This is a genomic window from Falsiroseomonas ponticola, assembly GCF_016805305.1.
In the GTDB taxonomy this organism is placed as follows: domain Bacteria; phylum Pseudomonadota; class Alphaproteobacteria; order Acetobacterales; family Acetobacteraceae; genus Falsiroseomonas; species Falsiroseomonas ponticola.
In genome coordinates this window covers 112065-166435 of the sequence record NZ_JAERQN010000011.1, presented here as the reverse complement: position 1 = coordinate 166435, position 54371 = coordinate 112065, and the positions used below count along the sequence as shown (strand labels likewise).

The following is a 54371-nucleotide window of genomic DNA, read 5'->3' as shown; positions in this document are numbered from 1 at the left end:
GACTGCGGCTGCACGCCGGCCACGCCCTCGATGATGAAGACGGCGCCGTCCAGCACGCGCAGCGACCGGTTGACCTCGATGTTGAAGTCGATGTGGCCGGGCGTGTCGATGACGTTGATCCGGTAGTCCTTCCACACGGCGGTCACGGCGGCGGAGGTGATGGTGATCCCCCGCTCGCGCTCCTGCTCCATGTAGTCGGTCGTGGTGTTGCCGTCGTGGACCTCACCGATCCGGTGGGACTTGCCGGTGTAGTAGAGAATCCGCTCGGTCGTCGTCGTCTTGCCGGCATCGATATGCGCCGTGATGCCGATGTTGCGGATCTTGTCGAGCGGTGTGCGCGCCACGATGGGCCTCCATACGCGAAAGCGGGCCCGACAGCGGGGAAATCCCCGTGCCGCCCGCGCAATGGTTCCGAATCTAGCCTTGTGCGGAGGGGGAGATGCCCTCTCCGGGCCGGTTTTGCAAGCACTCCCGCGTGGCAGGACGCGCAGGGCTGGCCTGTTCCGGCGGGAGATCGGCCGGGAAGGCTGGCCGCCGGGCCGCGTCACGCTCCGTCACGTTATGAAAGCTGACGCTGGCCGGGCGCTCTGGTAGGTGAGCGGTCATGAGCGTCCGAGGACACATCGCCGCCATCCGCTTCGGCTACGGCCTGCGGCTTGGAGAGGCCCCGCCCGAAGACCCGGAGGCCTGGCTCCTCCGGCAGATCGACAACCCCGCGCCGCCGCCGGAGGGCATCGCCACCCCCGATGCGCTGCGCCTGCGGGCGGAGGATGCCGCCGCGCTCAGGGCCGGGCAGGACCGCCCCCGCGCGCCGAATGGCCGCGCGGCGATGGAGGTGCTGATCCGCGACGAGGGCATCGCCTTCGCCGCCCGCCGCATGACGGCGGAGCAGCCCTTCCGGGAACGGCTGGTCGATTTCTGGATGAACCACTTCACGGTGAGCCGCCGGGCCAGCCGCACCGCCTCCATCTCCGGCGCCTTCGAACGCGAAGCGATCCGCCCGCATGTCACGGGCCGCTTCGCCGACATGGTGGTGGCGGTGGCGCGCCACCCGGCCATGCTGCTCTACCTCGACAATGCGGGCTCCGTCGGGCCGCAGAGCCAGGTCGGGCAGCGCGGCCGGCGCGGGCTGAACGAGAATCTGGCGCGGGAGGTGCTGGAGCTGCACACCCTGTCCCCCGCCGGCGGCTACACCCAGGCGGATGTGCAGGAATTCGCCCGCATCCTGACGGGATGGTCGGTCGAGCTGCAGGCGCCGCCGCATGGCTTCGTGTTCCGCGCGGCGGCGCATGAGCCGGGCGAGAAGGTGCTGATGGGCCGCCGCTTCGGGGAAGGCGAGGCGGCGGGCGAATCCGCGCTGCGCTTCCTGGCGGAGCATCCGGCCACCTGGCGCCACCTGGCGGTGAAGCTGGCGCGGCATTTCGTGGCGGATGACCCGCCGCCGGCCGCCGTCTCCGCCATCGCGGCGGAGCTGCGGGACACGCGGGGCAACCTGGCCGCCGTGTCCCGCCTGCTGGTCCGCCTGCCGCAGGCCTGGGAGCCGCTGGTGAAGTTCCGCGCGCCGGCGGACTACGTCATCGCCGCCGTGCGGGCCACCGGGCTCGACGTGGCGCGGGCGGATGTGGTGCTGGCGGGCATGGCCGCTTTGGACCAGACGCTGTGGCGGGCGCCGCAGCCGAATGGCTGGCCGGACACCGCCGCCGGCTGGGCGGGGCCGGAGGCGGTGATGCGGCGCATCGACTGGGCCTATACCCTGGCCGCCCGCGTCTCCCGCATCGATCCCCGGGCCGCGGCGGAGGCGGCGCTCGGCCCGCTCGGCCGGCCGGAGACGGCGACCGCCATGGCCCGCGCGGGCTCCGTGCGGGATGCCATCACGCTGCTGCTCGGCAGCCCGGAGTTCATGCACCGATGACCGAGAGAGAGATCCCGCGCGGCGCGCCGCATGCCTCCTTCCGCCCGGGCCGGCGCGGCGTGCTGCTCGGCCTTGGCGCCACCTTCGTCCTGGGCGGATCGCGCATCGCCTTCGGCCAGGCGCCGGGGGAGCAGCGCTTCATCGTCATCATGCTGCGCGGCGGGCTGGATGGGCTGGCGGCGGTGCAGCCCTATACCGACCCCATGCTGGCGCAGCTGCGCGGGCCGCTGGCGCTGCCGGAGCCGGGGCAGGAGAACGGGCTGCTCGACCTGGGCGGGCGGTTCGGGCTGCATCCGGCGCTGGCCAACATCCACGCGCTGTACCGGGACGGGCAGGCGCTGGTGGCGCATGCGGTGGCCGGGCCCTACCGCAGCCGCAGCCATTTCGAGGCGCAGGACCTGATGGAGATCGGCGCCACTCAGCGGATGAACAGCGGCTGGCTGAACCGGGCGCTGCTGTCCCTGCCCGGCTCCGGCCAGGCGCGGCCGGGGCTGGCGATCGGCACCGGCCTGCCCATGCTGCTGCGCGGCCCCGCCCCCGTCGGCGCCTATGCCCCGCCGGGGCTGGAACTGCCCTCCGAGGACCTCGTCCACCGGCTGGCGGCGCTGCATGCGGCGGATGAACGCATGGCGCCGATCTTCGCCGAGGCGATGCGCAGCCGCGGCTTCGCGGCGCAGACGCTGGGCGGGCCCTCCGCGGAGCCGGACCGCAGCACCTTCCCCCGCCTGGCGGCGGCGGCGGGGCGGCTGCTGGCGGAACGCGCCGGGCCGCGCGTGGCGGTGCTGGAGATCGGCGGCTGGGACACCCATGCCGGGCAGGCCGGGCGGCTGCTGGGGCCGTTGCGGGAGCTGGATGGCGGCATCGGGGTGCTGCGCACGGCGCTGGGCGATGCCTGGGCGCAGACGGCGATCCTGGTGATGACGGAATTCGGCCGAACCGCCCGGGTGAACGGCACCCAGGGCACGGACCATGGCACGGGCGGCGTGGCCTTCCTGGTGGGCGGCGGCGTGGCCGGCGGCAAGGTGCTGGCGGACTGGCCGGGCCTGTCCCAGGACGCGCTGCTGGAGAACCGGGACCTGCGGCCGACGCGCGACCTGCGCAGCATCGCCAAGGGGCTGCTGCGGGACCATCTGCGGCTGCCCGAGGCCGCGGTGGCGCAGGCCTTCCCGGACAGCCGGGACGCGCCCGCCCTGGCCGGCCTGGTCCGCGCCTGACCGGCAACCCCGGCCTGCCGCGCCGCGTTCGTGGCGCCGGCAGGACAAGGGGTCGCACGGTGCCGGAACGCTTCGCCGTCTATCGCTACGAGATCGAGCGGCCCGGGGAGGCCGATGAGCCGCGCTATTCCCTCGCCCCCATGAAGGGCATCGGCTACGCCGGCAATGACGAACCTTCCGACGCCCATCCCCGCGGGAACGAGCCGGCGGAGGCGACGCAATCCCGCCCGGCCGGGCATGTGGAGGCGCCGGACGGCACCACCATCGCGAGCTTCGAGCCGCCGACGCTGGAGATACCGGGCCGCGGCCGCATCGACCTTTCCGCCGTGATCGGCGCGACGGAGGGCGATGCGGCGGAACTCGGCCGCCTGGTGCGCTGGCTGCCGGGCTGATCGCCAGCCCGGCTGTTGCTGTCAGCAGCCCGGGCGGGCCGGGCGGTCCTCCGCCCCGATCAGGCTGAAGCGCCAGGGATCGGCGGCGGCGGGATCGACCTCGATCCGGACGGCGCGGATGTCCTGTTCCCCCGGCACCATGATGCGGGTCAGGTTGGGGGCGCTGGCGATCGGGCGGTCATGCAGCCAGAAATGGCTGTCCCCGTTGATCAGCAGCACGGGCTTGCCGAAGGCGGCGGCTTCGCGGCCGATGGCGTCGCGCGTGTCGCGGTAGCCGCTGTCCCAGCCGCGGCCGCAGCGCTGCGCGTAGAAGAGGTCCGCCTGGATGGCGATGACCACGGCGCTGGAGCCGCGGCGCGCGGCCTCCGCGAAGGCGGCGGAGAGCCAGGCCAGGTTGGCGGCGTTGCGGGCCTGGTATTCCTCCATCGCGCCGGCGGGCGGGACGATGGTGCCGCCCTCCCCGGGCTCCGTCGGGCGGTTGTTGTTGGAACCGGGCACATGCAGCGTCACGAAGGTGACGGCGCCGTGCTGCCACCGAGCATTCTCGACATAGAGGCGATGGGCCGGGTCGGCATCCGCCTGGCGGAGCAGGGGCAGGCGCTGGCGGCCGAGGCTGCGGTCATCCGCGAAGAAGCGCGCGCGCAGCAGGGCCAGGCGCTCCAGCGGGTCGAACCGCCCGGCGCGGTCCTGCCAGCAATCCGTCCATTCATTGTCGCCGGGCGTGTAGATCAGCGGATGGGTGGCCAGGCCGAAGAAGGAGAAGGCGCGCAGCACCGTGTCGTCCGTGCAGACCTCGCTGCCGCCCTTGGTGTCCCCGACATAGAGGGTGAAGGCCGGGCGGGTGGCGTTGATCTGCTGGACCAGGCGGGCGACGCGGCCATGCTCCGCCGGGCAATCCTGCGGCGCGGTGGGCAGGCAATAGGGCATGTCGCCGAAGGCGGCGAAGCTGAAGGGAGCCTCGGCGGGCGTTTGCGCCGGCGCGGGCGGGGCAAGGCCGGCGAGAAGCAGCAGGGACAGGGCAAGGCGACGCATCGGGGACTCCGCGGGAGGAAGCGTTGGGTCCTTCTACCCCAGGGCGGTCCGCCGCGGGATGACGCATCCATGGCGCTGCGTGCTGGACAAGGCGCGGGGGGCGGGCCACATGCCGCGGCCATGCCGGAAGCCCCGCCAACCCCCGAACCCCTGCGCACCGGGGATTTCGACTACGACCTGCCGGAGCGCCTGATCGCCCAGGCGCCCGCCCGGCCGCGCGATGCCGCGCGGCTGCTGGTGGTGGGCGATGGGCGGCTGGAGGATCGGGGCGTGCTGGACCTGCCCGCGCTGCTGGAGCCCGGCGACGTGCTGGTGGTGAACGACACGCGCGTGATCCCGGCCCGGCTGCATGGCCGACGGGGCGAGGCGCGGGTCGAGATCATGCTCAACCGGGCGGAGGGCGGCGGGCTGTGGCACGCGCTGATCCGCAACGCCCGGCGCCTGCGGCCCGGCGATACCGTGACGATCGAGGGCGCGGAGGGCTGCGCGGCCCGCGTGGTGGAGCGCGATGGCGGCTCCGCCATGCTCGATTTCGGGCCGGACCAGGGGGCGCTGGCCGCGGCGCTGGAGAAGGCGGGGGAGGTCCCCCTGCCCCCCTACATCCACCGCGACGGCAAGCCGGGTGCGGAGGATGTGGCGGATTACCAGACCATCTTCGCCGAGCGCCCCGGCGCTGTCGCCGCCCCTACCGCCAGCCTGCACTTCACGCCCCGCCTGCTGGCGGCGCTGGAGGCGCGCGGCATCCGCCGCGCCACCGTGACGCTGCATGTCGGCGCCGGCACCTTCCTGCCGGTGCGGGAGGATGACCCGCGCGCCCACCACATCCACCAGGAATGGTGTGACGTTTCCGCGGAAGCCGCCGCCACCATCAACGCCGCCCGCGCCGAGGGCCGCCGCGTCGTGGCCGTGGGCACCACCGCGCTGCGCACCACGGAAAGCGCGGCGCGGGAGGATGGCACCGTCATGCCCTTCCGGGGGCTGACGGACCTCTACATCCTGCCGGGCTACCGCTTCCGCGCCATCGACGCGCTGCTGACGAATTTCCACCTGCCCAAATCGACGCTGCTGATGCTGGTCTCCGCCTTCGCCGGCACGCGGCGGATGCGGCAGGCCTATCGGCACGCGGTGGCGGGGGAATACCGCTTCTTCTCCTACGGGGACGGCAGCCTGCTGTTCCGCTGCGACCAGGACATGCCCGCGTGACCCTGCATTGGAAGATGGCCGCCCGAGACGGCGCGGCCCGCGCCGGCACGCTGATGACCGCGCATGGGGAGGTGCCGACGCCGGTCTTCATGCCGGTCGGCACCGCCGGCACCGTGAAGGCCATGACGGCGGATGCCGTGCGCAGCACCGGTGCGCGGATGGTGCTGGGCAACACCTACCACCTGATGCTCCGCCCGGGGGCGGAGCGCGTGGCGCGCCTCGGCGGGCTGCACAAGCTGATGGACTGGCACGGGCCGATCCTGACCGATAGCGGCGGCTACCAGGTGATGTCGCTGGCGGGCCTCCGGAAGCTGGATGCCGATGGCGTCACCTTCCAGTCCCACGTCGATGGGTCGAAGCACCGCATCACGCCGGAGCGCAGCGTGGAGATCCAGCATCTGCTGGGCGCCGACGTCACCATGTGCTTCGACGAATGCACCCCCTACCCCGCCACGCATGAGCAGGCGGCGGAGAGCATGCGGCTTTCCATGCGCTGGGCCGCGCGGTCCCGGAGCGCCTTCAAGGCACGGGACGGCCATGGGCTGTTCGGCATCGTGCAGGGCAGCACCTTCGAGGACCTCCGCACCGAGAGCATCGCCGCCCTGACCGCCATCGGCTTCGAGGGCTATGCCATCGGCGGCCTGGCCGTCGGCGAGGGGCAGGCGGAGATGCTGCGCGTGCTGGACTTCACCACGCCGCAACTGCCCGAGGGCGCGCCGCGCTACCTCATGGGCGTCGGCACGCCGTCCGACCTGATCGAATCCATCCGCCGCGGCGTGGACATGTTCGACTGCGTGATCCCGACGCGATCCGGCCGCACCGGCCGCGCCTATACCAGCCGCGGCGTGCTCAACATGCGCAATGCGCGGCATGCGGAAGACACCGGGCCGATCGACCCGGCCTGCGACTGCCCGGCCTGCCGCAACCATTCCCGCGCCTATATCCACCACCTGATCAAGGCGGAGGAGATGCTGGGGCCGATGCTGCTGACCTGGCACAACATCCGCTACTACCAGAGCCTGACGGCGCGGCTGCGGGCGGCGATCCTGGCGGGGCGCTTCGAGGAGGAGGCGCGGGCGATCGAGGCGGGGTGGGGTGGCGCCGGGGAGCCCAGGGAAGAGGCTCCGCCCCTTCCCCGTACCCCAACCCCGCCGAGGGCCAGCGGGCCCTCGGAACCCATGTGACTTGAAAGGTGATGGGAGGGGCACCGAAGGCGCGTCGGACATGAACGCGCTCGATGCCCCTCCCGTCACCTTTCAAAACCTCGCGGTCCAGGGTCCCGCCGGACCCTGGCGGGGTGAGGTCCGGAGAGGGGCAGCGCCCCTCTCCGAGGGCCGCCCGCCCCCACACCGCTCACGGCCTCCATCCCCGCAACTCCCCGAACACCTGCGCCACCGGCGGCGGCAGGTCCGGTGGCGGGGTGGTGCCGGGCCAGCGGATGGTCGTGGTGCCCTGGCTCAGCGAGCAGGTCATGTTGCCCGGCGCGCCCCCGCTCATGCGGATGAAGCCGGCGGCGGCCAGGATGGCGTCCCAGCGGCGGAAGGCGGCTTCATCCTCCCCCAGCGGGGTGGCCACTTCGGGGGCGGCGGCGGTGGTGCGGCTGAGGCGCAGCAGGCGCCCATCCGGCATGATGCGCGTGCCGTTGCCGCCGCCGGTCACGCCGCCGGCGCACCAGGCGGTGATCGGGGTCTGTGCCGCGGCGGGCGTGGCCAGGGCCAGGGCAGCCGCCACCAGGAATACGCGCATCCTCGCCCCATCCTTCCGCCGCTGCTATAGGCGGCGCCGATCAGCGTAGCGGATATCGGGCGGTGGCTGGACCTTCGATTTCGACGGATACGAGCGGGCTCACGATGCTGGGCCAGATGACGGCGCAGCCGGCGACGCCGGAGGCGGCGGTGCTGGAACGCGTGCCCAACCCGCATCCCGGCCAGCGTTACTGCGTGCGCTTCACGGCGCCGGAATTCACCTCGCTCTGCCCGATGACGGGGCAGCCGGATTTCGCGCATCTCGTCATCGACTATGTGCCGCGCGACTGGCTGGTGGAGAGCAAGTCGCTGAAGCTCTATCTGACGGCCTTCCGCAACCACGGGGCGTTCCACGAGGCCTGCACGGTCGGCATCGCGCGACGCCTGGTGGAGGAGCTGGACCCGGAATGGCTGCGGATCGGCGGCTACTGGTATCCGCGGGGCGGCATCCCGATCGACGTGTTCTACGCGACGGGGGAGCCGCCGGCCGGCGTCTGGGTGCCGGCGCAGGACGTGCCGGGATATCGTGGGCGGGGCTGACGCCAGGGCTGCGATACGGGAGCGCGCGCTCGCGCTCGGCTTCGATGCCGTGGGCTTCGCGCGGGCGGCGCTGGCGCCGGCGGTGCGGGAGCGGCTCTCGGCCTTCCTCGCCGCGGGGCATCACGGATCCATGGGCTGGATGGAGGCCCGCGCCGACCAGCGCGCGCATCCGCGGGCGCTGTGGCCGGAGGCGGTGAGCGTGATCTCGCTGGGGCTGAACTACGGGCCGGACCGCGACCCGATGGAAAGCCTGGCCTGGCGGGACCGCGGCACGATCAGCGTCTATGCGCGGAACCGGGACTACCATGACCTGGTGAAGGGGCGGCTGAAGCAACTCGGCGGGTGGATCGCGGGGCGGTTCAAGGGCAGCGCGCTGAAGGTCTTCGTGGACACGGCGCCGGTGATGGAGAAGCCGCTGGCGCAGCAGGCGGGGCTCGGCTGGCAGGGCAAGCACACCAACCTGGTGTCGCGGGATTTCGGGTCCTGGCTGTTCCTGGGCGAGGTCTTCACGACGCTCGACCTGGCGCCGGATGAGCCCGAGCGCGACCATTGCGGCAGCTGCGACGCCTGCCTGCGGGCCTGCCCGACGGCGGCCTTCCCGGCGCCCTATCGGCTGGATGCGCGGCGCTGCATCTCCTACCTGACGATCGAGCATCACGGGCCGATCCCGCATGAATTGCGGGCGCGCATGGGCAACCGCATCTATGGCTGCGACGACTGCCTGGCGGTCTGCCCCTGGAACAAGTTTGCGAAGGCGCATGAGGAGCCGGCGTTTGCGCCGCGCGAGGCGCTGAATGCGCCTGTCCTGGCGGAACTGGCGGCGCTGGATGATGCCGGGTTCCGCGCGCTGTTCAGCGCCAGCCCGATCAAGCGCATCGGGCGCGACCGCTTCGTGCGCAACGTGCTGGTCGCCATCGGCAATAGCGGCGATCCGGCGCTGCGGGACACGGCGCGGGCGCTCTGCGATGATGCGGACGGGACCGTCGCGGAATGCGCGCGATGGGCGGCGGAAAGGTTGGGTTGATGGGTGACGACAAGGCGCTGGTGCTGTTCTCCGGCGGGCAGGACAGCGCGACCTGCCTGGCCTGGGCGCTGGAACGCTTCGGCAGCGTGGAGACGCTGGGCTTCGACTACGGCCAGCGGCATGTCGTGGAACTGGAGACTCGCGCCGCCTTCCGCGCGCATGTCGCGGCGCATCCGGCCTGGGGATCGCGGCTCGGCGCCGACCATGTGCTGACAATCGATGCGCTGGGCGCGATCAGCGAGACGTCGCTGACCCGCGACGTCGCGATCGAGATGGAGACGGGCGGGCTGCCCAACACCTTCGTGCCCGGCCGCAACCTCATCTTCCTGACCTTCGCGGCGGCGTTGGCGTTCCGGCGCGGCGTGAAGCACATCGTCACCGGCGTCTGCGAGACCGACTATTCCGGCTATCCCGATTGCCGGGACGACACGATCAAGGCGCTGCAGGTGGCGCTCAACCTCGGCATGGAGAAGCGCTTCGTGCTGCACACGCCGCTGATGTGGCGGGACAAGGCGGCGACCTGGCAGCTGGCGCAGGAGCTCGGCGGGGATGGGCTGGTGGAGGCGATCCGCAGCATCACCCATTCCTGCTACCTCGGCGACCGCACGCCGCATGAATGGGGCGCGGGCTGCGGCCATTGCCCGGCCTGCGAGTTGCGGGAGAAGGGATGGCGCAAGTGGCGGGCGGCATGACGCCGAGGGCGGAGGGCTTCCTGTTCCTGGCGGGGTTCGGGCTGTGCATCCCCGCGGCGAACTGGCTGATCGGGAACGCGGGCACGGTCTGCGTGCCGAATGGCCCCTGCCTGGTGCCGGTGGCGCCGGGCGTGATGGCGCCGTCGGGCGTGCTGATGATCGGCCTCGCGCTGGTGCTGCGGGACCTGGTGCAGCGCAGGCTCGGGCTGGGCTGGGCCTTCGGGGCGGTGGTGGCGGGGGCGGCGCTGTCGGCCTTCCTGGCGCCACCGGCGCTGGTGGTGGCCTCGGCGCTGGCCTTCCTGCTCTCGGAACTCGCGGACCTCGCGGTCTATACGCCGCTGCAGAAGCGCGGGCTGGTGCTGGCCGTCGCGGCGAGTGGCGCGGTGGGGCTGGTGGTGGACAGCGCGGTGTTCCTCTGGCTGGCCTTCGGGAGCCTCGACTTCATGGCGGGCCAGGTGCTGGGCAAGGCGTGGATGGTGCTGGCGGTGCTGCCGATCCTGCACTGGCTGCGCGGCCGCGATGCGGCGCGGGGGATCGCATGAGGATCCTGGTGATCCGGAACAGCGAGACGGCGCCGGAAGGCGCCTTCGGCGAGTGGCTGCGCGCGCAGGGGCATGCGCTGGAGATCGTCGCGGGCAGCGCGGTGACGGACGCGCAGATGCAGGAAGCGCCGCTGGTGGTGATGCTGGGATCGCCGCGCGGGGTCTATGAGGGCGCGGCCTACCCTTGGATCGACGCGCAGCGCGCCATGGTGGCGAAGCGCCTGGCGGCGAAGCGGCCGACCATCGGCATCTGCTTCGGCGCGCAGATGATGGCGGCGGCGGCGGGCGGCAGCGTGGGGCGCCACCCCGAGGGCGTCTTCCATCGCGGCTGGATCGGGAATGAGGAGGCGGCGGAGCCCCTGCTGGAAGGTCCCTGGCCGCGCTGGCATGGCGACGTCATCACGCCGCCGCCCGAAGCCACGGTGCTGGCGCGGGATGCCGGCACGGTGCAGTGCTTCACCCTGCCCGGCGCCATCGCCGTGCAGTTCCACCCTGAGGCCACGCCCGCCATCATGGACCACTGGGCCAGCCTCTCCGCGCCCGGCGCCGTCGATCGCGCGGCGATGCGGGAACAGGGCGAGCGGTTGTTCGAGGAACGCCGCGCGGCGCGGGAAGCGCTCTATGCGGAATTGCTGCGCCGGGCGCTGGCATGACGCCGGTGCTGGAAACGCCGCGCCTGCGGCTGCGGCCGCATCGCGTGGCGGATTTCGAGGCGCTGGCGAGCCTCTGGGCCGATCCCGCCGTCACGCGCTTCATCGGCAAGCCCGCCACGCGGGAGGAAAGCTGGGCGCGGCTGCTGCGCTATGGCGGGCTCTGGCCGCTGCTCGGCTTCGGCTATTGGGCGGTGGAGGATCGCCAAACCGGCGCCTATCTCGGCGATGTCGGCTTCGCCGATTTCCACCGGGCGCTGGACCCCGCGCCCCCTGCCCTGCCGGAGATCGGCTGGGTGCTGGCGCCCGCCGTGCATGGAAGCGGCCTGGCGACGGAGGCCGCCTCGGCCGCCATCGCCTGGTTGGGCCGCCCCTGCTTCTGCATCATCGACCCCGCGCATCACGGGTCGCTGCGCGTGGCGCGAAAACTCGGCTTCGAAAGCCGCGGCCTGGCGCGCTACCGCGATGGCGTGACGACGGTGCTGGTGCGGGATCAGGCGGCGCCGGGGGTCTGCAGCACGTAGTAGCCGTGGCGGCGACGGGCCTCCGCCAGGTCGATCCCGGCGCGGATATCCTGGAGGATCAGCTCCTCCTTCGCCTCGATCGATTCCGCGACGCCGAGCACATCCAGCGCGCGGATCAGCGGCACGCAGACCACGCAGCTGTCATCCGCGCAGATCACGTCGCCCGGATCGACGCGGACATGGCCGAGCACCACGGGCACGTTGGTGGCATCCAGCGCCACGCGGTCCTTGCCCGTGCGGGAATGGTTGGCGCGGGACCAGATGGGATAGCCGTAGTCGCGGCTTTCCGTGACGTCCCGGTTCACGCCATCGATCACCGTGCCGGCCACGCCGCGGGCCTTGGCGAATTCGGTCAGGATGTTGCCCCAGACCGTGCAGTCCAGCCGCCCGCGATTGTCGATGACGACGACATCGCCCTTCTCGGCGAGATGTAAGAAATCCCCCACCGTGCCGCCCGCGGGGCCCACCGGCAGGTAGCGCAGCGTGACCGCCTGGCCGCAGATGCGGGCGCCCTGCAGCATCGGCTTCAACCCATCCACCTGCCCCGCGATGCCGAGCTTGTCGCAGGCATCGGAGACGGAGGAGGAAGGCAGCTTCGCGAAGCGGGCGAGGACATCGGCAGGCAGGCGGTCGAAGGACATCTGGGTCAATCCGGCTGGATGTTGTTGGCGCGCACGATGGCGCCCCAGGTCTCCACCTGGCGGGCGAAGAAGCTGCGCAGTTCCTCGGGCGAGGAGAGCACCAGGCGGGCCTGCTGCGTCTCCGTCATCACGCGCCGCGCGCGCTCCTCGGTCAGCGCTTCGCGCAGCGCGGCGTTCATGGCGGCGATGGCGGCGGGCGGCGTGCCGCGCGGGCCCCAGACGCCCCACCAGGCCTCGGCCTCCAGCCCCTGGTAGCCAGCTTCCGCGCTGGTCGGCGTATCCGGCAGGCCGGCGAGCCGCGCCGGGCCGAACTGCATCAGCGGGCGCAGCGACCCGCCGGCGATGTGCGGCAGCATGAGGGCGGCGCTGCCGATCATCATGTCCACATGGCCCGCGACGGCATCGTTCACCGCGAGCCCGCCGCTGCGATAGGGCACGTGCTGGAAGCTCGTCCCCTCCCGGTCGCCCAGCTGGATCATCGTGAGGTGGCCGATGGTGCCGTTGCCGGTGGAGCCGTAGGAGACGCTGTCGCGCCGCGCCTTCGCCGCCGCCACCGCATCCGCCATGGTGCGGAAGGGCTTGTCCGGCTTGCAGGCGACGGCATAGGGCGAGCCGCCGATCAGCATGACGGGATCGAGATCCGTCAGCACGTTGAGCGGCGGGTTGCGCAGCAGCGCCGGGATGGTGGCGTGGCTGTCGAAGGTCAGCATCCAGGTCAGGCCATCCGGCCGCGCCTTCGCCACGATATCGGCGCCGATGGAGCCCGCGGCGCCGGAGCGGTTCTCCACCACGACGGTGGCGCCCAGCTTCGCGCCGACGCCGGGCGCCACCAGCCGCGCCACCGCATCGGTCGATCCGCCTGGCCCGAAGGGCACGACGATGCGGATGACATTGGTCTGCGCGGCGGCGAGGCGCGGGGCGGCGAGCAGCGTGGCAGCGCCCAGCAGGGCGCGCCGGTTGATCCGGACCATGGTTATCCTCCCTTGGAACGCCGGCGTTCAGACGCCGTGCGTCGTCTCATGGAACAGTGCCTCCGGCTGCACCGCCTGGGAAGCCAGGCCATCGGCGGCGGAGAAGCCGCACATGGCGGCGACCTCCGCACGGTTGCGCCGGAAGCCATAGGGCCAGGGATCGCCGCCCATGAATTCGGTCTGCTTCGCGACCTCGGAGGCGATCCAGGGGATGGAGACGCGCAGCACGTTCACCATCGCGGCTTCGGCCAGCGCATGCGCCTTGGCGGCGGAGAAGGCGTTGAACAGGGCCATGGGCAGGCCGGGATTGGCTTCCGCGACATCCCGCCGGATGGCGATGCAATGCATGATCGGGAAGAAGCCGGTGGCCTTGAAATAGGCTTCCTCATGGCTGCGGAAATCGGGGAAGAGGCGCGCGACCGGCGCCGTGCCGTTCACGAAGCAGGCGGGCGGGCGCGGCGCGATGACGGCGTCGATCTCGCCAGCGGCGAGCATGGCATCGAGCGTCTGGCCCTCCGCGATGCTCTCTTTCCGGATATGCGGCGGCAGCACGATGGGTGTGCGTTCGCCGGCCACCTTCCAGGTGATGCCGGAGAGGTCGGTGCCGTAGTAGTCGCGCAGCACGCCGCGCACCCAGACCGCCGCGGTCTGCTGGTATTCCGGCAGGCCGATGACGCGCCCGGCCAGGTCCTTCGGCCCCGCGATGCCGCGATCCGTGCGGATGTAGATGGCGGAATGGCGGAAGGCGCGGCTCGGGAAGACGGGCACGCCGATGTAGCGGCTGTCACCGCGCGCGACGGAGAGGATGTGGCTGCCCATCGACATCTCCGTGATGTCGTAGCGGGCTTCCCGCATGGCGATGCGGAACATGTCCTCCGGCTCGCCGGGGGTGAAGGCGATGTCGAAGCCCTCGACCTTGATCCGCCCCTCCACCACGGCGCGGGTGCGGTCGGTGAGGGTGCAGGCAAGCGAGAGCTGGGTCATGCGTCATCCATGGCGCGGGCGATGTTCTCGGGCGTGAAGGGCCAGCGCGTGACGCGCAGGTCCAGCGCATCGGCGATGGCATTGGCGATGGCGGCGATGACGGGGCCGAGGCTGCATTCGCCGGCACCGAGCGGTGGCGCTTCCGGCCGCGCGATGACTTCGGCCTGCACGCGCGGCACGTCACTGAAGCGGAGGATGGGGTAGCTTTCCCAGCTATCCGACGTCACGTTCCGCGCATCGTGGCGCACGGCTTCCAGCAGGCAGAGCGAGGTCGCCTGGATGGCGCCGCCCTCGATCTGGTTCAGCGATCCGTCGGGGTTCACCACCTCCCCCACATCGGCGGCGAGCCAGAGGCGCGTGCAGCGGATGCGCTCGCCGGCCTCGATCTCCGCCACCGCCGCGCACCAGGCGCCGCTGCCCTTGTAGCGGGAGACGGCGAGGCCCATGCCGGTGCCCTCCCGCTTCTGCCGGTTCGGCCAATCGGCCATGGCGGCGGCGCGCGTCAGCACATCGCGGGACCGCGCATCGTCGAGGTGGCGGAGGCGATGCGCGAGCGGGTCCTCGCCGGCCTGTGCGGCGAGTTCGTCCATCACGCTCTCGATCGCCCAGACATTCACCAGCGCGCCAAGGCCGCGCAGCGCGGAGGTGCGGAGCGGCATGGCGGTGATTCGGGCCATGTCCACGCGCAGCGCCGGCACGCGATAGGGCGGCACCGCGTTGCGCTGCGCGCCGCCGCCACCGGCCAAGGGCGGGTTGATGGCGGGGGGGACGGCGAAGCCATCCTCCATCATCGAGGCCGCGAGCAGGGTCGGCAGCGCGCCGCGGCCGGGGCGGCCGGAATGGCCGTTGGACAGCACCTGCTGCGACCAGCGGAGCAGCGTGCCGTCCTCCTCCGCCTCCGCCGCCACATCGACGATCATGGCGGGCGAGGCGGGGCCCCAGGCGAGTTCCTCGGCGCGGGACCACAGCACGCGGATGGGCGTGCCGGGATGGGCGCGGGCGATGAGCGCCGCGTCCAGCGCCACGTCGTCGGCGCCGTTATGGCCGTAGCAGCCCGCACCCTCGGCGTGGTGCAGGATGATGTTGTCGGCGGGGATGCGCAGCGCCTTGGTCAGGTCGGCGCGGAGATTGTAGATGCCCTGGCTGTGGCACCAGATTTCGACCGTGTCGTTGTGCCACTGTGCGATGGCGCAGCAGGTGCCGATGGAGCCGTGGGTGATGAAGGGGCGGAAGAAGCGGCGCTTGATGCTGAGCGCGGGCGGCGCGGTTTCAACAACCCGTTCCAGCACCGTCGAGTCCTCGCGTGGCGCGGCCTCCATCCAGGCTTCCAGCGCGTGTTCCTCCGGCAGCGTGTCCTGCGCGTCCCAGCTGGCGCGGGAAGCGAGGCGCGCGGCGGCGGCCTCCGCATGGTGTTCCTGCGGGGCCAGGGCGGCGAGCACGCTGCCGCTGCGGAAGACGGTCGCGCCGCCGGGCAGCGGGCCGTCCTTCAGCGCGGCCAGCGTCGCGCCGCGCGCGGCGGGGCGCACCATGCGGGCATGCAGCATCCCGGGCAGGCGCATGTCATGCACGAAGCGCGGCTGGCCGAAGATTTTCGCGGGAAGGTCGAGGCGCGGCGCGGAGGTGCCGGCGATGCGGCGCGCGGAAGCGGGCTTGGCGCGGTCGCCCGGCGTCGCCTCCACCGCCAGCAGCGCGGCATCGGCCATGGACCAGTAGGAGCCGAGCACGCTTCCATCGGGGGCGACGAAATCGCCGTCCCGCACGGCGATGTCGTCACGCGAAACGCCGGTCCTCTGCGCCATGACACCGACGAAGATCGCGCGCGCCTCGGCGCAGGCATGACGGATGGCCATGCCGGATTCCTGCACGGAGAGGCTGCCGCTCGTCACCGCCTCATCCGGGCTGGTGGGCGTGGAGGCCGGGCGCATGACGATGCGCGGCAGCGCCACATCCAGCTCCTCCGCCGCGATCTGGGCGAGGGCCGTGACGATCCCCTGCCCCAGCTCCACCTTGCCGGGCGTGATCGTCACCGTGCCTTCGGGCTGGATGGACAGCCACTGGTCCAGCCGCCGGTTCACATGCAGGCTGCCCGGCAGCTTGGGCTTGTCGTCGCCGCCCTGCACGGCGTTGCGGAAGGCGAGGTTCATGCCGGCTGGCCTTGCGCCGCCGCGCGCAGCACGGCGCGGATGATGCGGTTTTGGCTGCCGCAGCGGCAGAGATGCGGATCGAGCGCGGCGCGCACCTCATCCTCGCTGGGATCGGGATTGTCGCGCAGCAGCACCGCGGCGCGCAGCAGGATGCCGGAGAGGCAGAAGCCGCATTGTCCCGCCTGAAACTCGAGAAACGCCGCCTGCAACGCGTGCGGCGCTTCCGGCGTGCCGAGCCCTTCCACCGTCGTCACGCGCTTCCCCGCCACCGCGCCGACATGCAGCGTGCAGCCATAGGCGGGCTGGCCATCGACCAGCACCAGGCAGGCGCCGCATTGCTCCTGCCCGCAGCCGAAGCGCGTGCCGGACAGGCCGAGTGGCCCGCGGAGTGCGGCCAGCAGCGGCGCCTCCTCCTCGATCGGCACGGCCACCGCCGCGCCGTTCAGGGTGAAGGTGATGCTCATCCGACGCTCAAGTGGGCGTCATGCGCGCCATGCGGATGTATTCCGCCTGGCGGGTGATGTCGCGGCGCAGGAAGGCATCGAAATCGGCGATGGACATGGGCAGCGGCGCCGCGCCGGCGCGCGCCTGCGCTTCCTGCGTGGCGGGCAGCGCCAGGATGCGGTTCACCTCCGCGTTCAGGCGTTCCTTGATCGGCTGCGGCAGCGCGGCGGGTGCCATCAGGCCGAGCCAGATGGAGGCCTCGTAGCCCGGCAGCGCTTCCGCCACCGCGGGCACGTCCGGCATCAGCGGGCTGCGCGTCGGGCCGGTGGTGGCGAGGGCGCGGACGCGGCCGCCCGCCACCTGTTCGCGCATGGTCGGGATGGCGTCGAACATGATGGGCACCTGGCCCGCGATCAGCGCCGTCCGCGCCTCGTTCGATCCGCGGAAGGGCACGTGCTGCGCCTGGACGCCGGCCATGGCGAGGAAGACCTCGCCCGCCACGTGATAGGGCGTGCCGGGGCCGGAGGAAGCGTAGTCGTAGCGCCCCGGATTGGCGCGCAGCAGCGCGATCAGCTCCGGCACCGTTGTCGCGGGGATGGAGGGATGCACGGCGAGCACGTGATAGGCGACGTTGATCGCCGCCACCGGCGCCAGGTCGCGCATCAGCTGGTAGGGGCGGTTCGGGATCAGCGTCTCGTTCGCCGTATGCGTGTTCGACATCAGCAGCAGCGTGTAGCCATCCGCCGGCGACTTCACGACCAGGTCGGTGCCGATGACGGCGCCGGCGCCGGGCCGGTTCTCGATCACGAAGGGCTGGCCGAGGGCCTGCTGCAGCTGCTCCCCCAGGAAGCGCGCCGCCACATCGGCCGAGCCGCCGAGCCCGAAGGGCACGACGATCTTCACCGGCCGGTTCGGCCAGGCGCCCTGCGCGGAAGCGATGGACGGCGCCGCGAGAAGCCCCGCCGTGCCCAGTACCAGCCCCCGTCTCTGGATCATGCGTGAGATCATGGTTCCCTCCCGGTGCAACCGTTTGCGGCTACATTGTCCATGCGCGCCGGAAGGGCAAGGGTGTTTCAGAACCCCGCCATCTCCCGCCGCACCTTGGCGAGGAAGGTCGCGCGCTGGTGTTCGGTGGCGCGGTTCATGTCGTAGAGCGCGTGGTACTGCACCGCCGCGCGCCCGCCGCTGACCACCCGGAAGTAGCGCGTCACGATCTTGCGCGGCGGATCGCCCATCACCATCGCCGTCCAGCGCGGGCGGCCATAGGTGCTGATGCCCGCCACCTTGCGGATGTGCAGCAGGTTGGGGGAGGCGACGCCATCCTCCAGCTTGAAGGAGACGCCGGGCAGCATCACGCGGTCCATCCAGCCCTTCAGGATCGCGGGCAGGCCGAAGCACCAGGTGGGGAAGGACAGGACCAGGGCCTCGGCTTCCATCAGCCGGCGGACATAATCGGCGACGGGTTCCTGGTTGGCCGGCACCTCGTGGTAGCCGCGGCGCTCCGCGGCGCTCAGCACAGGGTTGAAGCCCTCGGCATAGAGGTCGCAGAAATCCACCTGGTGGCCGGCATCCCGCAGCCCGTCCCGCGCGGCGCGGCTGATGGCGGCATGGAAGCTGTCTTCCAGCGGATGGGCGTAGAGGTAGTGGATGCGCATCAGCGGCGCCCCGCGATGATGGCGATATCCTCCGGCGCCAGATCCACCGGCGTGCCGTTGCGGATGAGTTCGGCGAAGCCCTCGTTCGGCGTCATCATCGTCAGGCAATAGAGTTTTTCGTTGGTGTCGTTGACGACGACATGCTCCGTCCCCGGGCGCAGCACGAAGCAGTCCCCGGGGCCCACCGGCATCTCCACGCCATCGGCATAGGCCTTGCCGGAGCCGGCCAGGACGAAGAAGCATTCCTCCGCCGCGCTGTGCGTGTTGGGGGGCGTGCGGCCGCCGGGCTCGAAGATCTCCACCACCAGGGTGAAGGTGACGCCATCGGCCACGGGGTCGAAGAGGCAGGCGAAGTAGTTGCTGTCACCGGGCGCGATGCGGAAGCCGCGGAGGTCCGCGGCGCGGCGGGACAGGACGGGGGCGGCCATCATGCGGCGTCGTTCCTTGCAAAGCGGTTGGTGATTGTTGCACATCCCGGCCGAGACGAACCGGGACCCTGACGATGCGCATCCTGCTGGTGCACAGCCACCCACGAACGGACAGCCTGAACGCCGCGCTGCGCGACGCGACGCGGGAAGCGCTGGAGGCCGCGGGCCACAGCGTGGAGGTCCGCGACCTCTACGCCGAGGGCTTCAACCCGGCCCTGAGCGCGGAGGAGCGCGGCGTCTATCACGCCGTGACCGACAACTACGCCGCCGTCGCGGACCATGTGGAGAGCCTGCGCGCGGCGGATGCGCTGGTGCTGGTCTACCCCACCTGGTGGTACGGCATGCCGGCGATGCTGAAGGGCTGGTTCGACCGCGTCTGGGCGCCGGGCGTCGCCTTCAAGCTGGGCGAGGGCGCGATCGAGCCGCTGCTGACCAACATCAAGCGCATCGCCGTGGTCACCACCTACGGGTCGCCCACCTGGCTGCTCTGGTACATCGGCCGCATCGACCGCAAACTGATGGGCCGCGGCATCCGCCGGCTCTGCGCGAAGGACTGCAAGGTGGAATGGGTGACGCTGACGCGGATGGACCACCGGACGCGGGCGGAGTGCGAGGGCTTCGTCGCCCGCGTCCGCGCGCATTTCCGGAAGTGGTGACCTACAAGCCGACGATCGCATCCAGCTCCCGCCAATCCGGCGCCGTCGCTTCCAGCACCTTCCCCGCCCGCAGCACGACACGGTCGGATTGCGGGCGGGAGAGCAGCTCCGTCATGAAGCGGGCGGAGAACAGCACCAGGTCGGCGGTGGCGCCGACGCGGATGCGGCCATGCTGGCGTTCCACCTGCATCGCCTCCGCCGGCGAAGCCGCGGCCGCGCCGTGCCAATCCCCGAAGGGATGGTCCAGGTGGAGGATGCGCGTGGCCTCCCGGAACACCTCCGCCATGTCGAGGTCGCCATAGGCGTAGAACGGGTCGCGCGTGTTGTCAGAGGCGACGGAGACGCGGATGCCGGCGGCGCGCATCTCATGCACCAGGGTCACGCCGCGCCAGCGGGGCGTGCGGTTCGGCACGCGGTCCTGGAGGTACATGTTGCACATGGGCAGCACGACGATGTCGATGCCGGCCTCCGCCACGCGGGCGATGGTCTCCTTCGCGAAATCCTCCGGCTGGATGGACAGCGAGCAGCAATGCCCGGCCTGGATGCGGCCCTTGAAGCCGCGCTTCAGCGCGGTCAGCGCGATCTCCCGCAGCGCGCGGGCGCCGCTCTCCCCGCTTTCGTCCACATGCAGGTCGAGGTCGAGGTTGCGCGCTTCGGCCAGGGAGAAGAAGTGGTCCAGTTCCTCCTGGAAGCCCTCGGGCAGGTCGTCATGGATGCCGCCGGAATGGCGGGTGACCATGCCGAGCACGCCGCCCGATTCCGCCACCATGTCGGCCAGCGCGGCGCCGTCATCGCCCTTGAAGCGGTCGAGCGGGCAGATCGAGGACATCTGCAGGTTGATGCGCCCGGCCCAATCCTCCCGCAGCTTGCGGAAGACGCGCCAGGTGCCGGCACCATGCGGCATGTAGGTGTCGAGGTGCGTGCGGATGGCGACGGTGCCATGGGCATAGGCGCAGCGGAGCGAGAAGTCGGCGCGGGCGGCGACATCCTCCGGGCTCCAGGCCTTGGTGCGGTCGGCCATGACGGCGTTGATGGCGCCGGCGAAGGTGCCATCCGCGTTGCGCGACCGCGGCCAGATATGGCCCTTGTCCAGATGCGTGTGGGCATCGACGAAGCCGGGCCAGACCTGGCCGCCGCGCAGGTCGATCCCATCCTCCCCGCCATGGCCTGTCGGCACCACGGCGGCGATGCGGCCATCCTCGATGCGGATATCGACGCGGGAGAGGCCATCGGCCTCCGAAGGCCCCTCGGGATGGGCGAGCAGCGCGGTGGGCACGCGGGCATCCAGCAGCCAGTAGCGGCTGCCGGCACCAAGCAGGGCGGTCTTCACTACTTGCGTTCCTTCATCGCGCTTTCGTGCCAGTGGCGGAGCGCGAGATGCGAGATGAGGCTGAGCGCCAGGAAGATGGCGATGCCGGTGACGGAGATGAGCACCAGGGAGGCGAACATGCGGGGAATCTTGAGCTGGTAGCCCGCTTCCAGGATGCGATAGGCGAGGCCCGAGGCGCGCCCGCCCGTGCCCGCCACGAATTCCGCGACGATCGCGCCGATCAGCGCCAAGCCGCCCGAGATGCGGAGCCCCGCGAGGAAATAGGGCATGGCCGTCGGCAGGCGGAGATAGCGCAGCACCTGCCAGCGATTGGCGCGATACAGGCGGAACAGGTCCACCAGATTGTGGTCCGCGCTGTTCAGGCCGAGCGTGGTGTTGGACAGGATCGGGAAGAAGGCGACGATCCAGGCGCAGATCAGCAGCGCGATGCGGATATCGTCCACCCAGATGAAGATCAGCGGCGCGATGGCGACGATCGGCGTGACCTGCAGGATCACCGCATAGGGGAAGAGCGAAAGCTCGATGATGCGCGACTGCGCGAACAACACCGCGAGCGCGAGGCCCAGCACGGCCGCGACCGTCAGCGCGGCGAAGGTGATCTGCAAGGTGATGAGCAGCGATCCCGACAGCGTGCCCCAATCCGCCAGCAGCGTGCGGCCGATCTCGATCGGGCCCGGCAGGATGTAGTTCGGGATGCCCTTGGCCTGCACCGCCCATTCCCAGGCGGCCAGCGCCAGGAAGCCGATCAGCGTCGGCATGATGATGCGCAGCCAGGCATCGGGCGTCAGGCCCAGCACCTTGCGCTCGGCATGCTCCTCGACCGCCGTCGCGGCCTCGTTGGAGGAGAGGACGACGCTCATTCGCCCATCGCCCTGGTCAGCGCCGCGGAGATGTCGCGGCAATGGGCGGCATAGGCGCTCGAGGTGCGGAACACCTCGCCTCGGGGATAGGGGGCGTCCACGGAGAGGTCCTCCACCACGCGGCCGGGCCGCGCGGCCATGACGACGATGCGGCGGGAGAGATAGACGCTTTCGAACACCGAATGGGTGACGAAGATGGCGGTGAAGCGCTCCGCCTCCCACAGCGTCAGCAGGTCGTTGTTCAGCTTGTGCCGCGTGATCTCGTCGAGCGCCGCGAAGGGCTCATCCATCAGCAGAAGCCGGGGCTTCGTCACCAGCGCGCGGGCGATGGAGACGCGCATCTTCATGCCGCCGGACAGGGCGCGGGGGTAGGATTTCTCGAACCCCGAGAGGCCCACGGAAGCCAGCGCCGCGGCGGCGCGGGCCTCCGCCTCGCTCTTGGCCACGCCCGCCAGGCGCAGCGGCAGCATCACGTTCTTCAGCGCGTTGGACCAGGGCGCCAGCGTCGGTTCCTGGAAGACGAAGCCGACATCGCCGGAGGCATGGCCGCCCGCCGCCATCTCGATCCGCCCGGCGGAGGGCGGGATGAGGCCCGCCATCATGCGCAGCACGGTCGATTTGCCGCAGCCGGAAGGCCCGAGCAGGGAGACGAAATCCCCCTGCCCGATGGCCATGTCCACGCCCCGCACCGCGAGCGTCCCGTTGGCGTAGCGCTTGGTGACGCCCGCCAGCGAGACGACGGGCGCCCCGATCCCCACATCCATCTCAGGCAAGGCCGACCCGCTTGTTGACGAAGTCCAGGCTGTAGGCCTGCCGGAAATCCATGCCGGCGGGGTAGAGGCCGACATCGCGCATGCCCTCGTAGAAGGACTGCCAGCGCGCATCCGTCATGGCGCCGCAGCCCAGCGTCAGCGCATCGCCGGACATGACGATGCCGTTGCTGTTCATCACCTGGATCGCATAGGCGATCTTGGCGTCGTCCATTTCCGGGTTGTCGCGCTTGATCAGCGTGTTCGCGGCCTCGATGTTCCGGCCCGTCAGGTACTGGGTCCAGCCTTCCATCGTGGCGTTGACGAAGCGCTGCACCAGGTCCCGGCGCTCCGTCACCATGCGGCGGCTGACATCGATGGTGGTGTTGTAGTTGTTGTAGCCCGCATCGGCGATCAGGAAGACCTTCGGCCGTGCGCCGGCCTGCATGGCGGCGAAGGGCTCGGAGGAGACGAAGCCCTGCTGGATGGCCATGCGGTCCGCCAGGAAGGGGCCGACATTGAAGGTGTAGGGCCGGATCTGCTCATCCGTGAAGCCGAAGCGCCGGCGCAGGAAGGGCCAGTAGGTGACGCGGCCGGAGGCGCCGATCAGGATCGGGCGGCCGCGCATGTCCTCGAAGGAATTGATGCCGTTGCCCTCATGCGTCATCAGGATCTGCGGATCCTTCTGCATGATCGCGCCGATGGTCAGGAAGGGCAGGCCTTCGCGGACGTAGTTCAGCGCCTGGAAGCCGTTGGACATGATGAAGTCCACGCGGCCGGCCAGCAGCAGCTGCGACGGGTTCTGCTGCGGGCCGCCCATGCGGATCTCGCATTCGATGCCGTAGCGGCGATAGATGCCGGCGGCGACCGCATGGTAGTAGCCGCCATGTTCCGCCTGGGCGCGCCAGTTGGTCTGGAAGGAAACCCTGTCCAGCGTCTGCGCCAGCGGCACCCGGGCCCCGGCCACCGCGGCCAGCGTGAAGGCCGTGCCACCCGTGAGCAGCGCGCGCCGCTCGATCCGATACCGTGTCCGCATCCGCCTGTCCCTTTCTTCCGCATCCCGGTTGCCGCCGCCGACTCGCGGCGGTTCGCCCCTCTACAAGGGTGCATGGCCGAAAGTCAGCAAGGGCTATGCCAGGGCGTCCCGAAGCGCTGGCAGGCATAGACCAAGCCATGGCCGATGCGAAAGCGGGCATTCGCGAAAATTTTAGGCAACCGTTTCCGAGCGGAGCGGCGGCGCGGCCGTCTTTCCCCGCCGCCCGGGCATGGCGCCCGGCCCCGGCCTTTGCCTAAAGTCCCGGCGTGCCAGACAAAGCCCCCCACCTCCTCCTCGACCGCCTCACCAAGCGCTACGGCAGCCAGGCGGCGGTCGATGGCGTGTCCCTCTCGGTCGATCGGGGCGAATGCATCGCCCTGCTGGGCCCCTCCGGCTGCGGCAAGACGACGACGCTGCGCCTCGTCGCCGGCTTCATCATGCCGGATGAGGGGCGCATCCAGCTCGATGGCCGCTCCATCGAACGCTCGCCGCCGCATCGCCGGCAGATCGGCATGGTGTTCCAGAACTACGCGCTGTTCCCGCACATGACGGCGGCGGACAATGTCGGCTTCGGGCTGGAGATGCGCGACGTCTCCCGCGCCGAGCGCGACAAGCGGGTGGCGGAGGCGCTGGCCATGGTGGGCCTCGGCCACCTGGCGGACCGCTATCCCGGCCGCATGTCCGGCGGGCAGCAGCAGCGGGTCGCGCTGGCCCGCGCGCTGGTCATCCGCCCCGACCTGCTGCTGCTGGATGAGCCGCTGTCGAACCTCGATGCCGGGCTGCGCGTCGAGATGCGGGAGGAGATCGCGCGGCTGCGCGCGGCCTCCGGCATCACCACCCTCTTCGTCACGCATGACCAGGAGGAGGCGCTGGCGCTGGCCGACCGCGTCGCCGTCATGGATCGCGGCCGCATCGTCGAATGCGCGGCGCCGGCGGAGCTGACGGAGCGGCCGCGGCACCTCTTCACCGCCAGCTTCCTCGGCGCGCGCACGGTGCTGGCGGGCCGCGCGACGGAAGGCCGCTTCGTGCTGGAGGACGGCACCATCCTGCCCCTGCCCGCGGATGCGCCGGCGCGGCCGAGCCACCTGGTGCTGCGCGCCGCGCGGCTGTGGCTGCTGCCGGCGCGGGAGGCGACGCTGCCGCGCGGGCCCCTGCCCTACAACCAGCTCGCGCTGCCGGCCATGGTCACGGCGGCCACGCGGCTCGACGACAGCATCCATTACGAGGTCACGGTCGCCGGCCGCCAGGTGCGCGTCCACCGCCCCTCCGCCGAGCCCGCCATCGCGCCCGGCACCGACGTCACCCTCGCCGCGCCGCCGGAGGCGGTGTCCTGGATCGAGGACTTCACCGCCGCAACAGGAGCAACCGCATGAGCATCCAGACCTCCCGCCGCGCCCTGCTGGGCGTGGCCCTCGCCGCCCCGGCCATCTGGGGCAAGGACGCCGTGGCGCAGATCCGCCGCGGCGATGAGCTGACGGTCGGCATCTGGGGCGGCGTGCAGGAACGCATCACGCGGCAGTTCTGCGCCACGCCGCTGGAACGCCAGCATGGCGTGAAGATCAACTACGTCCTCGGCGGCACGCCGGAACGCCGCGCGCGGGCCTATGCGGAGCGCGGCCGGCCTTCCTTCGACCTGCTCTACCTCAACATCTTCGAAAGCCGGCAGGCGGTGAAGGACGGCGTGACGATGGCGCCGACCGCCAATGTGCCGAACTTCGCCAATCTCTACGAGGTCGCGAAGCTCGGCGGCTTCGGCGTGGCCTTCAACCCCGTCACCATCGTCTATGACCGCCGCAAGGTGGCCGCGCCCATGACCTCCTGGCGCGACTTCTGGCGCGACGACCTGCGGGGCAAGGTGATCTGGCCGACCTATCCGGGCGCGCAGGGCACCGCGGCGCTGCTGATGGCCGCGAAGGTCTGGGGCGGCAGCGAGACGAACATCGACCCCGCCTTCACCAACATCGCGCGCCTCAAGCCCTTCGCCGCCATCCAGGGCAGCCAGGACCAGCTCTATGGCATGTTCGACCAGGATGTCGGCGCGGCCAGCGTGGAGTTCGGCAGCTTCACCCGCAAATATGCGGAGACGCGCAACCCCAACATCGTCATCGCCGATCCCACCGAGGGCCAGGCCATCGCGACCAACGTCGCCTGCATCACGACGGGCACGCGCAACCAGGCGCTGGCCGAGGCCTTCGTGAACCTGCACCTCTCGCCGGAATGCCAGGCCGCCTATGCGGAGGAGATCTACTACTCCCCCACCATCAAGAACATCAGCTTCGCGCCGGAACTGGCCGCCAAGCTGATCCTGGGCGAGACGGCGGTGAACAAGCTGGTGGACTTCAACTGGGACCTGGTGATCGCGAACCAGCCCCGCTGGTCCAGCCGCTTCACGCGCGAGATCGCGGGCTGAATTCGGACTGCTGAAGCCAGGCATACGGGACGGCGCATGAATTCCTCTCCGCGGGCCGGCTGGCTCGCCCTGCCCTATGGGCTGTGGCTGCTGGCCGCCTTCGCCGCGCCGCTCGGTGCCGTGGCGCTGCTCTCCGTGCAGGAGAGCAGCGAGATGTTCGCGCCGCTCTCGCTCGTCCCCTCCGGCGCGCAATATGCGGAGCTGCTGGGGGACCGCTTCTATGTGCGGGTCTTCCTCAACACGGTCTGGCTGGGGCTGGGGGTGGCGGCGGCTTCCACCTTCCTCGCCTATCCGCTGGCGCTGTGGCTGACGCGCCTGCCGCCGCGGTGGAAGCCGCTGGGCTTCGCGGTGGTGCTGGTGCCGCTGCTGACGAATGTGGTGGTGCGCTCGCTCGGCATCATCCTGCTGCTGGCGCCGCGCGGCATCGTCTCCGGCATCGGGCAGTTCTTCGGGCTGCCGCCGTCGAACCTGCTCTTCGGCTGGTTCGCGGTCGGGCTTTCGCTGACCCAGGTCTTTCTTCCGTACATGGTCCTCGCGCTCTACGACGTTCTCGACGGCCAGGACAAAAGGCTGGAGGAAGCGGCCGCCGGGCTCGGCGCGGGGCCGGCGATGCGCTTCCTGCGGGTGATCCTGCCGCTGTCCCTGCCGGGGCTGCGCGCGGGGCTCACGGTGACCTTCCTCATGGCCTCCACCGCCTATGTCTCCGCCACCCTGGTCGGCGGGCGGAAGGTCTGGGTCTCCGGCATGGTGGTGCTGAAGGAGGGGATGGAGATCCTCAACTACCCGCTGGCCGCGGCGCTGGCGATGATGATGCTCGGCGCCTCGGTCGCGGTGACGATCCTGATCGGGCGGGTGATCGCGATGCTGACGCCCTGGGTGACGGGGCGGCCGCCGCGGCTTCGCCTCTCCGTCCCGCCCGGCATCAGGCGGCTGCTGGTCGCCATCGCGGAGGCGCTGGCACCCTTCGTCTCCCGCTTCCTGCTGGCGCTGGCGATCGGCGTGCTGATCTTCCCGCTGCTGCTGGTGGCGGTGGCCTCGGTGAACGACACGCCGCAGGCGACGGTGGCGCAGTTCGTCGGCTTCACCTGGAAATGGTACGGGATGGTGCTGCAGAACGAACGCTACCTGGCGGATGCCTGGGTCAGCGTGCAGCTCGCCCTGTCCTGCGTCGCCATCTCCCTCGCCATCGCGCTGCCGGCCTCCTTCGCGCTGGTGCGCGCGGGTTTCCGGGGGCGGGAGGTGCTGGGCGCGGCGCTGATGCTGCCCCTCGCGCTGCCGGGCATCGCGGTCGGGCTCGGCATGCTGCGGCTGCTGCAATGGTTCACGGCGCTGCCGCCCTTCATGGGCGTGCTGGCGGTGCATGTGGTGCTGGTGGCGCCCTTCATGCTGGCGCTGCTGCGCGCCTCCGTCGCGGGGCTGGACCGGACGCTGGAGGAAGCGGCCAGCGGGCTCGGCGCGCCGCCAACCCGCGTCTTCCGCAAGGTGATCCTGCCGCAGCTGGGCCCCGGCATCGCGGTGGCCTGCGTCATCGGCTTCCTGCTGAGCTTCGGGGAGGTGACGGTGACGGCCTTCCTGACCACGGCACGGCTGCAGACCCTGCCGGTGCGCATCTATGCCGAAAGCACCTTCAGCCTGGAGAACACGGTGAACGCCATCAGCACCATCTTCATCCTGATGACGGTGGCGCTGCTGGTGCTGGTGAACCGCTTCATGCCGCTGGACCGGGTCTGGAAGCGGTAGCGCCACCCCTCCCCCTCGCCGGCCGCCAAGCCCCCGGATGCCCCGCATCCCGGGGGTTTCTCATTTCCGGTTGACGCGTGAGGGAGCCGGCGCCATGCTTTCCCCACGAAGGACGCTGTCCTGCAATGCGAGACGCCCATCCCGCAGCGCAGTCGGGGAAGGAAACCAGGTGCCAGACGATGTGACGGGCGCGCCGCGCGCCCCGGCGGCCATGACGGCCGCCACCGGCTATTCGCTGGCCGTCGATATCGGCGGCACCTTCACCGATGTCGTGCTGCGCCACGCCGATGGCCGCGCCACCACGGACAAGACGCTGACCACCCACCGCAACCTGCTGGAGGGATTCTTCCGCGCCGTGGACCTGGCGCTGGGCAAGGCGGGGCTGGGGCCGGAGGCGGTGACGGAGGTGACGGTGCACGCCACCACCCTCGTCACCAATGCGGTCATCGAACGTCGCGGCCCGCCAACCGCGCTGCTGGCGACGAAGGGCTTCCGCGATATCCTGAGCATCCGCAACGAACATCGCTACGACATGTTCGACCCGCAGATCGAATTCCCCGATCCGCTGGTGCCGGACAGCCTGGTCTACACGCTGGATGAGCGGATGCTGGCGACCGGCGCGGTGGAGAAGCCCGTGGATGCCGCGGAGGCCGCGGCGCTGGCGCGGCGCATGGCCGCCGATGGCGTGAAGGCCGTCGGCATCTGCCTGCTGAACGCCTATCGCAACGGCGCCAATGAACGCGCGGCGCGGGACGCCATCCTGGCGGCGGTGCCGGGCATGGAGGTGACCCTGTCGTCGGAGGTCTCGCCGCAGATCCGCGAATATCCGCGCGCCTCCACGACGGTGATGAACGCCTATACCCAGCCCATCGTCGCGCCGTATCTCGCCGCGCTGTCGGCGGAGCTGGTGCGGCGGGGCTTCCCGAACCGGCCGCTGATCATGCTGAGCAATGGCGGCGTGGTCGGCACCTCCGTCGCCGGCGCCTTCCCCGTGCGCATGATCGAAAGCGGCCCCGCCGCCGGCGCCCTGGCCGCGAGCTACTTCGCGGAGGTGCTGCACCTGCCGCGCCTGCTTTCCTTCGACATGGGCGGCACCACGGCCAAGGCCTGCATGATCGATGCCGGCAAGCCGCTGGTGGCCGGTGAGTTCGAGGTCGATCGCCGCTACCGCTTCAAGCCCGGCAGCGGCTTCCCCATCACCATCCCCGCCGTGGACATGATCGAGATCGGCGCCGGCGGCGGCTCGATCGCGCGGGTGGACAATCTCGGCCTGCTGAAGGTGGGGCCACGCAGCGCGGGGTCGGAACCCGGGCCGGTCTGCTACGGGCGGGGCGGCACGGAGCCGACGGTGACGGATAGCGACGTGGTGCTGGGGCTGCTGGATGCGGATCGCTTCCTCGGCGGCGACATGAAGCTGGACAAGGCGGGCGCGGAGGCGGCGCTGGGAAGGCTCGGCAAGAAGCTCGGCACCGATGCGGTCGCGACGGCGCGGGGCGTGTTCGAGGTGGTCTGCGAGCAGATGGCGGGCGCCGCGCGCGCGCACGCCACGGATCGCGGCATCGACTGGCGCGGCCTGCCCATGCTGGCCTTCGGCGGCGCGGGCCCCGTGCATGCCTGCCGCGTGGCGGAGTTGCTGGAATGCCGGCACCTGGTCTTCCCGCCCATGGCGAGCGTGCTCTCGGCCTTCGGCACGCTGGTCTCCCCGGTGCGGCTCGACCTGGTGCGATCCGCGCTGTCGCCGCTGGCCTCGCTGGACTGGGACAGCGTGCGCGCCCTGGTCGGCGGCATGGCGGATGAGGGGCGCGCGGCGCTGGCGGAAGCAGGCGTCGCGGCGGCCGATGCGACGCTGGAGCTCGGTGTGGATTGCCGCTACCGCGGGCAGCAGAACGAGGTGACCACGGACCTGCCCCTGGCGGTGCTGGAAAGCGGCGATGCGGCCGCGCTGCGGGAAGCCTTCGAGAGTGCCTATGAGGCCCTCTACGGCATCCGCCTGCCCGATGTGCCGGTGGAGGTCGTGACCTGGCGCCTCGCCGCGCGCGGGCCGCTGCCCGTGGCCAACCCCTCCCCGATCGCGGGCGGGGCGCCGGCCACCCCGCGCACGCATCGCCCGGTGGCGGTGGAGCCCGGCGTGCCGATGGTGCCGGTCTATGACCGCGCCGCGATCGCTGTGGGCCAGAAGATCGAAGGCCCTGTCATCATCGAGGAACGGGAGACCACGCTGGTGGTGCTGCGCGGCTGGACGGCGAGCGTGCACCCGACCGGCGCCGTGGTCGCGGAGCGCGTGGCATGAGCAACCAGCTGGATGGCATCGCGCTGGAGATCCAGTGGTCCAACCTGATCGCGACGGTGACGGAGCAGGCGCGCGCGCTGCAGCGCATCGCCTTCAGCCCCATCGTGCGGGAGGCCGGTGACCTCGCCACCGCGCTGTTCGACCGGCGCGGGCGGATGGTGGCGCAGGCAGTGACGGGGACGCCCGGGCACATCAACAGCCTCGGCGCCGCCGGCCAGCATTTTGTCCGCGCCTTCCCGCCGGACAGCCTCTCGCCGGGCGATGTGCTGATCACCAATGATCCCTGGCTCTCGGCGGGGCATTTCTTCGACATCACGGTGATGACGCCGGTCTTCCGCGGCGGCCGCTGCATCGGCTTCTTCGGCAGCACCATCCACCACACGGATATCGGCGGCTATGGCGTCGGCGCCGGCGCGCGGGACGTGCATGAGGAAGGGCTCTGGATCCCGCTCGCGAAGCTCTATGAGAAGGGCGTCGCCAATGCCCTGCTCTTCGACATCATCCGCCGCAATGTCCGCACGCCGGACCACGTCGCGGGCGACCTGGCGGCGCAGGTGGCGGCGGGGCGCGTCGGCGCGGAGCGGCTGAACGCGCTCTGCGACCGCACCGGCTTCGAGGATATCGAGGCGCTGGCCGACGCCATCATCGGCCGATCGGAGGAAGCGACGCGGGAGAGCATCCGCAAGCTGACGCCCGGCACCTATCACGGCGAGAGCATCTTCGATGTCCCCGGCGGGCAGAAGATCACGCTGAAGGCGGCGGTGACGGTGGATGCGGAAGCGGGCGAGCTGGTCATCGATTTCGCCGGTTCCTCGCCGGAGGCACCGATCGGCATCAATGTCGTGCTGAACTACACTGCGGCCTATGCGAATTTCGCCGTGCGCGCCTGCCTCGACCCCGACCTGCCCAACAACTACGGCAGCCTCTTCCCCGTGAAGGTCCGCGCGCCGGAGGGCAGCATCGTCAATTGCCGCTACCCCGCGCCGGTGAATGCGCGCCACGTCGTCGGCATGTATGTCCCCTTCCCCGTGCTCAAGGCGCTGCACCAGGTGATGCCGGATCGCGTGCTGGCGGAGGGGTCGGGCGCGGTCTGGACCATCCAGATTCAGGGCAAGGATGACGAGGGCCAGCCCTTCACCTCCTCGATGTTCAACTACTCCGGCGGCACGGGCGCGCGGCGTGGCAAGCCGGGGCTGTCGGCCACCTGCTACCCCACGGGCGTCGCGGCCGTGCCGGTGGAGGTGCTGGAAGCCGCCATGCCCATCGTCTTCACTCGCAAGGAGTTGCGGCGCGGATCGGGCGGCGCGGGGCGGCAGCCCGGCGGCGATGGCCAGGTGATCGGCTACCGCATGCGCACCCGCGATCCCTGGCTGCTGAACGTGGTGGCGAGCCGCACGGATCTGGGGCCGGAGGGGCTGGAGGGCGGTGCCGATGGCATGCCCGGGCGCTTCCTGGTCAACGGCAAGCCGGTGAACGAGGCCCGCAAGATGGCGATGGCGGCCACCGACGAAGTGCTGATGGAAACGCCCGGCGGCGGCGGCTACGGTAAGGCGTAACGACACCCGGCAAACGGGGTTGGATGAGGAAACGACAGGAATGATCGCAAGGCGCGCGCTGCTCGGCAGCGCATCGGTGCTGGCGTTGCCGGCCGTGGTCCGCGCACAGGCGCTGTTCACGCGGCCTGTCCGCTTCGTGCTCGGCTTCGCGGCCGGGGGCGCGGGCGACATCACGGTGCGCATGCTGGTGCCGCATATGCAGGCGGAGATCGGCCAGCCCATCGTGGTGGACAACCGCCCCGGCGCCGGCGGGATCATCAGCGCGGAGGCCGTGGCGCGCGCCGCGCCGGACGGCCACACCATGTACCTGCTGACCACCAGCAACATGGCCGCGCCGGCCTTCTACCGCACCATGCCCTTCGACGTGACGAAGGATTTCGCGCCGGTCGGCCGCATGGTCTGGTACGACCACGTCATCGCGGTGAACCCGCAGCTTCCCGTCAACACGCTGGCGGAGCTGATCGCCTACGCCAAGGCGCGGCCGGGCACGCTCAACATCGGCTCCATCGCCGTCGGCAATGCGCAGCATCTGGGCGTGGAGCTGTTCCGCGCCATGGCGGGCGCGCCGATGACGACCGTCACCTACCGCTCCTCGCCGGAACTGATCACCGCGCTCTCCACCGGGGAGATCCAGGTGGCGGGCGAGCTGCTGGCGCCGACCTTGCCGCAGGTGCAGGCGGGCCGCGTAAAGCTGCTGGCGGTGACGGCGCCGACGCGCTTCCCGACGCTGCCCGACGTGCTGACCAGCGCGGAGAGCGGGCTGCCCGACTACATCGTCCGATCCTGGAACGCGATCGTCTTCCCTGCCAATACGCCGCGGCCGCAGATCGAGGCGATGAACCGCGCCATCCGCCGCGCGCTCGGCGTGCCGGAGATCCGCAACCGGCTGATCGAGCTCGGCGGCCTGCCGGAAGCGAGCAGCCCGGAGGAACTGGGTGCCATGATCCCGAACGAGGTCGCCGCCTGGGGCCGCATGGCGCAGCTCGCGGGCATCGAGAAGCAATGAGCGAGGCGGAAGGGCGGCTGAAGCACGACCTGCTGCACGCCTACCACATCCTGGACGCCGATGGTCAGGCGAGCGGCATCGCCGGCCACCTGACCGCGCGGCTGCCGGGGGCGGACTGCTTCTGGTCCCACCAATGGGGCGTGGGCTTCGACGAGGTGCGCGCCGATGGCCTGATCGAGGCGGATTTCGACCTCAGGACCACGCGCGGCCAGGGCCGCGTGAACCCGACTCTCCATATCCACACGCGCATCTACCGCGCGCGGCCGGACGTGACCTGCATCATCCACACCCATGGCAAGGCGGGCGTGGCGCTGGGCTGCGCGGGGATGACGCTGGAGCCCATCACCCAGACCGGCGCCGTCTTCCATGACGACATCGCGCTGTTCGACGAGTTCCACGGCATCGTGCTCGACACCAATGAGGGCGATGCCATCGCCGCCGCGCTGGGGCCGAAGCGCGGGCTGCTGCTGAAGAACCATGGCGCGCTGGTGGTGGGCGCTTCCGTGGCGGAGGCCTGCATCGGCATGACGGTGCTGGAATGGGCGGCCGATGTGCAGCTTCGCGCCGCCGCCGCCGGCCCCCTGCAGAAGCTCGATCCCGCCGCGGCCGCTCAGTCGAAGAAATTCCTGCTGGACGCGGCCAACCTCGGCCTGCGCTGGGATTTTCTCAAGAGAAAGATCGCCCGAAGCCGGCCGTTCCTGGGAGAGACGTCATGAAGCGCCTGCTGCTGGCCGCCCTCCTCGCCTGCACCGCTTTGCCGGCGATGGCGCAGCAATTCCCGAACCGGCCCATCCGCTGGATCGTCGGCTTCGCGCCAGGCGGCGTCGGCGACACCACCGCGCGCATCGTGGGCCAGAAGCTCAGCGAAACGCTGGGCCAGCCCGTGGTGATCGAGAACCGGCCCTCCGCCGGCGGCATCGTCGCCAGCGAGACGGTGGCGCGATCCGCGCCCGATGGCCATACGCTGCTGCTGGTGACGGCGACGGCCGCGACGGCGCCGCACCTGTTCCGGCAACTGCCCTACCACCCCATCGACGACTTCGCCTTCGTGACCCAGATCGCGAGCTTCCCGCACGCCATCGTCGTCGCGGCGAACTCACCCTATCGCAGCCTGCAGGATCTGGTGGCGGGGGCGCGGGCCAATCCGGGGCGGGTCAATCTCGGCTCCGTCAGCGTCGGCACGGCGCTGCACCTCTCCCTCGAATTGCTGCGCTCCATGGGCAGCATCCCGGCGGAGATCGTGACCTACCGCTCCACCGGCGAATTGCTGAACGCGACCGTCAGCGGCGACGTGCAGGCGGCGATGGAGGTGGCGGCGACGACGCTCGGCCAGATCAGCGGCGGGCGGATGCGCGCCCTGGCCGTGACCTCGCCATCCCGCATGGCGATACTGCCGGATGTGCCGACTGTCGCGGAATCCGGGCTGCCCGACTACAGGGTCATCACCTGGAACGGCATGGCCGCGCCGCGCGGCACGCCGCGCCCGGTGATCGACCGGCTGAACCAGGAAGTCGCGCGCGTGATGGCGATGCCGGATGTGCGCGACCGCCTGGTGCCGATCGGCGTGGAGCCCGCGCCCGGCACGCCGGAGGCGCTGCACGCCCTGCTCACCGCTGAAACCGCCCTCTGGGGCCGCGTCATCGAAGCCGCAAGAATCGAGAAGCAGTGATGAACATCCACAGCATCGACTGGAACGCCATCCCCTGGACCACCGTCCGCCCGGGCGTGGAGCGCAAGGGCTTCACCGGCGATGGCGCGACGGTCGCGCTGCATCGCCTGCATCCCGGGCATGAGCCGAAGCCGCACAACCATCCGAACGAGCAGATCGTCTACATCATGGCCGGCACCATCGATTTCCACATCGAGGGCAAGGTCCATCGCCTCGGCCCGGGGGGCCTGCTGGTGGTGCCGCCGAACGCCATGCATCACGGCGTCGTCGTGGGCGACGAGCCCGTGCTGAACCTCGATGTCTTCACCCCGGCCAGGCCGGAATATGCCTGACCTCTCCATCCGGGTCGGCGGGGTCACGCTCAACAACCCCGTCATCATCGGCTCCGGCGACCACACCATGACGGAGGGCGCGCTGGTGGCGGCGCGCGCCACCGGGGCGGGCGCCGTCGTCGCCAAGTCGATCAACGAAAGCGAGGCCGCGAAGCGCCAGCTGGATGGCAGCGACCATGTACTGCTGGACAGCCGCTGGAACCCCCTGCCCTGGGATTTCGCGCCGCCGCCGGATGCCATGCTGCTGGGGCGCTCGGGGCTGCACCAGTCGCCGAGCGAGGACTGGATCGAGATCGTCGCCGCGCAGGATCGGGAAGCCGCGAGGACCGGGCAGTACGTCATCGGCTCCATCATCCTCGCCAATCTCGACACCGCCTGCGATCTGGCGAAGCGGTATGAGGCCGCCGGCATCCGCATCCTGGAACTGAACATCGGCGCGCCGCATGGCGATGAGGCGGTGCCCGGCGCCATCATCCAGGAACGCGCGGCGAACCGGGTGCGGGAGATCACGGCCAGGCTCCGCGCCGCCATCTCCATCCCGCTCTGGATCAAGCTGACGGGGCAGAGCGAGGATGTCGGCGCGCTCGCGCTGGCGGCGAAGGAAGGCGGCGCGGATGCGACCATCGTCATGGGCCGGTTCATGGCGCTGGTGCCGGACATCGAGACGCGCGCGCCCATGCTCGGCACCGCCGGCGCCATTGGCGGGCCGTGGTCGCTGGCGCTGACCTGCCGCTGGCTGGCGGAGGCGCGGAAGAAGGTGGGCGCCGGGTATTCGCTGCTCGGCACGAATGGCGCGCGGGATGGGCTGGACGTGGTGCGCTTCCTGCTGGCAGGCGCGCGCGCCGTGGAGATGACCAGCGCCATCATGGCCGGCGGCTTCGATGTCGCGCGCCGCGCGGTAGCGGAGATCGATGCCTACCTGGTGCGCACGGGCGGCAGCGTGGAGGATCTCATCGGCCTCGCCGCCGAACGGCGCGTGGCCTATGGCGTGCAGGCGGACCGGCCGGGCTACTGGCGGGACTTCGTGCCGCCAGAGGCGAGGTAGCGGTTCGAGCCGAGGCGGGCGCTGACGGCGCCCGCGGCTTCGTGCAGCGCCTCCAGCATCGGCGCCGCCGGCGGGTCCTGCACGAATTGCACGGAGCCCACGATGCCGAGCGAGCCGACCAGGATCTCCCCCGCCGCGAAGAGCGGCGCGGCGAGGACGTTGATGCCGGTCAGCGCCTCCCCGGGTGCGGACTCCCACAGCCGGTCGCGGACCAGCGCCAGGCGGGCGCGCAGCAGTGCGGGATCGGTGATGCTTTCGGGCGTCAGCTTCTCCAGCGGGCCGGCCAGCACGCGGGCGCGCGCATCCTCCGCCCCGAAGGCCAGCATGATGCGGCCCTGGGCGGAGCAATGCGCGGCCGGTCGGTTGCCGGGCTGCACGGTGATGGAGACCTTGTTCGGCGCCTCCAGCGCATGGACCACCAGCGGGTCGCCGCCGGTCGGCACGGCCAGCAGCACGGATTGGCCCAAGGCGTCGCGCAGGCGATGCATGGCGGGCTCCGCCACGCGCTTCAGGTCGAACTGCTCCCCGGCCGCCTGGCCGAGCTGGAACATGCGCCAGGTGAGGTGGTAGCGCTCCGTCGTCTCCTCCTGCGCCACCAGCCCGGCCTGGCGCAGGGTGACGAGGTGACGGTGGACGCGGCCCTTGGGCTCGTCGAGTTCGCGCGCGAGGTCGGAGACGCGCATCGGCCCGCCGGCGAGCGCCATCGCCTCCAGCACCCGCACCGCCATCAGGACGGAGCGGACGGCGGCAGTGCCCTCATTCTCCTCGCTCATCGCTCGCGCAGCCGCATGCCGGCCCAGCGGAAGACGCCGTCGGGATAGGCCACGAAGCCCGTCAGGCGGTCCGTATAGGCCCAGCTGTTGCGGCGGTGCCAGAGATAGACATAGGGGCGATCGGCCAGCACCTGGGCGGCGACGCGTTCATAGATCGCGCTGCGCGCGGCGGTCTCGGGCACGGCGCGCGCTTCCGCCAGCCAGCCATCGACCGCGGCGTTGCTGTACTTGCCATCATTGTTCGGGCCGCCGGTGCCGATGTGGAAGCTGATGTTCCCATCGGGGTCGCTGCGGCCGCCCCAGAAGCCGAGGAAAACCTCGAAGTCACCGTTGATCTGGGCGCGGACGGCGGCGCCGATTTCCATGGCCTGGATGCGGATATCGATGCCGGCGTCACGCGCCATGGCCTGGATGACCTCCGCGACCTGGATCGTCTCCCCGGCATTGGGCACCACCAGGCGCAGCGTCGGCGCGGGGTGGCCGGCTTCCGCCAGCAGGCGGCGGGCCTTCGCCACGTCCCGCGCGGGAATGGGGACGTTACGGGCGTAGAAGGGGCTTTGCGGGTTGACCCATTGGTTGCCCGGGATGTGGGCGCCTTCGAAGACCACCTGGTTGAGCGCGGCGCGATCGATGGAGAGTTCGAGGGCTTCGCGAAGCCGCGCATCGCGCGCGAAGGGGCTGGCGGCGCCGGGGCCGTTGGCGATGTTGAACCGCAGGAAGTTGTGGCCGAGTTCCGGCGCGCTGGCGAGCGCCAGGCCAGGCGTGCGGCGCACCTGCTCGATATCCGTCGCGCCCACACGCTCCATGATGTCGAGCGCGCCGCCACGGAGATTCGCGAGCCGCACGGTGCCATCGGCCATGGGGCGGAAGGTGATCCGCTGGATGTGGATGTTCTGCGCGTTCCAGTGGCCGGGCCAGCGATCCACCACGGTGCGGTCCTGCGCCACGCGTTCGGTGAAGCGGTAGGGGCCGGAGCAGACGGGGTTGCGCGCGAAGTCCCGGCCCTGGTCCATGGCGCGGGGGCTGATCATCATGCCGCCGCGCGTGACCAGGATGCTCATCAGCGGGATGAAGGGATTCCGAAGTTCGATGCGGGCCGTGTGGCTGTCGATGATGGTGACGCCGGTGACGTCCGGCATCTCGCCGCGGCGGAAGCTGCCCTGCAGGTTCATCTGGCGGTCGATATTGGCGCGCACGGCTTCCGCATCGAAGGGCGCGCCGTCCTGGAAGGTGACGCCGCGGCGGAGCTTCAGCACGAGGCCGCGGGCGCCATCGACCCATTCATAGGATTCCGCGAGGGCCGGCACCACGGTCAGGTCGGGCGACAGGTCCAGCAGCTTGTCGCAGGTGGCGCTGAGGATCTGCAGGCCGGAGAAGAAGCGGGACAAGGCGGGGTCCATGATGTCGAGATCCTCGAACATCCCGACCCGCAGATTCTGGGCCTGCGCACTGCCCGCGACGAGCATCGCCGCCGCCACCAATCCCAGCCTCGCCATGCGCCTGCCCCCCGCACCGTCCCCGCATCGAAGCACGCGCGGAGGCACCCCGGTCAATAGCCGCGCATGCGGTCGGCGAGGCCCGGGGGCGTTTCGCCGGCATCGAGTGCGGCCAGCGCGGCGGCGACGCTGCGGGCGAGGGCCGCGGAATCGGGCGGGCTCGCGATATGGGGCGTGATGGTGATGCGGGGGTGCTGCCAGAGCGGGCTGTCCGCCGGCAGCGGTTCCGTGGCGAAGACGTCGCAATGCGCGGCCGAGAGGTGGCCGGCATCCAGCGCCGCGACCAGATCGGCCTCCACCACCTGGTGGCCACGCCCGGCGGCGACGATGGCGGCGCCGGGGGGCATGAGCGCCAGGCGGCGGGCATCGAGCAACCCCTCCGTCTCCGCCGTCATCGGCAGCAGCACGACCGCGACATCGGCCGAGGCCAGCACGCCATCCAGTGCGGCCATGCCATGGGCGGTCGCGATGCCTTCCAGGTCGCGCTTCGTGCGGGACCAGCCCGTGACGGGCAGGCCGAGCGAGGCCAGCGCCCGCGCCGCCGCCTGGCCCATGCTGCCCATGCCCAGCACGGCGACGCGGCTGGCGGGCAGCGCACGGGGCGGCAGGCGCTTCCAGAGGGATTCGCGCTGCTGCTCCGCATAGCGCGAATGGTTGCCGAGGATGTGCAGCACGGCGTGCACGACGTGGCGCGCCATGGCGAGGGCGGGCGCGGGATCGATCACGCGGCAGACCGGCACATCGGCGGGCAGGTCCGCCGCGCGGAAGATGTGGTCCACGCCGGCGCCGGAGGCATGCACCAGGCGAAGCCGCGGCAGGGCGGCGAAGATGCCGGGGGGCGGGCGGAAGACGACCAGCGCCTCGGCATCCGCGTCGTGCTCGGGCCAGGACAGGATGGCGCGATGCGGGAAGGTGGCGCGCATGGCCTGCGCGACATTCGCGGCCTCGAACCCCGGCACGGCCAGCACGATGGGGCGGTTGGACTCGCGATCCGCCACGGCGTTACCCTTCCCTTCCATGAGCGACCCGATCTTCGATCCCTTCAGCTTCGCGGTCCATGCCGATCCCTATCCCTTCTACCGGCGGCTGCGGGACGAGCATCCCTGCTACTGGTCGGAGGGTGCCCGCTGCTGGGTGCTGTCGCGCCATGCCGATGTCTTCGCAGCACTTCATGACTGGCCGCATTTCTCCAATACCGGCGGCAACGTCATCGATGACAGCAAGGCCAAGCTCGGCCGCACCGTCGGCAGCGTGGATCCGCCGCGGCACACCAGGCTGCGCGCGCTGGTGAACGAGGCCTTCGGGCGAAGGCGCATCGCGGAGGAGGCCGCGTTTCTTCAGGCTGCCGCCGCACGAGTCGTGGAAGGTGTTGCCGGGCGGCCCGGCTTCGATCTAGTGCGCGATGTGACGTCCCCGCTGGCCGGGGAGGTGATGGCGCATCTGCTCGGCATCGCGGGCACGGACCTCGTGCAGTTCAAGCGGCTGATCGACCTGTCCATGTACCGGGACCCCGAGACGCGGAGCCGGACGGCGGAGGGCGAGGCCGCGCAGGCGGCGCTGTTCGGGCTGGTCGCGCAGCAGGTGGAGGCGCGCCGCGCCAATCCGGGCGAGGACATGATCACCGCGCTGCTGACCATCGAGATCGAGGGCGAGCGGCTGGAGGGCGACAGCGTGGTGTGGATGGCCCGCGCGGTGTTCGGCGCGGGGTTCGAAAGCACGTCGAGCTTCCTCGCCAACAGCGTGCTGGCGCTGATGGCGCATCCCGGGGTGCGGGAGGAACTGGCCGCAGACCACGCGCTGATCCCCGACGCCGTCGAGGAGTTTCTCCGGTGGGAGACGCCGGCGCAGCGCTTCGCGCGCACCATCGCGCAGCCGGTCGAACTGCATGGCAAGCTCATGCGGCCCGGCGAGAAGGTGATGCTGGCCTATGGCAGCGCGAACCGGGATGAGCGCGCCTTCCCGGAGCCGGATGTGCTCGACATCAGGCGGCGGCCGACGCGGCATCTCGGGCTCGGTCACGGCATCCATTTCTGCGCGGGCGCGGCGCTGGCGCGGAGCGTCGCGCGCGTGTTCCTCGGCGCGGTGCTGGACCGCCTGCCGGTGCTGGAACGCGCGGAGGATGGGCCCATCGACTGGGCCCATTCGCCGACCTTCCGCAGCCCGGTCTCGCTGCCGGTCAGGGCAGCGACCTGATCCGGTCCAGCAGCCGGTCGATATCCTCCGCCGCGTGGTAGAGGCCGAAGCCGAAGCGGAGGCGCCGGCCGCGGCGATCCGTGACGATCTCCGCCGCCGCGAGGCGTGACTGCCAGGCCTCCGCATCGTCGAGGTCGAAGGCGAGGAAATTGCCGCGCCGCCGCTCCGTGACCGGCACGGCGAGGTGCCGGGCATCGAGGCCGGTGCCGGCGAGGCCCGCCACGAAGCGTTCCTGCAGCGCATGGGCATGGGCGCTGATGGCGGCGGTGGTGATGCCCTGCGCCTCCAGCCAGTCCATCGCGGCGTTGAGGCGGTAGAGGCCCGAGGGGTCGAAGGTGGCGCCCATCATCCGCCAGCCATCCGTCGCATAGGGCACGCTGCCATCGCTGGCCGACAGCGCGCCGAAGGCGGCGTACCAGCCCGTCGCGCGGGGCCTTGGCAGCCAGCCGGGCGGGCAGTGCATGAAGCAGGCGCCCTCCCCGGCCATGGCGTATTTGTAGCCGCCGGCGAGGTAGAAGGCGCGGTCGGCCACTGCCGAGATATCGACGGGCCGCGCCATGAAGCCGTGATAGCCGTCGATCACCAGCACGGCGTCGCCTGCGGCCTGCGCAAGTTCGGCGAAACCGTCCTGCGCATAGCCGGAGTGGAAGAAGACCTCGCTGGTCCAGATGAGGTCGAAGCCGGCCCGCGCGGCCTCCGCCAGCCGGGGCAGGCAGTCCGGGCCGGGGTCGGAGGCGATGCGGGTGACCTGGACAAGACCTTCCTCCTCCAGCCGCGCGACCTGGCGGGCGAAGGAGTGGAATTCGCCATCCGTGGTCAGGATGCGGGCGGGGCGGTGCGTCGGCAGGCTCGACAGGATGCGCACCACGAATTCATGCGTGTTGGGCGCGAAGACGATGGTGGCGGGGTCGGGCGCGCCGATCTGGCGGGCGACGTGGCCCTGCGCCGCCTGCCAGACGGGGCCGAGGATGGTGCCCCATTTGTCGTCCTGATGCTCCGCCGCCACGTCCCAGGCGGCGAGCTGCGCATCCCGCGTCGCATCGGGCCAGGGGTGGTGGCTGTGGGCCGCCACATGCAGCCGGCCGGGCCGGGCGCCGAGGAAGCGGGCGAAATGGGGGCGCAGGTCCAGCATATTCGGGTTCCCTTCCCGGGATAGTTTAAGCTTAAAGTATCGGGGTTCAAGGAGACTCTCCCGATGGTCGAAGGCGTCGAGACCGATTTCGCGAAGCGCATGAGCTATGGCGACTACCTCCGGCTCGACCAGCTGCTGACGGCGCAGGCGCCGCTGTCCGGCCAGCATGACGAGCTGCTGTTCATCACCATCCACCAGGTGCAGGAGCTCTGGATGAAGCTGCTGAACCATGAGATGGACCTGGCGATCGAGAATATGCGGCGCGACGAGCTGCGCCCCTGCTTCAAGGCGCTGTCACGCGTTTCGCGAATCCAGGCCCAGCTGATCGGCGCCTGGGACGTGCTGTCCACCATGACGCCGCATGACTACCTGGCCTTCCGCGCCAGCCTCGGCAGTTCATCGGGCTTCCAGTCCTGGCAGTACCGGATGATCGAGTTCCGCATGGGCGCGAAGGACGAGTTCATGCTGCGGCCGCACCGCCATCGGCCGGACATCATGGGCCCGCTGGAGGCGGCGTATCGCGGGCCCTCCATCTATGACGAGGCGCTGCGCCTGCTGGCGCGGCGCGGGCTGCCGGTGCCCCAGGCAGTGCTGGAGCGCGACCTGACCAGGCGGCATGAGGCGGATGAGGGTGTCACGGCGGCCTGGGCGGTGGTCTATGAGAACCCCGAGGCGCATTTCGACCTCTATGAGCTGGCCGAGGAACTCGTGGACCTCGAGGACGCGTTCCAGACCTGGCGCTTCCGGCACATGAAGACAGTGGAGCGCATCATCGGCCACCGCATGGGCACGGGCGGCTCGGCGGGGGTCTCCTACCTCAAGGGGGTGCTGGAGCGGGGCTTCTTCCCGGAGCTGTGGTCGGTGCGGACCAGGCTGAAGGCGCGGTGAGTGTGGCTTTTTAGTCGCTAGGCGAGTTTAGCCGATTATGCCGTTTATGTGGGTTTAGCACCGTTTTCGGGGGGGGTCGGAGCCTTGGGGAGGCCCCCCCTCAACCACCGGCGGGCGGAGAGGGCTTCAGGCGCAGTGGTGGCGATGATAGTTCGAACATAACCGGAACACGCGCCGGATGCCAGCGGTTTCGGCGCCTACACCGCCTCCAGCACCAGAAGCCCGAGGCCGGTGCTGCCCGTGGCCAGGTAGCCCGTGACGATGGGGCGGACGGCGTCGGGCAGCGCGCCGCGCATGGCGAGCCACATCACCGTCTCCGCCCCCTCCGCCCCGCCGCGCACCACATAGTCGCGCGTCGTCAGGGCAGCGAGCGCGGCGCCGTCGCCCGGCAGGCGGGCGAGGAAGTCGCGGTCCCATGCCTCGTTGATCTCGCCACCGCGGGGGCCGTGCAGCTGGTGGGAGAGGCCGCCGGTGGCGACGACCACCACACGCAGATCCTCCGGCAGCGCGGCCACGGCCGCCGCCAGCGCCTGGCCCAGCGCATGGAGGCGGCCGGGGCGGGGGACGGGGGCGCGGAGGACGTTGACGAAGATCGGCACCACCGGCGCGGGCCAGGGCTCCGCCAGCATGCGGAGCGGCCCGGCCGCGCCGTGGTCCAGCGCCAGCTCCTGGCAGACGGTCAGGTCGAAGTCGCGCGCGACCAGCGCCTCCGTGATCCGCGCGGCCAGGGCGAAATCGCCGGGGATGGGGGGGAAGGCGGGGATGGCGCCGGCCTCGGGCGCCAGCGGGAATTCATCCGCCACGCCGATGGCGAAGCTCGGATAGGCGTCGAAGAAGAAGTGGTTCAGGTGGTCGTTGTAGACGCAGAGGATGAGGTCCGGCCGCGCCGCTTCCAGCCAGGCGCGGGCCTGCGCCAGTGGTTGGAAGAACGGCGCCCATTCCGGTTTCGCGCCCAGCCCCTTGTCATGGGCGAAGATGGCGGCGGGGCTGTGGGTGATGCCGATGCCGCCGATGATGCGCGCCATCAGCCCCTTCCCTCCCGCACGATCTGCGGCAGCGGCACGCCCATGGCGCCGCCGATCTTCGCGAGGGCATAGACGCTGGCGCCCAGCGCCAGCAGGCCGCGCCAGTCGCGGGCTTCCAGCGCGGCGCGTTCCGCCGCGGTCAAACCGGCGGCATCCAGCACGGCGGCGGGATCGGCTGCGAAGCGCGCGCGCGTGGCTGGATCCCGCAGCGCATGGCCCAGCCGGTTGAGGCGCATGCCGCGGCGGGCGGCCGCGAGGTCGAAGGGCAGGATATCCCGCTCCGGGTCGAAATCAGGCATGAGGGGAAGCCTCGCGCGCGGCCCCTGCCCTGTCCAGCGCGCAACCACGGGAGTTCGCCGCATGGCCGGAACGCCGACCTTCGCCACCCCGCCGGGCTTCCTCGGCGTGACGCGGCGCGACCCGGCGGGGGGGATCGCGGTGGCGGGGATTCCGCTGGATATCGGCACCACGAACCGCGCCGGCGCGCGGGATGCGCCGCGGGCGATCCGGGCGGCGTCGCGCATGCTGGTGGATGGGGCGCATCCCGGGTCCTGGGTCGATCCGGCGACCTTGCCCATCGCCGATATCGGCGACTTCGCCATCGCGCTCGGCGACATCCCCGGCAGCCTGGCGCTGATCGAGGAGCAGGCCTCGGCGCTCGACCATCTGGTCGCCTTCGGCGGCGAGCATGGCGTGACGCTGCCGCTGCTGCGCGCGGCTCGGAAGCGCGTCGGCGCGCCGCTGGCGCTGGTCCATTGCGACGCACATGTGGACACCTGGGAGGACAATTTCGGCCAGGCCTATGCGCATGGATCTGTGTTCTGGCACGCGATCCGGGAGGGGTTGGTGGACCCGCGCCGGATGATCCAGATCGGCATCCGCAGCCCGGTGCAGCGGGAGGTCTGGGACTGGACCCTGGCGCAGGGCGTCACGATCGTGACGGCGCTGGATTTTCACGAGATCGGCCCCGCCGCGGTGGCGGCGAAGGTGCGGGACGTGGTCGGCACCGCGCCCACCTATCTCTCCTTCGATATCGATGTGCTGGACCCCGCCTTCGCCCCCGGCACCGGCACGCCGGAGATCGGGGGGCTGGCGAGCTGGCAGGCGCAGGCACTGCTGCGGCGGCTGAAAGGCATCGATTTCAAGGGGATGGATGTGGTGGAGGTGCTGCCCGCCCATGACGTGGCGGAGATCACGGCGCTGGCCGCGGCGACGGTCGCCTGGGAATACCTCTGCCTCTGAAATCCTTCCGGCGTCCTGCGCTGAACGCAGGGCGTCATGCGTGGGGATCGCGACAGACGCCAGAATTTTCGCTTGCACTCCGCGGGGGTGGCCGCTATTTATCCGGCCACTGACCGACGCCATCGCACGTGCCGCGAGCCCCCTTCCCTTCAGGAAGCATGGGCACAGCAACGACGGGACGCGTCCTTTGTTCGACCCGGCCTCACCGCCGGGTAGGTTCGAGGGAACCGCCTGAGTCGCCTGATCGCCGCATGCGTGGCCGTGTCGCTCCCGACATGCCATCGTCATTGCGCCTGAGCCGGACCGCGGCGCGACCGACTGCCTGAGGGCAGGACGGCGCGCCGGCGACGGCTCCTCCGCCGCGTCCCGTCCGCGCTTCAGGCGCGGCGTGCCGGGGCGGAGCCTTGGGCAGGCTCACGGCTCCCTCCTTCCCGCCGCCGCGCCCCATCGTGTGGCGCGGCGGCGGGCTTAACGCCGCGCCGAAGGAGGGCCACCGCCATGACCGAGTTCCGCTTCCGCGGCGCCGTCGCGCCGCTCCGCCGCCCCGCCCAGCCCGCCCTGCCCCGCACCGTGGACGGCATCGTCGCGGCGCTGCGGCCGGAGGAGCCGCTGCACTGCCTGCGCCCGGCGCAGGTGGCGGCGACGGCAGGCGCCTTCCTGGCCGCCTTCCCCGGCACGACCATGTACGCCGTGAAGTGCAACCCGGAACCCGGCATGCTGCGCGCGCTGTGGGCGGGCGGCGTGCGGCATTTCGACTGCGCCTCCGCCGCCGAGGTGCGGCTGGTGCGCAGCATGTTCCCGGATGCCGCGATCCACTTCATGCACCCGGTGAAGGCCCGTTCCGCGATCCGCGAGGCCTATGCCCAGCACGGCGTGCGCGACTTCGTCGTGGACAGCGCGGCGGAGCTGGCGAAGGTGCTGGCCGAGACGGGCCATGCGTCCGACCTCGGCCTCATCGTGCGGCTCGCGCTGCCGAAGGGCGCCGCGGTGATGGACCTCTCGGGCAAGTTCGGGGCGGAGCCGGCGGTGGCGGTGGAGTTGCTGCGGGCGGCGCGGCCGGCCGCGGCCAGGCTCGGCGTGTCCTTCCATGTCGGCTCGCAATGCCTGGAGCCCGAGGCCTATGCCCGCGCCATCACGCTGGCGGCTTCCGTGATCCGGGAGTCCGGCGTGGCGGTGGAGGTGCTGGATGTCGGCGGGGGCTTCCCCGTCGCCTATCCGGACATCCTGCCGCCGCCGCTCTCGGCCTTCATGGCCGCGATCCGGGACGCCTTCCAGGCCGCCGCCCTGCCGGGCGTGCAGCTCTGGGCGGAGCCCGGGCGCGCGCTGGTGGCGGGGGGCGCTTCCGTCGTGCTGCAGGTGCAGGCGCGGCGGGGGGGCGAGCTCTTCGTCAATGACGGCGTCTATGGCGCGCTTTCCGATGCGGGGGTACCGGGGTTCCGCTTCCCGGTGCGCCTGCTGCGGGACAGCGCTGCCGAAACGGTGCCCTTCGCCTTCCAGGGCCCCACCTGCGACAGCGCCGACCGGATGGCAGGGCCCTTCCTGCTGCCGGCGGATGTGCGGGAGGGGGACTGGATCGAGGTCGGGCAGCTCGGCGCCTATGGCGGCTGCCTGCGCACCGCCTTCAACGGCTTCGACCGTGCCGGCATGGTCGATGTCATCGATCCACCCTTGCTCGACACGCCGGGTTACTTCATGCCCGCCGTGGCGGCCTGACGCCTTGGGAGCGACTGAACGATGAAGCATGTGGATTTCGCCGGAAGGCTGGTGATGCTGGGCTTCGGGTCCATCGGCCAGGGCGTCCTGCCGCTGATCCTGCGCCATATCGGCATCACCGCCGACCGCATCACCATCGTGACCGCGGAGGAACGCGGGCAGGAGGTGGCGGCGGAATACGGCGTGCGCTTCATCATCGACCCCGCGACGCGGGAAAACTACCGCGACCTGCTGTCGCCCCTGCTGGGTCGCGGCGACTTCCTGCTGAACCTCAGCGTGGACGTCGCCTCCGTGGCATTGATGAAACTGTGCCAGGAGCTGGACTGCCTCTACCTGGACACGGTGGTGGAGCCCTGGGCCGGTGGCTACACGGATCCGAGCCTGACGCCGTCCCAGCGCAGCAACTACGCGATGCGGGAGGAAGCGGTGGCGCTGCGGGAGGCCTTCCGGGGCGGCCCGACCTCCGTCACCGCGCATGGCGCGAATCCCGGCCTGGTCAGCCATTTCGTCAAGCAGGCGCTGCTCGACATCGCGCGCGACACCGGCCATGCGGTGACGGTGCCGAAGCCCGCGGACCGCAAGGGCTGGGCGACGCTGGCGCGCGACCTCGGCGTGAAGGTGATCCACATCGCGGAGCGCGACACGCAGGTCTCCCTGACGCCGAAGAAGCCGGGGGAGTTCGTGAACACCTGGTCGGTGGACGGCTTCGTGGGAGAGGGCAGCCAGCCCGCCGAACTCGGCTGGGGCAGCCATGAGAAGGCGCTGCCGCCGGATGGCCATCGCCACGGCTTCGGCTGCGATGCGGCGATCTACCTGATGCGGCCTGGTGCCTCCACCCGCGTGCGGTCCTGGACGCCGCTGGAGGGGCCGATGCATGGCTTCCTCATCACGCATAACGAGAGCATCTCGATCGCGGACTACTACACGCTGCGGGATGAGAGCGGCGCGGTCACCTATCGCCCGACCTCCCACTACGCCTACCACCCCTGCGACGACGCGGTGCTGTCCATCCACGAACTCGCCGGCAAGAACTGGCAGATGCAGCCGGAGAAGCGGCTGATGACGGATGAGATCGTGGAGGGGATGGATGAGCTGGGCGTGCTGCTGATGGGGCACGCCAAGGGCGCCTATTGGTACGGATCCCGCCTGACGATCGAGGAGGCGCGGCGCGTGGTGCCGCACAACAACGCCACCTCGCTCCAGGTCACGGCGGCGGTGCTGGCAGGCGTGATCTACGCCATCGAGAATCCGCGCCTCGGCGTGCTCGAATCGGATGAGATCGACCACGAACGCGCGCTGGCGATCTGCGCGCCCTATCTGGGGGAGGTGGTCGGCGCCTATTCCGACTGGACGCCGCTGCAGGACCGCGCGGTGCTGTTCCCGGAGGCGCTGGACCGCGAGGATCCCTGGCAGTTCAGCAACTTCCGGGTGGTGTGAGGGGTTAGCCCCCCGCGCGCACGATCAGCCCGACGGAGGTGACGGGGAAGCCATCCACCGTCAGCCGGAGATGCGGCGCCGTCGGGAAGGCGAGCGCCGCATGCGGGTGGAACTCGTAGGGCGGCACGTCGATGAAGCGGTCCAGCAGGCCCGTGCCCGCATCGGTGTCGAGCGGCAGCAATTCGTGCCCATCCGCGGCCAGGCGGCGGGACAGTTCCTCGAAATGCCGGGGCTGGAACAGGACGGTGGGCCAGTTGTCCACCGTCGGTCCGTCCATCTCCAGGTTCATCTCCGTCGTGTGCACGGCGATGCCGCCGGGCTTCAGGCAGCGGACGGAATTGCGGACGAATTCGAGGCCCTGCTCGATCGAGCCCACATGCTCAAAGGAACACATGGACCAGCAGAAATCGAACTGGCCATGCAGCTCGGCCGGGATGGCGTTCATGTCCACGGGGCGGAAGCGGCAATTGGCCAGGAAGCGTTCGCGCCGCACCAGGTTGGGGCGCAGCAGCCCTTCCAGGGACGCCGCGTGCTGGTCCGTCTGCGCCCAATTGTCCGAGCGGCTGTCCTCCCCCGCCAGGTCGGTGGCGAGGACCTGGATGTGCCGGCCGGCCAGGTAGGAGGGGGTGAGCTCGCTGCCGACGGCGAAGCCCAGGCCCTGCGCGCCGCTGCGCAGCTGCCCGCCTTCCCACAGCGCCTGCAGGACGAAGCCGTATTCCCAGATCTTGCGGCTGTAGAAGGGCACGATCTGCAGCTGGCCGCACCAGAAGCGCAGCCAGTCCGATTCGATATCCGCCTGGGTGCAGAGCTTGCTGGTCAGGCCGATGCGGGTCGCGGTGCCGGGCAGCACGGCGCCGGGGCCGGCCTTGCCCTCGGCGTAGAAGCGCTCCGCCAGGGCCAGGCCCATGAGCTTCGTGTTCCAGCGCAGCGCCGCCAGTTCCTTCAGCGCCATGGAAAGCGGGTCCTGGGCCGGGGTGCCTTCCGGCGTCAGGCGGGCATCGCGGCCGAGCCGCTTCATCACCTGCTCCACCACCGCCTCCACCAGCGGGCTCGCGGCGCGATCCAGCGTGCGCGCCGCCCAGGCGGTCGCCTGCCCCTTGGACCCGTCCTTCATCGTCCTGCCACCACGCTGCCGGTCATCCCCCTGCCTGCCGCGCCAGGATGGCCCGGGCGGCGTGACCGCAGGGATAACGGCTTTGCGGCCCGGCGTCTGCGCCCGGGTTGCGCCGGGCCGTGCGGGGATCATGATCCCCCCTCATGGACGGGGAGGCGGTGGCGATGCGGCGGATGATGATGGCGGGGCTCCTCGCCATGGCGGCGGCGGCGCCCGCGGGGGCCCCGGCGGAGGCACAGACGCTGCGGATCGCGATGGCGGCGGAGCCGACCTCGGCCGACCCGCAGCATTACGCGGCCGCGCCCAATTCCACCCTGCATGACCATGTCTTCGAAAGCCTGGTGGAGCTGGATGCCCGGCTGAAGGCGGGGCCTTCGCTCGCCACCGGCTGGTCGCGGCGGGACGACCGGCGCTGGGTGTTCGAGCTGCGGCAGGGCGTGCGCTTCCACAACGGCGCGGCCTTCACCGCGGCGGATGTGCATTTCTCCTTCTGCCGGATCGTGAACAACGAGAGCGAGCTGGCCTCCTCCTTCTCCTCCACCATCCGCCGCCTGGCGCGGGTGGAGACGGAGACGCCGCACCGCATCGTGATCACGACGCGGGAGCCGGAGCCGCTGCTGCCCTCCGACCTCGGCAGCATCCGCATCATCAGCGCCAGCACGGTGGCGCCGCGGGCCGTGGCCTATGACGGCGCGGATGGCTGCGGGCCGAAGGAGGGGCCCTGGCCGACGCTCGCGCAGTTCAACGATGGCAGCGCCGCCATCGGCACCGGGCCCTTCCGGCTGCGCGCCTTCGGCCGCGGCGGGGTGACGGAGCTGGTCAGGCACGAAGCTTACTGGGGCCCGAAGCCGCCTTGGGCGGAGGTGCGGCTGCAGCCCGTGACGGCGGCGGGGCCTCGCCTGGCGGGGCTGCTGGCCGGCGACCATGACGTGGTGGAAGCACCCTCCACCGCCGATATCCCCCGGCTGCGGGGGAATGCGGCCATGCGGCTCGCGGTCGCGCCCACCACGCGGCTGATCTTTCTTCAGCTGGACCAGCGGGAGGCCGCGCCCTTCGTGAACGGGGGCGTAGGCCCGAATCCGCTGCGGGATGTGCGGGTGCGGCAGGCGCTGTCGATGGCGATCGACCGCAACGCCATCGTGCAGCGGGTGATGGATGGGCTGGCAGTGCCGGCGGCGCAGTTCCTGCCGGATGGCATGACGGGCACCATCCCGGGCCTGCCCGTGCTGCCCTACGATCCCGCCCGCGCCCGCGCCCTGCTGGCGGAGGCCGGCTACCCCAACGGCTTCACGCTCACCATCCACGCCACCAACAACCGCTATGTGAACGATGCGCGGATCGCCCAGGCGCTCGGCCAGTATTTCACGCGCATCGGCGTGCGGGCGGAGGTGGATGCCATGCCCTCCAACGTCTTCTTCACGCGGCGGGCGCGGCGCGACTTCTCCGTCCCCATGGGCGGCTGGTCCGCCAGCGCGGAGGAGACGCTGCTGTTCTTCCGCATCTGGGTCGCGAGCCTGGACCGCGACCGCGGCATCGGCACCAGCAACTACAGCGGCTGGTCCGACCCGGCCTTCGACGCGGATGCCATCCCGGCGCTGACGACGATGGACGACGCCGGGCGCAACCGGCTGCTTCAGGCCGCGTCGCGCCGGGCGCTGGAGCAGATGCCGGTGCTGCCCATCCATTTCGAGAGCGCGGTCTGGGCCTTCCGCCGCGGGTTGAAGTTCGAGGGCCGGATGGACCAGACGACCCTGGCGCAGGAGATCATGCCGGAATGAAGACCCCCCTCGCCCAGGCCCTGTCCGCCCCGGGCCGCGCCGCCATCCCTTGGGCGGATGCCGATTGCGACCTGGCGCGGCCGCTGACGCTGCACACCTACCGCGCGCCCGGCTTCACGCCGGACAGCCCGGTGGTGCTGGTCAGCCACGGCATGCTGCGCAACGGCGACGACTACCGCGATTTCTGGGTGGAGGCGGCGGACCGGCACGGCCTGCTGATCGTCGCCACCACCTTCGGCAATGCCGCCTGGCCCGGTGCCGGCCCCTACAACAACGGCCTGGTGCTGGATGAGGCGGGGGCGGTGCGGCCGCGCGCCGCCTGGGCCTATGGCATCCCGCTGCGGGTGTTCCAGGCGCTGCGGGATGCCGGCGTGACGCGCCGCGCGAAGGCGCATTTCTTCGGCCACAGCGCCGGCGGCCAATTCGGCCACCGGCTGATGTCCACCCAGCCGCATGACCTGCTGGAAGCCGCCACCGTCGGCAATCCCGGCTGGTACACGCTGCCGACGCTGGAGAAGGCCTTTCCGGAGGGGATGGGCGGCATCAGGCTTTCGGACCGGGAGGTGGAGGCGCTGCTGCGCTTCCCGCTGACCATCCTGGCCGGGGACCGGGATACGGAGGTCGGGCCCTCCCTCCCCTCCAACCCCGAGGCGCTGGCCCAGGGCCCGCACCGCTTCGCCCGCGCGCATTTCTACCTGGAGGCCGGGCGGGCGGAGGCGAAGCGGCGCGGGATCGATTGCGCCTGGAAGCTCCTCCCCGTCGCGGGCATCGGCCATGACGGGCGGGCCATGTCCCGCGTCTGCGCGGCGCTGTGGTTCGAGGGGCGGCTGATCTCCGCCGAGGAGGCGGGGGTGGTGGCGGAGGGCGCCGCCTGAATTGACGGGCGGCGGGCCGCGCCCTAGCGTTGTCAGGTCATATGATGACCGATCCTCCCTGCCCCCTCCGGGGTGTCCAGCCATGAGCGGCCGCGGCATCGGCATGGCGCCGCTGCGCTCTCCCGCCAACCTGACAGGCGCGCTCGTGCATCGCCTGGCGGAGGAGATCCGCAGCGGCCGCCTGCCGCCCGGCGCCCGCCTGCCGACCGAACAGGACCTGATGCGCGAAGCCGGCGTCAGCCGCACCGTGGTGCGGGAAGCCGTGGCCGCGCTGCGGGCCGAAGGGCTGGTCTTCACCCGCCAGGGGGTCGGCGCCTTCGTCAGCGACCGGCCCGGCGAGGGCATCTTCCGCCTGACGCCGAGCGAGGCGGAGGGGCTGCAGCAGGTCATCCAGGTGCTGGAACTGCGCCTGGCGCTGGAGGTGGAGGCGGCGGGGCTGGCGGCGCTGCGGCGGGATGCGGCGTCGCTCACCGCGATCCAGGAGGCCGAGGCCGCCTTCGACACCGCCATGGCATCCGGCAGCGATGGGGCGGAGGCCGATTTCGCGCTGCACCGCGCCATCTTCGCCGCCACCGCCAACCCGCATTTCCTGCGGCTGCTGGAGGTGCTGGGCCGCCACGCGATTCCCCGCCGGGCGCTGGGCCTGGTGGAGCGGAGCGAGGCGGAGCGCCGCGCCTATCTGGAACAGGTGCGGCGGGAGCACCGGCTGGTGGCGGAGGCGATCGCCGCGGGCGACGAGGCGCGCGCGCGGGATGCGATGCGCGGGCATCTGGAGGCGGCGCGGGAGCGGTACCGGCGCCTGGCGGCGCAGGCGGGGGCAGGCGCTTCCTAGGCGGCGCTGCCCCCCTCACCCAACCCTCTCCCCCATTGGGGAGAGAGGGCTTCGGATCACACCACCGCGGTCATGCCGCCATCGACATAGAGCAGGTGGCCGTTGACGAAGTCCGAGGCGGCGGAGGAGAGGAAGATGGCGGCGCCGACCAGCTCCTCCACCTTGCCCCAGCGGCCGGCGGGCACGCGCTTGCACAGCCAATCCGTGAAGGCCGCGTCCTCCACCAGCACCTTGGTGAGTTCGGTGGCGAAGTAGCCGGGCGCGATGGCGTTCACCTGCACGCCGCCCTTGGCCCATTCGGCGCAGAGCGAGCGCGTCATGGTCCGCACCGCGCCCTTGCTGGCGGCATAGGGCGTGATGGTGGCGCGGCCGAGTTCGGACTGCACGCTCGCGATGTTCACGATCTTGCCGTGGCCGCGCTTCAGCATCCGCCGCGCGCAGGCCTGGGCCATGAAGAACACGGCCTCCACATTGACGGACTGGACCTCGCGGAAGGTCTCGGGCGTCACCTCGGTGGCGGGGAATCGGCGGTTGATGCCGGCGTTGTTGACCAGCACCTCGATGGGGCCGAGGCGCGTCTCCAGCTCCTCCACCGCCGCATCCAGCGCATGCGGGTCCGTCACGTCGAAGCCGGCCTCGGCCACGTCGATTCCCTCCGCCGCCAGGGTCCGCGCGGCCTCTCCCAGCGCCTTGGGGTCGCGGCCGTTGAGGATGATGGAGCCGCCGGCCTGGCCGAGGCCGCGGGCGAGGGCGAAGCCGATGCCGCGGCTGGAGCCCGTGATCAGAATCCGTCGCCCCTTGAGGTCGAACAACCCTTGCGCCATCGACGCCTCCTGCCCTTGATGGGGGTGACGTTGGGGGGAAATCGGATGTCGGACAAGCCGGGGTTGCTGCTGGTGGGCGAGCTGCCGGAATGGGACGTGGCGGCGCTGGAAGCCGATTTCCACGTGTTCCATTACTGGCGGGCGGCGGACAAGGCCGCGATGCTGGCGGAGGCGCGGGACAGCACCGTCGCCATCGTCACCAAGGGCGAGATCGGCGCGGATGCGGCGCTGATGGATTCGCTGCCGAGGACGAGGATCATCGCCTGCTACGGGGTCGGCGTGGATGCCATCGACCTGGAGGCGGCCCGCGCGCGCGGCATTCCCGTGACCAATACGCCGGATGTGCTGACGGAGGAGGTGGCCGATTTCGCCATCCTGCTGATGCTGGGCGCGGCGCGGCGCGTGCGGGATGGCGATGCCTGGGTGCGGAGCGGGAACTGGGCGAAGCAGGGTCCGATGGCCCTGACCACGCGGGTCTCCGGCAAGCGGTTCGGCATCGTGGGGCTCGGGCGGATCGGTTCCGCCATCGCCAGGCGGGCGGAGGGATTCGGCATGCCCGTCGCCTACAGCGCGCGGGCGCGGAAGGACGTGCCCTATGCCTGGTACCCGACCCCGGCGGCGATGGCGCCGCATGTCGATGTGCTCTGCGTGGCGGCGGCGGGCGGCGCGGCGACGCGCGGGCTGGTCGATCGCGCGGCGATCGAGGCGCTGGCCCCCGGCGTCATCTTCGTGAACGTCTCCCGCGGCACGGTGGTGGATGAGGCCGCGCTGCTGGAGGCGCTGCGCCAGGGCCGGATCGGCGCGGCGGGGCTCGACGTCTTCCTGAACGAGCCGAATATCGACCCGGAATTCCTGACCTTCCCCCATGTGCTGCTGCAGCCCCATGCGGCCAGCGGCAGCATCGAGACGCGCAAGGACATGGGCCGGCTGATGCGGGAGAATGTCGCGGCGGCGATGGCGGGAAGGCCGCTGCCCACGCGGATCGCGTGACGGCGGCCTTCCCTGCCCCTCACGCCTCGAAATGCGTCTCCAGCGTGATCTCGGCCTTCAGCAGCTTGGAGACGGGGCAGCCGGCCTTGGCTTCCTCGGCAAGCGCCTTGAAGGTGGCCTCGTCCGTGCCGGGGACTTTCGCGCGCAGCGTCAGCGCGACGCGGGTGATGCGGAAGCCCTCGCCCTCCTGCTCCATGGCGACGCGGGCGGTTGTGTCCAGGCTCTCCGCCGCCAGGCCTTCCTTGGCCAGGCGGAAGGCCAGCGCCATGGTGAAGCAGCCGGCATGGGCGGCGCCGACCAGCTCCTCCGGGTTGGTGCCGCGGCCATCGCCGAAGCGGGCGTTGAAGCCGTAGGGCGCTTCCTTCAGCACGCCGCTGGCGGAGGAGATGTGCCCGGTGCCGTCCTTGCCGCCCCCGGTCCAATGGGCGGAGGCGCTGCGGATGATGCTGGCCATGGCGATGCTCCCGTCGTGGTTCGACAGGCTTCATCGCGCGAGCGCGGCGGAAGGCGGCATGACAAGGCCGCGCGCGGCCACCCGGCCGGGGGCACCTTGCCGGGGAAAGGCGCCGCCTGTAGGCCGGGGCATCCCAGCCTGGAGATCCCCATGCCCGCCGGTTTCCGCATCCTGCCCCGCAGCCGCGCC

56 protein-coding genes (2 of these 56 cut by a window edge) are annotated in these 54371 nt (G+C 71.1%); 32 read left to right on the top strand and 24 right to left on the bottom strand.

Annotated elements, in window-relative coordinates:
• On the bottom strand, positions 1-344 hold the start of the coding sequence (gene fusA, locus JJI54_RS25915; protein ID WP_203076304.1) for an elongation factor G. It extends 1738 nt beyond the left edge of the window; 344 of the gene's 2082 nt are visible here — the first part of the coding sequence; its start codon is at positions 342-344; the stop codon falls past the left edge of the window.
• A 260-nt stretch (positions 345-604) separates the two neighbouring features.
• Between fusA and JJI54_RS25910 the strand changes: the two genes are divergently transcribed.
• Genes JJI54_RS25910 through JJI54_RS25900 form a run of 3 tightly spaced genes read left to right on the top strand, consistent with a single transcriptional unit; the run spans position 605 to position 3518 of the window.
• A complete protein-coding gene (locus JJI54_RS25910; RefSeq protein ID WP_203076303.1) occupies positions 605-1912 on the top strand; it encodes a DUF1800 domain-containing protein in 1308 nt (435 codons plus the stop codon).
• Complete coding sequence (locus JJI54_RS25905; RefSeq protein ID WP_203076302.1) at positions 1909-3126, top strand: DUF1501 domain-containing protein; 1218 nt, start codon at positions 1909-1911, stop codon at positions 3124-3126. Before JJI54_RS25910 ends, JJI54_RS25905 begins: the two co-directional genes overlap by 4 nt.
• 59 nt (positions 3127-3185) lie before the next feature.
• Entirely contained in the window at positions 3186-3518 is a 333-nt protein-coding gene (locus JJI54_RS25900) for a hypothetical protein (protein ID WP_203076301.1), read from the top strand.
• Between the two features lie 21 nt (positions 3519-3539).
• On the opposite strand, the gene JJI54_RS25895 is transcribed toward JJI54_RS25900, so the two are convergent.
• Entirely contained in the window at positions 3540-4550 is a 1011-nt protein-coding gene (locus JJI54_RS25895) for a hypothetical protein (RefSeq protein WP_203076300.1), read from the bottom strand.
• A gap of 120 nt (positions 4551-4670) precedes the next feature.
• Here JJI54_RS25895 and queA point away from each other — a divergent pair, with 120 nt between their 5' ends.
• Together queA and tgt are read left to right on the top strand one after the other, a co-directional pair.
• Entirely contained in the window at positions 4671-5753 is a 1083-nt protein-coding gene (gene queA / locus JJI54_RS25890; protein WP_456305616.1) for a tRNA preQ1(34) S-adenosylmethionine ribosyltransferase-isomerase QueA, read from the top strand.
• Between the two features lie 14 nt (positions 5754-5767).
• Positions 5768-6937, top strand: a complete 1170-nt coding sequence (gene tgt / locus JJI54_RS25885) for a tRNA guanosine(34) transglycosylase Tgt (protein ID WP_203076377.1) — start codon at positions 5768-5770, stop codon at positions 6935-6937.
• Between the two features lie 169 nt (positions 6938-7106).
• On the opposite strand, the gene JJI54_RS25880 is transcribed toward tgt, so the two are convergent.
• The gene (locus JJI54_RS25880) at positions 7107-7499 is read right to left on the bottom strand and encodes a hypothetical protein (RefSeq protein ID WP_203076299.1); all 393 of its coding nucleotides are present in this window, start codon (positions 7497-7499) and stop codon (positions 7107-7109) included.
• Positions 7500-7603: 104 nt separating this feature from the next.
• On the opposite strand from JJI54_RS25880, the gene queF reads away from it, so the two are divergent.
• Genes queF through JJI54_RS25850 form a run of 6 tightly spaced genes read left to right on the top strand, consistent with a single transcriptional unit; the run spans position 7604 to position 11470 of the window.
• Positions 7604-8038 (top strand): preQ(1) synthase, encoded by a 435-nt coding sequence (queF, locus tag JJI54_RS25875; protein WP_164692489.1) that lies wholly within the window; start codon positions 7604-7606, stop codon positions 8036-8038.
• Positions 8025-9062, top strand: a complete 1038-nt coding sequence (gene queG / locus JJI54_RS25870) for a tRNA epoxyqueuosine(34) reductase QueG (RefSeq protein WP_203076298.1) — start codon at positions 8025-8027, stop codon at positions 9060-9062. The genes queF and queG overlap by 14 nt, the downstream gene beginning before the upstream one ends.
• Positions 9062-9754, top strand: a complete 693-nt coding sequence (gene queC, locus JJI54_RS25865) for a 7-cyano-7-deazaguanine synthase QueC (protein ID WP_203076297.1) — start codon at positions 9062-9064, stop codon at positions 9752-9754. Before queG ends, queC begins: the two co-directional genes overlap by 1 nt.
• Positions 9730-10296, top strand: coding sequence for a VUT family protein (locus JJI54_RS25860; protein WP_226382115.1), 567 nt, complete (start codon positions 9730-9732; stop codon positions 10294-10296). The genes queC and JJI54_RS25860 overlap by 25 nt, the downstream gene beginning before the upstream one ends.
• A complete protein-coding gene (locus JJI54_RS25855; protein ID WP_203076296.1) occupies positions 10293-10949 on the top strand; it encodes a glutamine amidotransferase-related protein in 657 nt (218 codons plus the stop codon). Before JJI54_RS25860 ends, JJI54_RS25855 begins: the two co-directional genes overlap by 4 nt.
• Positions 10946-11470: a GNAT family N-acetyltransferase gene (locus tag JJI54_RS25850; protein WP_203076295.1), complete on the top strand. Its 525-nt coding sequence runs from the start codon at positions 10946-10948 to the stop codon at positions 11468-11470. Before JJI54_RS25855 ends, JJI54_RS25850 begins: the two co-directional genes overlap by 4 nt.
• Here JJI54_RS25850 and JJI54_RS25845 read toward each other — a convergent pair.
• The 8 genes from JJI54_RS25845 to JJI54_RS25810 all read right to left on the bottom strand — a co-directional run bounded on the left by JJI54_RS25845 (position 11440) and on the right by JJI54_RS25810 (position 18740).
• Complete coding sequence (locus JJI54_RS25845) at positions 11440-12111, bottom strand: RraA family protein (protein WP_203076294.1); 672 nt, start codon at positions 12109-12111, stop codon at positions 11440-11442. The two genes, JJI54_RS25850 and JJI54_RS25845, sit on opposite strands and share 31 nt — an antisense overlap.
• A gap of 5 nt (positions 12112-12116) precedes the next feature.
• Positions 12117-13082, bottom strand: coding sequence for a Bug family tripartite tricarboxylate transporter substrate binding protein (locus JJI54_RS25840; protein WP_203076293.1), 966 nt, complete (start codon positions 13080-13082; stop codon positions 12117-12119).
• Positions 13083-13109: 27 nt separating this feature from the next.
• The gene (locus JJI54_RS25835; RefSeq protein ID WP_203076292.1) at positions 13110-14066 is read right to left on the bottom strand and encodes a substrate-binding domain-containing protein; all 957 of its coding nucleotides are present in this window, start codon (positions 14064-14066) and stop codon (positions 13110-13112) included.
• Positions 14063-16210: a molybdopterin cofactor-binding domain-containing protein gene (locus JJI54_RS25830; protein ID WP_203076291.1), complete on the bottom strand. Its 2148-nt coding sequence runs from the start codon at positions 16208-16210 to the stop codon at positions 14063-14065. The genes JJI54_RS25835 and JJI54_RS25830 overlap by 4 nt, the downstream gene beginning before the upstream one ends.
• On the bottom strand, positions 16207-16674 hold the full coding sequence (locus tag JJI54_RS25825; protein ID WP_203076290.1) for a (2Fe-2S)-binding protein: 468 nt from the start codon (positions 16672-16674) through the stop codon (positions 16207-16209). Before JJI54_RS25825 ends, JJI54_RS25830 begins: the two co-directional genes overlap by 4 nt.
• Positions 16675-16681: 7 nt before the next feature.
• Positions 16682-17650 carry a Bug family tripartite tricarboxylate transporter substrate binding protein gene (locus JJI54_RS25820; RefSeq protein ID WP_203076289.1) on the bottom strand — a complete coding sequence of 323 codons (969 nt, stop codon included), beginning with the start codon at positions 17648-17650 and terminating at the stop codon, positions 16682-16684.
• Positions 17651-17727: 77 nt separating this feature from the next.
• Positions 17728-18309 carry an NAD(P)H-dependent oxidoreductase gene (locus tag JJI54_RS25815; RefSeq protein ID WP_203076288.1) on the bottom strand — a complete coding sequence of 194 codons (582 nt, stop codon included), beginning with the start codon at positions 18307-18309 and terminating at the stop codon, positions 17728-17730.
• Positions 18309-18740: a cupin domain-containing protein gene (locus JJI54_RS25810; protein WP_226382114.1), complete on the bottom strand. Its 432-nt coding sequence runs from the start codon at positions 18738-18740 to the stop codon at positions 18309-18311. The genes JJI54_RS25815 and JJI54_RS25810 overlap by 1 nt, the downstream gene beginning before the upstream one ends.
• Positions 18741-18811: 71 nt before the next feature.
• Here JJI54_RS25810 and JJI54_RS25805 point away from each other — a divergent pair, with 71 nt between their 5' ends.
• The gene (locus JJI54_RS25805; RefSeq protein WP_203076287.1) at positions 18812-19393 is read left to right on the top strand and encodes an NAD(P)H-dependent oxidoreductase; all 582 of its coding nucleotides are present in this window, start codon (positions 18812-18814) and stop codon (positions 19391-19393) included.
• 1 nt (position 19394) lies between these two features.
• Here JJI54_RS25805 and JJI54_RS25800 read toward each other — a convergent pair whose 3' ends face one another.
• Genes JJI54_RS25800 through JJI54_RS25785 form a run of 4 tightly spaced genes read right to left on the bottom strand, consistent with a single transcriptional unit; the run spans position 19395 to position 23368 of the window.
• Positions 19395-20723, bottom strand: coding sequence for a cytosine deaminase (locus tag JJI54_RS25800; RefSeq protein ID WP_318987585.1), 1329 nt, complete (start codon positions 20721-20723; stop codon positions 19395-19397).
• Entirely contained in the window at positions 20723-21583 is an 861-nt protein-coding gene (locus JJI54_RS25795; RefSeq protein ID WP_203076286.1) for an ABC transporter permease, read from the bottom strand. The genes JJI54_RS25800 and JJI54_RS25795 overlap by 1 nt, the downstream gene beginning before the upstream one ends.
• A complete protein-coding gene (locus tag JJI54_RS25790) occupies positions 21580-22347 on the bottom strand; it encodes an ABC transporter ATP-binding protein (protein ID WP_203076372.1) in 768 nt (255 codons plus the stop codon). Before JJI54_RS25790 ends, JJI54_RS25795 begins: the two co-directional genes overlap by 4 nt.
• A gap of 1 nt (position 22348) precedes the next feature.
• Positions 22349-23368, bottom strand: coding sequence for an ABC transporter substrate-binding protein (locus JJI54_RS25785; RefSeq protein ID WP_203076285.1), 1020 nt, complete (start codon positions 23366-23368; stop codon positions 22349-22351).
• A gap of 266 nt (positions 23369-23634) precedes the next feature.
• On the opposite strand from JJI54_RS25785, the gene JJI54_RS25780 reads away from it, so the two are divergent.
• From JJI54_RS25780 to JJI54_RS25735, 10 genes are all read left to right on the top strand, one after another.
• Positions 23635-24741 carry an ABC transporter ATP-binding protein gene (locus JJI54_RS25780; RefSeq protein ID WP_203076284.1) on the top strand — a complete coding sequence of 369 codons (1107 nt, stop codon included), beginning with the start codon at positions 23635-23637 and terminating at the stop codon, positions 24739-24741.
• Positions 24738-25778 carry an ABC transporter substrate-binding protein gene (locus tag JJI54_RS25775; protein ID WP_203076283.1) on the top strand — a complete coding sequence of 347 codons (1041 nt, stop codon included), beginning with the start codon at positions 24738-24740 and terminating at the stop codon, positions 25776-25778. The genes JJI54_RS25780 and JJI54_RS25775 overlap by 4 nt, the downstream gene beginning before the upstream one ends.
• Positions 25779-25814: 36 nt before the next feature.
• Positions 25815-27518 (top strand): ABC transporter permease subunit, encoded by a 1704-nt coding sequence (locus JJI54_RS25770; RefSeq protein ID WP_203076282.1) that lies wholly within the window; start codon positions 25815-25817, stop codon positions 27516-27518.
• Positions 27519-27687: 169 nt separating this feature from the next.
• Entirely contained in the window at positions 27688-29808 is a 2121-nt protein-coding gene (locus JJI54_RS25765; RefSeq protein WP_203076281.1) for a hydantoinase/oxoprolinase family protein, read from the top strand.
• A complete protein-coding gene (locus JJI54_RS25760; RefSeq protein ID WP_203076280.1) occupies positions 29805-31364 on the top strand; it encodes a hydantoinase B/oxoprolinase family protein in 1560 nt (519 codons plus the stop codon). The genes JJI54_RS25765 and JJI54_RS25760 overlap by 4 nt, the downstream gene beginning before the upstream one ends.
• Before the next feature lie 40 nt (positions 31365-31404).
• A complete protein-coding gene (locus tag JJI54_RS25755; RefSeq protein ID WP_203076279.1) occupies positions 31405-32370 on the top strand; it encodes a Bug family tripartite tricarboxylate transporter substrate binding protein in 966 nt (321 codons plus the stop codon).
• On the top strand, positions 32367-33086 hold the full coding sequence (locus tag JJI54_RS25750; RefSeq protein WP_203076278.1) for a class II aldolase/adducin family protein: 720 nt from the start codon (positions 32367-32369) through the stop codon (positions 33084-33086). The genes JJI54_RS25755 and JJI54_RS25750 overlap by 4 nt, the downstream gene beginning before the upstream one ends.
• Entirely contained in the window at positions 33083-34039 is a 957-nt protein-coding gene (locus tag JJI54_RS25745; protein WP_203076277.1) for a Bug family tripartite tricarboxylate transporter substrate binding protein, read from the top strand. Before JJI54_RS25750 ends, JJI54_RS25745 begins: the two co-directional genes overlap by 4 nt.
• A complete protein-coding gene (locus JJI54_RS25740; RefSeq protein WP_203076276.1) occupies positions 34039-34371 on the top strand; it encodes a cupin domain-containing protein in 333 nt (110 codons plus the stop codon). The genes JJI54_RS25745 and JJI54_RS25740 overlap by 1 nt, the downstream gene beginning before the upstream one ends.
• Complete coding sequence (locus tag JJI54_RS25735; protein WP_203076275.1) at positions 34364-35416, top strand: dihydroorotate dehydrogenase; 1053 nt, start codon at positions 34364-34366, stop codon at positions 35414-35416. The genes JJI54_RS25740 and JJI54_RS25735 overlap by 8 nt, the downstream gene beginning before the upstream one ends.
• Here JJI54_RS25735 and JJI54_RS25730 read toward each other — a convergent pair.
• From JJI54_RS25730 to JJI54_RS25720, 3 genes are read right to left on the bottom strand one after another with little or no spacing between them, the layout of a single operon-like run.
• Positions 35380-36189: an IclR family transcriptional regulator gene (locus tag JJI54_RS25730; protein WP_203076274.1), complete on the bottom strand. Its 810-nt coding sequence runs from the start codon at positions 36187-36189 to the stop codon at positions 35380-35382. The two genes, JJI54_RS25735 and JJI54_RS25730, sit on opposite strands and share 37 nt — an antisense overlap.
• Complete coding sequence (locus tag JJI54_RS25725; RefSeq protein ID WP_203076273.1) at positions 36186-37685, bottom strand: ABC transporter substrate-binding protein; 1500 nt, start codon at positions 37683-37685, stop codon at positions 36186-36188. The genes JJI54_RS25730 and JJI54_RS25725 overlap by 4 nt, the downstream gene beginning before the upstream one ends.
• A gap of 53 nt (positions 37686-37738) precedes the next feature.
• A complete protein-coding gene (locus tag JJI54_RS25720) occupies positions 37739-38683 on the bottom strand; it encodes a 2-hydroxyacid dehydrogenase (RefSeq protein ID WP_203076272.1) in 945 nt (314 codons plus the stop codon).
• 19 nt (positions 38684-38702) lie between these two features.
• On the opposite strand from JJI54_RS25720, the gene JJI54_RS25715 reads away from it, so the two are divergent.
• Positions 38703-39878 (top strand): cytochrome P450, encoded by a 1176-nt coding sequence (locus JJI54_RS25715; protein WP_203076271.1) that lies wholly within the window; start codon positions 38703-38705, stop codon positions 39876-39878.
• Here the strand turns inward: JJI54_RS25715 and JJI54_RS25710 are convergent.
• Positions 39862-41010, bottom strand: a complete 1149-nt coding sequence (locus JJI54_RS25710) for an aminotransferase class V-fold PLP-dependent enzyme (protein ID WP_203076270.1) — start codon at positions 41008-41010, stop codon at positions 39862-39864. The two genes, JJI54_RS25715 and JJI54_RS25710, sit on opposite strands and share 17 nt — an antisense overlap.
• 63 nt (positions 41011-41073) lie before the next feature.
• Between JJI54_RS25710 and kynA the strand changes: the two genes are divergently transcribed.
• Positions 41074-41898: a tryptophan 2,3-dioxygenase gene (gene kynA, locus JJI54_RS25705; protein WP_203076269.1), complete on the top strand. Its 825-nt coding sequence runs from the start codon at positions 41074-41076 to the stop codon at positions 41896-41898.
• Positions 41899-42095: 197 nt separating this feature from the next.
• Here the strand turns inward: kynA and JJI54_RS25700 are convergent, their stop codons facing one another.
• Both JJI54_RS25700 and JJI54_RS25695 read right to left on the bottom strand, forming a co-directional pair.
• The gene (locus JJI54_RS25700) at positions 42096-42923 is read right to left on the bottom strand and encodes a class III extradiol dioxygenase family protein (RefSeq protein WP_203076268.1); all 828 of its coding nucleotides are present in this window, start codon (positions 42921-42923) and stop codon (positions 42096-42098) included.
• On the bottom strand, positions 42923-43222 hold the full coding sequence (locus JJI54_RS25695; RefSeq protein ID WP_203076267.1) for a hypothetical protein: 300 nt from the start codon (positions 43220-43222) through the stop codon (positions 42923-42925). The genes JJI54_RS25700 and JJI54_RS25695 overlap by 1 nt, the downstream gene beginning before the upstream one ends.
• Before the next feature lie 61 nt (positions 43223-43283).
• Here JJI54_RS25695 and speB point away from each other — a divergent pair, with 61 nt between their 5' ends.
• The 3 genes from speB (at position 43284) to JJI54_RS25680 (ending at position 47315) form a co-directional block, all read left to right on the top strand.
• A complete protein-coding gene (speB, locus tag JJI54_RS25690) occupies positions 43284-44165 on the top strand; it encodes an agmatinase (RefSeq protein ID WP_203076266.1) in 882 nt (293 codons plus the stop codon).
• A gap of 498 nt (positions 44166-44663) precedes the next feature.
• Positions 44664-45878: a type III PLP-dependent enzyme gene (locus JJI54_RS25685; RefSeq protein ID WP_203076265.1), complete on the top strand. Its 1215-nt coding sequence runs from the start codon at positions 44664-44666 to the stop codon at positions 45876-45878.
• 21 nt (positions 45879-45899) lie between these two features.
• Positions 45900-47315 carry a homospermidine synthase gene (locus JJI54_RS25680; protein WP_203076264.1) on the top strand — a complete coding sequence of 472 codons (1416 nt, stop codon included), beginning with the start codon at positions 45900-45902 and terminating at the stop codon, positions 47313-47315.
• 4 nt (positions 47316-47319) lie between these two features.
• Here the strand turns inward: JJI54_RS25680 and JJI54_RS25675 are convergent, their stop codons facing one another.
• Positions 47320-48429 (bottom strand): SAM-dependent methyltransferase, encoded by a 1110-nt coding sequence (locus JJI54_RS25675; protein WP_226382113.1) that lies wholly within the window; start codon positions 48427-48429, stop codon positions 47320-47322.
• A 143-nt stretch (positions 48430-48572) separates the two neighbouring features.
• Here JJI54_RS25675 and JJI54_RS25670 point away from each other — a divergent pair, with 143 nt between their 5' ends.
• The 3 genes from JJI54_RS25670 (at position 48573) to JJI54_RS25660 (ending at position 51914) form a co-directional block, all read left to right on the top strand.
• Entirely contained in the window at positions 48573-50207 is a 1635-nt protein-coding gene (locus tag JJI54_RS25670) for an ABC transporter substrate-binding protein (protein ID WP_203076263.1), read from the top strand.
• Positions 50204-51082, top strand: a complete 879-nt coding sequence (locus JJI54_RS25665) for an alpha/beta hydrolase (protein ID WP_203076262.1) — start codon at positions 50204-50206, stop codon at positions 51080-51082. Before JJI54_RS25670 ends, JJI54_RS25665 begins: the two co-directional genes overlap by 4 nt.
• 82 nt (positions 51083-51164) lie before the next feature.
• Entirely contained in the window at positions 51165-51914 is a 750-nt protein-coding gene (locus JJI54_RS25660) for a FadR/GntR family transcriptional regulator (RefSeq protein ID WP_203076261.1), read from the top strand.
• A 56-nt stretch (positions 51915-51970) separates the two neighbouring features.
• Here JJI54_RS25660 and JJI54_RS25655 read toward each other — a convergent pair whose 3' ends face one another.
• A complete protein-coding gene (locus JJI54_RS25655) occupies positions 51971-52738 on the bottom strand; it encodes an SDR family oxidoreductase (protein ID WP_203076260.1) in 768 nt (255 codons plus the stop codon).
• Between the two features lie 45 nt (positions 52739-52783).
• Between JJI54_RS25655 and JJI54_RS25650 the strand changes: the two genes are divergently transcribed.
• The gene (locus JJI54_RS25650) at positions 52784-53728 is read left to right on the top strand and encodes a 2-hydroxyacid dehydrogenase (protein ID WP_226382112.1); all 945 of its coding nucleotides are present in this window, start codon (positions 52784-52786) and stop codon (positions 53726-53728) included.
• A 19-nt stretch (positions 53729-53747) separates the two neighbouring features.
• Here JJI54_RS25650 and JJI54_RS25645 read toward each other — a convergent pair whose 3' ends face one another.
• On the bottom strand, positions 53748-54182 hold the full coding sequence (locus tag JJI54_RS25645; RefSeq protein WP_203076259.1) for an OsmC family protein: 435 nt from the start codon (positions 54180-54182) through the stop codon (positions 53748-53750).
• 150 nt (positions 54183-54332) lie between these two features.
• On the opposite strand from JJI54_RS25645, the gene JJI54_RS25640 reads away from it, so the two are divergent.
• On the top strand, positions 54333-54371 hold the beginning of the coding sequence (locus JJI54_RS25640) for an RraA family protein (RefSeq protein ID WP_203076258.1). It continues 636 nt past the right edge of the window; only the first 39 of its 675 coding nucleotides appear in the window; it begins with the start codon at positions 54333-54335; the stop codon falls past the right edge of the window.

Excerpts from the sequence above, each read along its gene's own strand:
- JJI54_RS25730 (WP_203076274.1), bottom strand. The coding sequence starts at position 36,189 with ATGAGCGAGGAGAATGAGGGCACTGCCGCCGTCCGCTCCGTCCTGATG.
- JJI54_RS25795 (WP_203076286.1), bottom strand. The coding sequence starts at position 21,583 with ATGAGCGTCGTCCTCTCCTCCAACGAGGCCGCGACGGCGGTCGAGGAG.
- JJI54_RS25695 (WP_203076267.1), bottom strand. The coding sequence starts at position 43,222 with ATGCCTGATTTCGACCCGGAGCGGGATATCCTGCCCTTCGACCTCGCG.
- JJI54_RS25725 (WP_203076273.1), bottom strand. The coding sequence starts at position 37,685 with ATGGCGAGGCTGGGATTGGTGGCGGCGGCGATGCTCGTCGCGGGCAGT.
- JJI54_RS25810 (WP_226382114.1), bottom strand. The coding sequence starts at position 18,740 with ATGATGGCCGCCCCCGTCCTGTCCCGCCGCGCCGCGGACCTCCGCGGC.
- JJI54_RS25895 (WP_203076300.1), bottom strand. The coding sequence starts at position 4,550 with ATGCGTCGCCTTGCCCTGTCCCTGCTGCTTCTCGCCGGCCTTGCCCCG.
- JJI54_RS25715 (WP_203076271.1), top strand. The coding sequence starts at position 38,703 with ATGAGCGACCCGATCTTCGATCCCTTCAGCTTCGCGGTCCATGCCGAT.
- JJI54_RS25845 (WP_203076294.1), bottom strand. The coding sequence starts at position 12,111 with ATGTCCTTCGACCGCCTGCCTGCCGATGTCCTCGCCCGCTTCGCGAAG.
- JJI54_RS25700 (WP_203076268.1), bottom strand. The coding sequence starts at position 42,923 with ATGGCGCGCATCATCGGCGGCATCGGCATCACCCACAGCCCCGCCGCC.
- JJI54_RS25785 (WP_203076285.1), bottom strand. The coding sequence starts at position 23,368 with ATGCGGACACGGTATCGGATCGAGCGGCGCGCGCTGCTCACGGGTGGC.
- JJI54_RS25815 (WP_203076288.1), bottom strand. The coding sequence starts at position 18,309 with ATGCGCATCCACTACCTCTACGCCCATCCGCTGGAAGACAGCTTCCAT.
- JJI54_RS25760 (WP_203076280.1), top strand. The coding sequence starts at position 29,805 with ATGAGCAACCAGCTGGATGGCATCGCGCTGGAGATCCAGTGGTCCAAC.
- JJI54_RS25855 (WP_203076296.1), top strand. The coding sequence starts at position 10,293 with ATGAGGATCCTGGTGATCCGGAACAGCGAGACGGCGCCGGAAGGCGCC.
- JJI54_RS25750 (WP_203076278.1), top strand. The coding sequence starts at position 32,367 with ATGAGCGAGGCGGAAGGGCGGCTGAAGCACGACCTGCTGCACGCCTAC.
- JJI54_RS25770 (WP_203076282.1), top strand. The coding sequence starts at position 25,815 with ATGAATTCCTCTCCGCGGGCCGGCTGGCTCGCCCTGCCCTATGGGCTG.
- JJI54_RS25670 (WP_203076263.1), top strand. The coding sequence starts at position 48,573 with ATGGACGGGGAGGCGGTGGCGATGCGGCGGATGATGATGGCGGGGCTC.
- JJI54_RS25790 (WP_203076372.1), bottom strand. The coding sequence starts at position 22,347 with ATGGATGTGGGGATCGGGGCGCCCGTCGTCTCGCTGGCGGGCGTCACC.
- JJI54_RS25825 (WP_203076290.1), bottom strand. The coding sequence starts at position 16,674 with ATGAGCATCACCTTCACCCTGAACGGCGCGGCGGTGGCCGTGCCGATC.
- queA (WP_456305616.1), top strand. The coding sequence starts at position 4,671 with ATGCCGGAAGCCCCGCCAACCCCCGAACCCCTGCGCACCGGGGATTTC.
- JJI54_RS25710 (WP_203076270.1), bottom strand. The coding sequence starts at position 41,010 with ATGCTGGACCTGCGCCCCCATTTCGCCCGCTTCCTCGGCGCCCGGCCC.
- JJI54_RS25645 (WP_203076259.1), bottom strand. The coding sequence starts at position 54,182 with ATGGCCAGCATCATCCGCAGCGCCTCCGCCCATTGGACCGGGGGCGGC.
- JJI54_RS25675 (WP_226382113.1), bottom strand. The coding sequence starts at position 48,429 with ATGAAGGACGGGTCCAAGGGGCAGGCGACCGCCTGGGCGGCGCGCACG.
- JJI54_RS25680 (WP_203076264.1), top strand. The coding sequence starts at position 45,900 with ATGAAGCATGTGGATTTCGCCGGAAGGCTGGTGATGCTGGGCTTCGGG.
- JJI54_RS25665 (WP_203076262.1), top strand. The coding sequence starts at position 50,204 with ATGAAGACCCCCCTCGCCCAGGCCCTGTCCGCCCCGGGCCGCGCCGCC.
- JJI54_RS25805 (WP_203076287.1), top strand. The coding sequence starts at position 18,812 with ATGCGCATCCTGCTGGTGCACAGCCACCCACGAACGGACAGCCTGAAC.
- JJI54_RS25745 (WP_203076277.1), top strand. The coding sequence starts at position 33,083 with ATGAAGCGCCTGCTGCTGGCCGCCCTCCTCGCCTGCACCGCTTTGCCG.
- JJI54_RS25755 (WP_203076279.1), top strand. The coding sequence starts at position 31,405 with ATGATCGCAAGGCGCGCGCTGCTCGGCAGCGCATCGGTGCTGGCGTTG.
- speB (WP_203076266.1), top strand. The coding sequence starts at position 43,284 with ATGGCCGGAACGCCGACCTTCGCCACCCCGCCGGGCTTCCTCGGCGTG.
- JJI54_RS25775 (WP_203076283.1), top strand. The coding sequence starts at position 24,738 with ATGAGCATCCAGACCTCCCGCCGCGCCCTGCTGGGCGTGGCCCTCGCC.
- JJI54_RS25650 (WP_226382112.1), top strand. The coding sequence starts at position 52,784 with ATGTCGGACAAGCCGGGGTTGCTGCTGGTGGGCGAGCTGCCGGAATGG.
- JJI54_RS25820 (WP_203076289.1), bottom strand. The coding sequence starts at position 17,650 with ATGATCCAGAGACGGGGGCTGGTACTGGGCACGGCGGGGCTTCTCGCG.
- JJI54_RS25860 (WP_226382115.1), top strand. The coding sequence starts at position 9,730 with ATGGCGCAAGTGGCGGGCGGCATGACGCCGAGGGCGGAGGGCTTCCTG.
- JJI54_RS25830 (WP_203076291.1), bottom strand. The coding sequence starts at position 16,210 with ATGAACCTCGCCTTCCGCAACGCCGTGCAGGGCGGCGACGACAAGCCC.
- JJI54_RS25880 (WP_203076299.1), bottom strand. The coding sequence starts at position 7,499 with ATGCGCGTATTCCTGGTGGCGGCTGCCCTGGCCCTGGCCACGCCCGCC.
- JJI54_RS25685 (WP_203076265.1), top strand. The coding sequence starts at position 44,664 with ATGACCGAGTTCCGCTTCCGCGGCGCCGTCGCGCCGCTCCGCCGCCCC.
- JJI54_RS25850 (WP_203076295.1), top strand. The coding sequence starts at position 10,946 with ATGACGCCGGTGCTGGAAACGCCGCGCCTGCGGCTGCGGCCGCATCGC.
- JJI54_RS25735 (WP_203076275.1), top strand. The coding sequence starts at position 34,364 with ATGCCTGACCTCTCCATCCGGGTCGGCGGGGTCACGCTCAACAACCCC.
- queC (WP_203076297.1), top strand. The coding sequence starts at position 9,062 with ATGGGTGACGACAAGGCGCTGGTGCTGTTCTCCGGCGGGCAGGACAGC.
- kynA (WP_203076269.1), top strand. The coding sequence starts at position 41,074 with ATGGTCGAAGGCGTCGAGACCGATTTCGCGAAGCGCATGAGCTATGGC.
- JJI54_RS25905 (WP_203076302.1), top strand. The coding sequence starts at position 1,909 with ATGACCGAGAGAGAGATCCCGCGCGGCGCGCCGCATGCCTCCTTCCGC.
- queF (WP_164692489.1), top strand. The coding sequence starts at position 7,604 with ATGCTGGGCCAGATGACGGCGCAGCCGGCGACGCCGGAGGCGGCGGTG.
- JJI54_RS25660 (WP_203076261.1), top strand. The coding sequence starts at position 51,165 with ATGAGCGGCCGCGGCATCGGCATGGCGCCGCTGCGCTCTCCCGCCAAC.
- tgt (WP_203076377.1), top strand. The coding sequence starts at position 5,768 with ATGGCCGCCCGAGACGGCGCGGCCCGCGCCGGCACGCTGATGACCGCG.
- JJI54_RS25835 (WP_203076292.1), bottom strand. The coding sequence starts at position 14,066 with ATGACCCAGCTCTCGCTTGCCTGCACCCTCACCGACCGCACCCGCGCC.
- JJI54_RS25655 (WP_203076260.1), bottom strand. The coding sequence starts at position 52,738 with ATGGCGCAAGGGTTGTTCGACCTCAAGGGGCGACGGATTCTGATCACG.
- JJI54_RS25910 (WP_203076303.1), top strand. The coding sequence starts at position 605 with ATGAGCGTCCGAGGACACATCGCCGCCATCCGCTTCGGCTACGGCCTG.
- JJI54_RS25840 (WP_203076293.1), bottom strand. The coding sequence starts at position 13,082 with ATGGTCCGGATCAACCGGCGCGCCCTGCTGGGCGCTGCCACGCTGCTC.
- JJI54_RS25740 (WP_203076276.1), top strand. The coding sequence starts at position 34,039 with ATGAACATCCACAGCATCGACTGGAACGCCATCCCCTGGACCACCGTC.